The organism is Streptomyces sp. NEAU-174 (assembly GCF_052665095.1).
The window spans coordinates 126,113-181,505 of record NZ_JBQTCE010000018.1 but is presented as its reverse complement, the minus strand read 5'-3'; the positions used below and the strand labels follow the sequence as shown (position 1 = coordinate 181,505).

At 72.5% G+C, this 55,393-nt stretch carries 53 protein-coding genes and 2 pseudogenes (2 of these 55 cut by a window edge); 29 read left to right on the top strand and 26 right to left on the bottom strand.

What is annotated here, in order from left to right; genetic code table 11:
• A pseudogene (locus ACT2CW_RS39985) lies at positions 1-55 on the top strand (undecaprenyl-diphosphate phosphatase); its annotated part reaches 218 nt to the left of the window's first position; the annotation flags it as partial.
• Positions 52-1,569 (top strand): glycosyltransferase family 39 protein, encoded by a 1,518-nt coding sequence (locus ACT2CW_RS39980; RefSeq protein ID WP_445520129.1) that lies wholly within the window; start codon positions 52-54, stop codon positions 1,567-1,569. The pseudogene ACT2CW_RS39985 and the gene ACT2CW_RS39980, both read left to right, overlap by 4 nt.
• On the opposite strand, the gene ACT2CW_RS39975 is transcribed toward ACT2CW_RS39980, so the two are convergent.
• On the bottom strand, positions 1,497-2,465 hold the full coding sequence (locus tag ACT2CW_RS39975) for a pirin family protein (protein ID WP_330816105.1): 969 nt from the start codon (positions 2,463-2,465) through the stop codon (positions 1,497-1,499). The genes ACT2CW_RS39980 and ACT2CW_RS39975 overlap by 73 nt on opposite strands.
• A 122-nt stretch (positions 2,466-2,587) precedes the next feature.
• Between ACT2CW_RS39975 and ACT2CW_RS39970 the strand changes: the two genes are divergently transcribed.
• Complete coding sequence (locus tag ACT2CW_RS39970; RefSeq protein ID WP_164435969.1) at positions 2,588-3,265, top strand: O-methyltransferase; 678 nt, start codon at positions 2,588-2,590, stop codon at positions 3,263-3,265.
• 175 nt (positions 3,266-3,440) lie between these two features.
• Here ACT2CW_RS39970 and ACT2CW_RS39965 read toward each other — a convergent pair whose 3' ends face one another.
• The 3 genes from ACT2CW_RS39965 to ACT2CW_RS39955 all read right to left on the bottom strand — a co-directional run bounded on the left by ACT2CW_RS39965 (position 3,441) and on the right by ACT2CW_RS39955 (position 5,908).
• Positions 3,441-4,130 (bottom strand): phosphatase PAP2 family protein, encoded by a 690-nt coding sequence (locus ACT2CW_RS39965; protein ID WP_445520128.1) that lies wholly within the window; start codon positions 4,128-4,130, stop codon positions 3,441-3,443.
• 142 nt (positions 4,131-4,272) lie between these two features.
• A complete protein-coding gene (locus ACT2CW_RS39960) occupies positions 4,273-5,208 on the bottom strand; it encodes a M56 family metallopeptidase (RefSeq protein ID WP_164435965.1) in 936 nt (311 codons plus the stop codon).
• 97 nt (positions 5,209-5,305) lie between these two features.
• Positions 5,306-5,908 carry a DUF5134 domain-containing protein gene (locus ACT2CW_RS39955; protein WP_445520127.1) on the bottom strand — a complete coding sequence of 201 codons (603 nt, stop codon included), beginning with the start codon at positions 5,906-5,908 and terminating at the stop codon, positions 5,306-5,308.
• Positions 5,909-6,124: 216 nt separating this feature from the next.
• On the opposite strand from ACT2CW_RS39955, the gene ACT2CW_RS39950 reads away from it, so the two are divergent.
• Entirely contained in the window at positions 6,125-6,544 is a 420-nt protein-coding gene (locus ACT2CW_RS39950) for a PPOX class F420-dependent oxidoreductase (protein WP_182467625.1), read from the top strand.
• Positions 6,545-6,610: 66 nt separating this feature from the next.
• Here the strand turns inward: ACT2CW_RS39950 and ACT2CW_RS39945 are convergent, their stop codons facing one another.
• Positions 6,611-6,997: a VOC family protein gene (locus ACT2CW_RS39945; RefSeq protein ID WP_445520126.1), complete on the bottom strand. Its 387-nt coding sequence runs from the start codon at positions 6,995-6,997 to the stop codon at positions 6,611-6,613.
• Between the two features lie 183 nt (positions 6,998-7,180).
• On the opposite strand from ACT2CW_RS39945, the gene ACT2CW_RS39940 reads away from it, so the two are divergent.
• A complete protein-coding gene (locus ACT2CW_RS39940; protein WP_445520125.1) occupies positions 7,181-7,738 on the top strand; it encodes a GNAT family N-acetyltransferase in 558 nt (185 codons plus the stop codon).
• Positions 7,739-7,856: 118 nt separating this feature from the next.
• Here ACT2CW_RS39940 and ACT2CW_RS39935 read toward each other — a convergent pair whose 3' ends face one another.
• Positions 7,857-8,540 (bottom strand): glycerophosphodiester phosphodiesterase, encoded by a 684-nt coding sequence (locus tag ACT2CW_RS39935; protein WP_182467621.1) that lies wholly within the window; start codon positions 8,538-8,540, stop codon positions 7,857-7,859.
• A 308-nt stretch (positions 8,541-8,848) separates the two neighbouring features.
• Here ACT2CW_RS39935 and ACT2CW_RS39930 point away from each other — a divergent pair, with 308 nt between their 5' ends.
• The 3 genes from ACT2CW_RS39930 to ACT2CW_RS39920 are packed head-to-tail and all read left to right on the top strand — an operon-like array spanning position 8,849 to position 12,137.
• Positions 8,849-10,246 (top strand): DUF6421 family protein, encoded by a 1,398-nt coding sequence (locus tag ACT2CW_RS39930; protein WP_445520124.1) that lies wholly within the window; start codon positions 8,849-8,851, stop codon positions 10,244-10,246.
• 50 nt (positions 10,247-10,296) lie between these two features.
• The gene (locus ACT2CW_RS39925; RefSeq protein WP_086885487.1) at positions 10,297-11,079 is read left to right on the top strand and encodes an SDR family oxidoreductase; all 783 of its coding nucleotides are present in this window, start codon (positions 10,297-10,299) and stop codon (positions 11,077-11,079) included.
• On the top strand, positions 11,076-12,137 hold the full coding sequence (locus tag ACT2CW_RS39920; RefSeq protein ID WP_311767052.1) for a threonine aldolase family protein: 1,062 nt from the start codon (positions 11,076-11,078) through the stop codon (positions 12,135-12,137). Before ACT2CW_RS39925 ends, ACT2CW_RS39920 begins: the two co-directional genes overlap by 4 nt.
• A 196-nt stretch (positions 12,138-12,333) precedes the next feature.
• On the opposite strand, the gene ACT2CW_RS39915 is transcribed toward ACT2CW_RS39920, so the two are convergent.
• Complete coding sequence (locus ACT2CW_RS39915; protein WP_445520123.1) at positions 12,334-13,065, bottom strand: lysophospholipid acyltransferase family protein; 732 nt, start codon at positions 13,063-13,065, stop codon at positions 12,334-12,336.
• 183 nt (positions 13,066-13,248) lie between these two features.
• Here ACT2CW_RS39915 and ACT2CW_RS39910 point away from each other — a divergent pair, with 183 nt between their 5' ends.
• The 7 genes from ACT2CW_RS39910 to ACT2CW_RS39880 all read left to right on the top strand — a co-directional run bounded on the left by ACT2CW_RS39910 (position 13,249) and on the right by ACT2CW_RS39880 (position 19,208).
• Positions 13,249-13,608, top strand: coding sequence for a TlpA family protein disulfide reductase (locus tag ACT2CW_RS39910; protein ID WP_199334534.1), 360 nt, complete (start codon positions 13,249-13,251; stop codon positions 13,606-13,608).
• Between the two features lie 58 nt (positions 13,609-13,666).
• On the top strand, positions 13,667-13,747 hold the full coding sequence (locus ACT2CW_RS39905; RefSeq protein WP_317259516.1) for a putative leader peptide: 81 nt from the start codon (positions 13,667-13,669) through the stop codon (positions 13,745-13,747).
• A gap of 56 nt (positions 13,748-13,803) precedes the next feature.
• Positions 13,804-14,310, top strand: a complete 507-nt coding sequence (locus tag ACT2CW_RS39900) for a flavin reductase family protein (RefSeq protein WP_445520122.1) — start codon at positions 13,804-13,806, stop codon at positions 14,308-14,310.
• 288 nt (positions 14,311-14,598) lie between these two features.
• The gene (locus tag ACT2CW_RS39895) at positions 14,599-15,384 is read left to right on the top strand and encodes an electron transfer flavoprotein subunit beta/FixA family protein (protein ID WP_414083879.1); all 786 of its coding nucleotides are present in this window, start codon (positions 14,599-14,601) and stop codon (positions 15,382-15,384) included.
• A gap of 58 nt (positions 15,385-15,442) precedes the next feature.
• Entirely contained in the window at positions 15,443-16,405 is a 963-nt protein-coding gene (locus tag ACT2CW_RS39890; RefSeq protein ID WP_445520121.1) for an electron transfer flavoprotein subunit alpha/FixB family protein, read from the top strand.
• Positions 16,406-16,563: 158 nt separating this feature from the next.
• Positions 16,564-17,856, top strand: coding sequence for a DUF6986 family protein (locus ACT2CW_RS39885; protein WP_445520120.1), 1,293 nt, complete (start codon positions 16,564-16,566; stop codon positions 17,854-17,856).
• A gap of 140 nt (positions 17,857-17,996) precedes the next feature.
• On the top strand, positions 17,997-19,208 hold the full coding sequence (locus tag ACT2CW_RS39880; RefSeq protein ID WP_445520119.1) for a hypothetical protein: 1,212 nt from the start codon (positions 17,997-17,999) through the stop codon (positions 19,206-19,208).
• A gap of 45 nt (positions 19,209-19,253) precedes the next feature.
• Here the strand turns inward: ACT2CW_RS39880 and ACT2CW_RS39875 are convergent, their stop codons facing one another.
• On the bottom strand, positions 19,254-19,886 hold the full coding sequence (locus ACT2CW_RS39875; protein WP_445520118.1) for a GAP family protein: 633 nt from the start codon (positions 19,884-19,886) through the stop codon (positions 19,254-19,256).
• A gap of 178 nt (positions 19,887-20,064) precedes the next feature.
• On the opposite strand from ACT2CW_RS39875, the gene ACT2CW_RS39870 reads away from it, so the two are divergent.
• Positions 20,065-20,448 carry an SHOCT domain-containing protein gene (locus ACT2CW_RS39870; protein ID WP_037961997.1) on the top strand — a complete coding sequence of 128 codons (384 nt, stop codon included), beginning with the start codon at positions 20,065-20,067 and terminating at the stop codon, positions 20,446-20,448.
• A 74-nt stretch (positions 20,449-20,522) separates the two neighbouring features.
• Here the strand turns inward: ACT2CW_RS39870 and ACT2CW_RS39865 are convergent, their stop codons facing one another.
• Both ACT2CW_RS39865 and ACT2CW_RS39860 read right to left on the bottom strand, forming a co-directional pair.
• On the bottom strand, positions 20,523-20,975 hold the full coding sequence (locus tag ACT2CW_RS39865) for a hypothetical protein (RefSeq protein ID WP_164436615.1): 453 nt from the start codon (positions 20,973-20,975) through the stop codon (positions 20,523-20,525).
• Positions 20,976-21,158: 183 nt separating this feature from the next.
• On the bottom strand, positions 21,159-22,226 hold the full coding sequence (locus ACT2CW_RS39860; RefSeq protein ID WP_164436616.1) for a LacI family DNA-binding transcriptional regulator: 1,068 nt from the start codon (positions 22,224-22,226) through the stop codon (positions 21,159-21,161).
• Between the two features lie 145 nt (positions 22,227-22,371).
• Here ACT2CW_RS39860 and ACT2CW_RS39855 point away from each other — a divergent pair, with 145 nt between their 5' ends.
• Together ACT2CW_RS39855 and ACT2CW_RS39850 are read left to right on the top strand one after the other, a co-directional pair.
• Positions 22,372-23,349, top strand: a complete 978-nt coding sequence (locus tag ACT2CW_RS39855; RefSeq protein ID WP_445520117.1) for an ROK family protein — start codon at positions 22,372-22,374, stop codon at positions 23,347-23,349.
• Positions 23,350-23,481: 132 nt separating this feature from the next.
• Positions 23,482-25,056 (top strand): protein kinase domain-containing protein, encoded by a 1,575-nt coding sequence (locus ACT2CW_RS39850; RefSeq protein WP_445520142.1) that lies wholly within the window; start codon positions 23,482-23,484, stop codon positions 25,054-25,056.
• A 46-nt stretch (positions 25,057-25,102) separates the two neighbouring features.
• Here the strand turns inward: ACT2CW_RS39850 and ACT2CW_RS39845 are convergent, their stop codons facing one another.
• Positions 25,103-27,160 carry an NPCBM/NEW2 domain-containing protein gene (locus ACT2CW_RS39845; protein ID WP_445520116.1) on the bottom strand — a complete coding sequence of 686 codons (2,058 nt, stop codon included), beginning with the start codon at positions 27,158-27,160 and terminating at the stop codon, positions 25,103-25,105.
• Between the two features lie 213 nt (positions 27,161-27,373).
• Between ACT2CW_RS39845 and ACT2CW_RS39840 the strand changes: the two genes are divergently transcribed.
• The 4 genes from ACT2CW_RS39840 to ACT2CW_RS39825 all read left to right on the top strand — a co-directional run bounded on the left by ACT2CW_RS39840 (position 27,374) and on the right by ACT2CW_RS39825 (position 31,743).
• Complete coding sequence (locus ACT2CW_RS39840; RefSeq protein ID WP_166484439.1) at positions 27,374-28,657, top strand: ABC transporter substrate-binding protein; 1,284 nt, start codon at positions 27,374-27,376, stop codon at positions 28,655-28,657.
• A 12-nt stretch (positions 28,658-28,669) separates the two neighbouring features.
• Entirely contained in the window at positions 28,670-29,584 is a 915-nt protein-coding gene (locus ACT2CW_RS39835) for a carbohydrate ABC transporter permease (RefSeq protein ID WP_432046979.1), read from the top strand.
• A complete protein-coding gene (locus tag ACT2CW_RS39830; protein ID WP_166484440.1) occupies positions 29,581-30,501 on the top strand; it encodes a carbohydrate ABC transporter permease in 921 nt (306 codons plus the stop codon). The genes ACT2CW_RS39835 and ACT2CW_RS39830 overlap by 4 nt, the downstream gene beginning before the upstream one ends.
• 207 nt (positions 30,502-30,708) lie before the next feature.
• On the top strand, positions 30,709-31,743 hold the full coding sequence (locus tag ACT2CW_RS39825; protein WP_445520115.1) for an NUDIX hydrolase: 1,035 nt from the start codon (positions 30,709-30,711) through the stop codon (positions 31,741-31,743).
• Between the two features lie 82 nt (positions 31,744-31,825).
• Here the strand turns inward: ACT2CW_RS39825 and ACT2CW_RS39820 are convergent, their stop codons facing one another.
• Positions 31,826-33,187, bottom strand: coding sequence for a dipeptidase (locus tag ACT2CW_RS39820; RefSeq protein WP_445520114.1), 1,362 nt, complete (start codon positions 33,185-33,187; stop codon positions 31,826-31,828).
• 170 nt (positions 33,188-33,357) lie between these two features.
• Between ACT2CW_RS39820 and ACT2CW_RS39815 the strand changes: the two genes are divergently transcribed.
• From ACT2CW_RS39815 to ACT2CW_RS39805, 3 genes are all read left to right on the top strand, one after another.
• The gene (locus tag ACT2CW_RS39815) at positions 33,358-34,563 is read left to right on the top strand and encodes a geranylgeranyl reductase family protein (protein WP_138912384.1); all 1,206 of its coding nucleotides are present in this window, start codon (positions 33,358-33,360) and stop codon (positions 34,561-34,563) included.
• A gap of 397 nt (positions 34,564-34,960) precedes the next feature.
• A complete protein-coding gene (locus ACT2CW_RS39810) occupies positions 34,961-36,196 on the top strand; it encodes a sensor histidine kinase (RefSeq protein ID WP_445520113.1) in 1,236 nt (411 codons plus the stop codon).
• A 23-nt stretch (positions 36,197-36,219) separates the two neighbouring features.
• The gene (locus ACT2CW_RS39805) at positions 36,220-36,885 is read left to right on the top strand and encodes a response regulator transcription factor (RefSeq protein WP_445520141.1); all 666 of its coding nucleotides are present in this window, start codon (positions 36,220-36,222) and stop codon (positions 36,883-36,885) included.
• A 97-nt stretch (positions 36,886-36,982) separates the two neighbouring features.
• On the opposite strand, the gene ACT2CW_RS39800 is transcribed toward ACT2CW_RS39805, so the two are convergent.
• From ACT2CW_RS39800 to ACT2CW_RS39780, 5 genes are all read right to left on the bottom strand, one after another.
• Entirely contained in the window at positions 36,983-37,921 is a 939-nt protein-coding gene (locus ACT2CW_RS39800; RefSeq protein WP_445520140.1) for a DUF2797 domain-containing protein, read from the bottom strand.
• Complete coding sequence (locus ACT2CW_RS39795; protein WP_445520112.1) at positions 37,921-38,163, bottom strand: DUF6332 family protein; 243 nt, start codon at positions 38,161-38,163, stop codon at positions 37,921-37,923. Before ACT2CW_RS39795 ends, ACT2CW_RS39800 begins: the two co-directional genes overlap by 1 nt.
• Before the next feature lie 6 nt (positions 38,164-38,169).
• Positions 38,170-38,706: a DUF4442 domain-containing protein gene (locus tag ACT2CW_RS39790; protein WP_445520111.1), complete on the bottom strand. Its 537-nt coding sequence runs from the start codon at positions 38,704-38,706 to the stop codon at positions 38,170-38,172.
• A 105-nt stretch (positions 38,707-38,811) separates the two neighbouring features.
• Positions 38,812-39,546 (bottom strand): maleylpyruvate isomerase family mycothiol-dependent enzyme, encoded by a 735-nt coding sequence (locus ACT2CW_RS39785; RefSeq protein ID WP_445520110.1) that lies wholly within the window; start codon positions 39,544-39,546, stop codon positions 38,812-38,814.
• Between the two features lie 53 nt (positions 39,547-39,599).
• Positions 39,600-40,856: an MFS transporter gene (locus ACT2CW_RS39780; protein WP_445520109.1), complete on the bottom strand. Its 1,257-nt coding sequence runs from the start codon at positions 40,854-40,856 to the stop codon at positions 39,600-39,602.
• Between the two features lie 17 nt (positions 40,857-40,873).
• Here ACT2CW_RS39780 and ACT2CW_RS39775 point away from each other — a divergent pair, with 17 nt between their 5' ends.
• Entirely contained in the window at positions 40,874-42,103 is a 1,230-nt protein-coding gene (locus ACT2CW_RS39775) for an ROK family protein (protein ID WP_445520108.1), read from the top strand.
• A gap of 12 nt (positions 42,104-42,115) precedes the next feature.
• Here ACT2CW_RS39775 and ACT2CW_RS39770 read toward each other — a convergent pair whose 3' ends face one another.
• Complete coding sequence (locus ACT2CW_RS39770; RefSeq protein WP_445520107.1) at positions 42,116-42,703, bottom strand: DUF4865 family protein; 588 nt, start codon at positions 42,701-42,703, stop codon at positions 42,116-42,118.
• A gap of 225 nt (positions 42,704-42,928) precedes the next feature.
• Here ACT2CW_RS39770 and ACT2CW_RS39765 point away from each other — a divergent pair, with 225 nt between their 5' ends.
• A complete protein-coding gene (locus ACT2CW_RS39765; protein WP_037962025.1) occupies positions 42,929-43,231 on the top strand; it encodes an SHOCT domain-containing protein in 303 nt (100 codons plus the stop codon).
• A 402-nt stretch (positions 43,232-43,633) separates the two neighbouring features.
• On the opposite strand, the pseudogene ACT2CW_RS39760 reads toward ACT2CW_RS39765, so the two are convergent.
• Positions 43,634-44,089: pseudogene (locus tag ACT2CW_RS39760) on the bottom strand (ATP-binding protein); the annotation flags it as partial.
• 184 nt (positions 44,090-44,273) lie between these two features.
• Complete coding sequence (locus ACT2CW_RS39755) at positions 44,274-44,609, bottom strand: hypothetical protein (protein ID WP_164430205.1); 336 nt, start codon at positions 44,607-44,609, stop codon at positions 44,274-44,276.
• A gap of 152 nt (positions 44,610-44,761) precedes the next feature.
• On the opposite strand from ACT2CW_RS39755, the gene ACT2CW_RS39750 reads away from it, so the two are divergent.
• Positions 44,762-45,910: a PLP-dependent cysteine synthase family protein gene (locus tag ACT2CW_RS39750; protein WP_330811790.1), complete on the top strand. Its 1,149-nt coding sequence runs from the start codon at positions 44,762-44,764 to the stop codon at positions 45,908-45,910.
• Positions 45,911-45,991: 81 nt separating this feature from the next.
• On the opposite strand, the gene ACT2CW_RS39745 is transcribed toward ACT2CW_RS39750, so the two are convergent.
• Positions 45,992-46,462: an SRPBCC family protein gene (locus ACT2CW_RS39745; protein ID WP_445520106.1), complete on the bottom strand. Its 471-nt coding sequence runs from the start codon at positions 46,460-46,462 to the stop codon at positions 45,992-45,994.
• 24 nt (positions 46,463-46,486) lie between these two features.
• Complete coding sequence (locus tag ACT2CW_RS39740) at positions 46,487-47,332, bottom strand: DeoR/GlpR family DNA-binding transcription regulator (protein WP_182467603.1); 846 nt, start codon at positions 47,330-47,332, stop codon at positions 46,487-46,489.
• A 202-nt stretch (positions 47,333-47,534) separates the two neighbouring features.
• On the opposite strand from ACT2CW_RS39740, the gene ACT2CW_RS39735 reads away from it, so the two are divergent.
• A complete protein-coding gene (locus tag ACT2CW_RS39735) occupies positions 47,535-49,919 on the top strand; it encodes a hypothetical protein (RefSeq protein WP_445520105.1) in 2,385 nt (794 codons plus the stop codon).
• Here the strand turns inward: ACT2CW_RS39735 and ACT2CW_RS39730 are convergent.
• From ACT2CW_RS39730 to ACT2CW_RS39715, 4 genes are all read right to left on the bottom strand, one after another.
• Positions 49,889-52,324: a right-handed parallel beta-helix repeat-containing protein gene (locus ACT2CW_RS39730; protein ID WP_164430201.1), complete on the bottom strand. Its 2,436-nt coding sequence runs from the start codon at positions 52,322-52,324 to the stop codon at positions 49,889-49,891. The two genes, ACT2CW_RS39735 and ACT2CW_RS39730, sit on opposite strands and share 31 nt — an antisense overlap.
• Before the next feature lie 208 nt (positions 52,325-52,532).
• Positions 52,533-53,135 carry an Rv1733c family protein gene (locus tag ACT2CW_RS39725; protein ID WP_086879969.1) on the bottom strand — a complete coding sequence of 201 codons (603 nt, stop codon included), beginning with the start codon at positions 53,133-53,135 and terminating at the stop codon, positions 52,533-52,535.
• Positions 53,136-53,216: 81 nt separating this feature from the next.
• A complete protein-coding gene (locus ACT2CW_RS39720; protein ID WP_445520104.1) occupies positions 53,217-54,974 on the bottom strand; it encodes a GAF domain-containing protein in 1,758 nt (585 codons plus the stop codon).
• Positions 54,975-55,089: 115 nt separating this feature from the next.
• Positions 55,090-55,393, bottom strand: partial view of a universal stress protein gene (locus ACT2CW_RS39715; protein ID WP_445520103.1) — the 3' portion only. 758 nt of this gene lie beyond the right edge of the window; 304 of the gene's 1,062 nt are visible here — the last part of the coding sequence; its start codon lies off the right edge, out of view — the gene reads right to left on this strand; its stop codon occupies positions 55,090-55,092.

Here is a 55,393-nt window from a genome sequence, read left to right as displayed (position 1 = left end):
CGCCATCGGCCTGCTGCTGCTCGGCCTGCTGGGCACCGGAGCGCTCACGGCATGATCGCTTCGCGTACGGTCATCCGCCCGCCACGCCGGATCCCGTGGCCCGCGCTGGTCGCCCTCGCCTATGCGGCGGCCCAACTCGCCCTCGTGGTCCCGCATCTGGGGCCGGGCTGGGACGAGACGGTGTACCTCTCCCAGGTCGACCCGCACCGCCCGGCGGCGTACTTCAGCGCCCCGCGCTCGCGCGGCATCAGCCTTCTGGCCGCCCCGGTCCTCGCCGTCACCGACTCCACCACGGTGCTCCGGATCGTCCTGGCGCTGCTGTCCGCCGCCGCCCTGTACGCGGCCTACCGCGTCTGGCAGCCGCTGCTGGGCCCGAGGCGGACGGCCCTGGCCGCGCTGCTGTTCGCCGGCCTGTGGACCACCCTGCTCTACGGGCCGCAGGCCATGCCCAACCTGTGGGTGGCCCTGTCCGCGGTGGCGGCCGTCGGCTGGTTCCTGCGTGCCGCACACCCCCCTGCGCGGCGGCGGGCCCTGCTCGGCCTGGGCGCCATGGTCGCGGCCGCCACCTGCTTCCGCTTCTCCGACGGCGTATGGCTCGCCCTGCCCCTGCTCGCGGCGTGCGCGATCGTCCCGGCCTGGCGGCGACCGGCGCCCGCGCTCGCCGTGGCCTGCGGGTTCGCCGTGGGCGGCGCCGAGTGGGTCGCGGAGGCGTACGCACGCTGGGGCGGGGTCGGCGCCCGGCTGCACCTCTCCAGCGCCACCGAGGGCGGCATGGGCACGCACTGGGCGGGCGGCATGGCCTGGCGCAGCCTCAACGGCCCCCTGCTCTGCCGCCCCTGCCACGTCCCGCTCACCCACCCCGAGCTCACCCTGTGGTGGCTGGCGCTGCCCGTCCTCGCCCTCACCGCCTGCGCCCTGGCCTGGCGGGGCCCGGCGCGACGCGGTCATCCTGCTCCCCGTCGCCTGCGCCGCCACGCTGAGCGTCCCCTACCTGCTGCTCATCGACTACTCCGCGCCGCGCTTCCTGCTGCCCGTCTACGCCCTGCTCTCCCCTCCGCTCGCCGCCCTGGCCGCACACTCCGCGCGGGCCATCCGCCCGCCCCGGGCCCGCGCCCTGGCCGCCGGGCTGGCGGCCGCGCTGCTCGCCCTGCACCTGTCCGCGCAGTACGAGGTGCTCGACCGCGACACGGCCGCCGCCCGCACCACCGCCGCCCGCTACCGCACCGCCGCCCACGACCTGCGCCGCCTCGGGCTCACCCCGCCCTGCCTGGTCAGCGGCAGACACGCCCCGCCCATCGGCTACGACGCCGGCTGCGCCTCGGCCAACGTCGGCGGCCACAACCGCGACACCACCGCGCACACCCTGCTACGCCGCGCCGCCCGCGAACCCACCGCCGCCCTCGCCAGAACCCGCTCCGGCCCTCCCCACTACGCCCGCACCTGGACCCCCCACCGCCTCCCGGGCACCGGACTCACCGCCTACGTGCGCTCCCCGGTCAGCGCGTCCGGCCGCGGGGCTTGAGGGGTACCGGGGGGAGTTCGGGGGCGGGGAGCGGGGCGCCGTCGTAGCCGTGGACCTCGCCGAAGCGGGAGCCCGATGCCCAGTCCTCGCGGGCCTGGGAGATCTCGTCGTGGGAGCGGCCGATGAAGTTCCACCACATCACGATCTTCTCCTCGAAGGGCTCCCCGCCCAGCAGCATGAACGCGCTGTCCACGTCAGCCCGCAGCGGCAGTTCGGTGCGTCCGCAGCCGAGGTAGAGGAGGGAGCCGGGGGCGAGGCGTACCCCGTCGACCTCGGACTCGCCGGACATGGTGAGGGCCGCGTACTCGAAGTCGGGCCGCACCGGGAGCCGGGTGTCGGTGCCGGCCGCGAGGGCGATGTCCGCGCCCATCAGGGGGGTGAACGTGGTGCCGGGCGAGGCCGCGCCGTCCAGTTCGCCGAGGAGGACCGTCGCCCGCAGCCCTCCGCCGCCGGTCACCCGGGGCAGCTCGGCGTGGTGCTCCCACATGGGGGCGATATGGCGGTCGCCGTCGGGCAGCGCGACCCACAGCTGTGCCCCGTGCAGCAGCCGGGCGTGCTCGCGCGGGGATTCCTCGGAGTGCGCGATGGCCCGGCCCGAGGTCATCAGCCCCAACTCGCCGGGGCGCACCGTCTGGAGGCTGCCGACGCTGTCGCGGTGCAGCACCTCGCCGTCGTGCAGCCAGCTGACAGTCTGGAGCCCCATGTGCGGATGCGGAGGGACCTGCATGCCCGGCTCCTGGGCGATGTCGTCCGGGCCGTAGTGGTCGATGAAGCACCAGGCGCCGACCATGCGCCGCCCGAGGTTCGGCAGGAGCCGGCGCACGACGGTGGACTCGCCCAGCGGAACCTGCTTGGCGGCCAGCAGTTCCCGGACCGGCTGGGCGGTGACGTCCTGGCGGCCGCCGCACACGGTCGGGGCGGGCCTCGTATCGAGATTGCTCATGTCCGCACTCTCCCATCGCCCCGGGCAGCTCAGGGGGAGCCAGGGGGATGTTTAGGGGGCGGTCGGATCGCCGCCGGAAGAAGAATCTATCCGGTGACCGCACCGACCCTGAAGGAGATCGCATGCCGTCCACACTGCACACCGAGTCCGTGGCGACCGTCCTGGACGGACTGCTGGAGGCCGAGCGCGAAGGCGACGAGCGCGCGTTCGCCGCGACCGGTGTGACCGACCCCAAGTCGGCCTGGGCCGAGCTGGACGCCAGCCAGATGGCCGAGACGTTCAAGGACGCCTCCATGTCGGTGTCCAAGGAGGGCGGTGAGCTGCTCTACCTGCTCACCCGCGCGACCGGCGCCCGGACCGTCGTCGAGTACGGAACCTCCTTCGGCGTGTCCACCCTCTACCTGGCCAGCGCGGTGCGGGACAACGGCGGCGGGCAGGTGATCGGCACGGAGCTACAGGCGGACAAGGCGGCCAAGGCCACGGAGGCCATCGCCGCCGCCGGGCTCTCCGACATCGCCACCGTCCGCGTCGGCGACGCCCGCGAGACCCTGCGGGACCTGCCCGGGTCGGTGGACCTGCTGCTGATGGACGGCTGGCCGAACCTCAACCGGGCGGTGCTCGAGGTGGTGGAACCCCGGCTGCGCCAGGGCGCTCTCGTGCTCGTGGACGACATGGACATGGAGTTCGGCTTCGACATCCACCGGGAGATGCGGGAGTACCTCGCCGACCCCGCGAGCGGCTATCTCGCGCTGCCCCTGGGGGTCGCGCACGGGATCCTGGCCGGGGTGCGGCTCGGCTAAGCGCTCCGCTGGAAGTGCCGTGATGCGTCGTCGGCCGTCTGCTGCGCCGTCGTGGCTGGTCGCGCAGTTCCTCGCGCCCCTTCGGGGCGCCATCGAACCGTAGCGGACTTCTGCCGACCTGCTTAGCACCCGGGCCAGGATCCCGTGCGCGCTTCTTGAAGCGTGGGTTCGGGGTTCATGAGCGCACTCTCCCCTCGGGGGACGCCTCGCGCTCGCTCCTACGGCTCCGGGCGTAGCCGTACGAGGCGATCGCCCCGTACACCAGCGCCGCGCCCAGCAGCCAGCCGGCCAGGACGTCGCTGGGCCAGTGGACGCCCAGATAGAGGCGGGTGAAGCCGACGCCCAGCACGGATACGGCCCCTACGGCGGCCATGAGCCGCAGCCATGTCGCCGGTGCCCCGTGCAGCGTCATCAGCCACAGCAGCAGCCCGAAGGCGACGGTCGCGGTCAGGGCGTGGCCGGACGGGAAGGCCGCGTAGTGCGCCGAGTCCACCGGATTCGGCCACCGGGGACGCTCCCGGTCGAGCGCGGCCTTCACCGCCTGTTGCAGCGCCGTGCCCAGCGCCGCCGTGACGGCCACCCAGAGGGCGAGCCGCCACTCCCGGCGCCACAGCAGCCAGCCCACGGCCACGGCCAGCAGCGCACGCATCGTCCAGGGGTCCCAGAACCAGTCCGTGAGCACCCTGTTGGCCCGAGTGAGGCCGTGGTGCCGGACGGCGGAGTGGTGCAGGCTGACGACGATGTCCCGGTCGACGGTCCCGAGCGGCCCCCAATGGGCGGCCACCAGGGCGAGCACCACCAGGAAGAGCGCGGTGAACATGGCCGCGGCGCGGGCGGCTCGGCGGTGGAGGGTTGCCGGCTGCATGGGTCGATGATCGCCGACGGGCGGGCCCCGGAGCCAGGAGGCCCTCGATCTTCCTGGAGTCAGGGGCCGCCGTTGTGCCGAGAACGCTTAGAGCGTTGTGCCGAGAACGCCGAGAACGTTGTACTGAGAACGCCGGGAACGCCTACCCGAGCACCCGCAGCGCCGGGACGAGCGTGACCAGCAGCGGGACGGCCGGGACGAGCGCCGCGGTGGCCGTAAGGCGCCAGCGGCGCGCCACCGGGAGGCGGGAGGCCGGGGCCAGCAGCCGGTCCACCCGCTGCGGCACCTGGGCGAGCCCGCTGGGGCAGGGGCCGAACACCCCGCGGTCCTCGTTGAGTTCGACCAGCGCCAGCGCGGTGGTCGTCCGCCCGAAGCGCCGTGACGCGGAGTCGTCGGCGGCCAGCTCGACCAGCCGGTGCACCTCGTCGCGGAACGCCGCGAACATGGTCACCTGCGGAAAGCCGCTGGCCAGCGCGCCCGAGCAGTGCAGCAGCCAGTGGTGACGGGCGCGGGCGTGGCCCTGTTCATGGGCGATGACGGCGTCCAGCCGACGGCCCTTGAGGCGGCGCAGCGCCGCCGTGGTGATGACCAACCGCGGCGTGGTGCCCGGCAGCCACCAGGCGTCCGGCTTGTCGCTCTCCAGGACCACCAGACGCTCCTCGCCGGGCTCCTCGCCGGGCAAGGCGGGGGAGCGGACGAGGAGTTCGGCGCGGTGCTGCCTGCGCCAGGCGCGGGCGCGGCCGATCTCGCGGGTGAGCATCACCGCGCTCCAGACGGCCCCGAAGGCGAGCACGAGGGCGACGGGCGCGGCCAACGGCCCGTAGCCGGACAGCGCGTACGCCTCCACCACGCCCTTGGGCGCGGGGGCGAAGACATTGCCGCGCACGGCATCCCAGGCGGCCGCCCCGGTGAGCGCCATGGTCAGCGCGCAGCACAACAGCACTCCGACGACCACGCACTGCCACACCCAGAGGGCGAGCACGGGTTCGCGGTCGATCCAGTCGGAGCGGGACAGCAGGCGCGGCGCCATTGCCGCCGCCAGTGCGCCGAGGCCCATCAGCGCGAACGGGACCATCATGGCCGTCAGCCTATGATCGCGACGCTCGGGCCGGGTACGGTCACGGCGGGGAAGTGACGCATGCCACGGTGCGACTACGGAACGGGCCGCGGCCCGTTCACAGCGTCAGCAGCATCGCGAACATCCCTATCCCCATCGACAGCCTGCACGCATGCCGCAGCTCGGGCCGCCGCGACCACCCGGCGCCGGGCGGCCCCGCCCCCGCCGCGTCCACTGCCCCGTCCGTCATCGGTACGAGCCGCAGCCCGGACCGTACGACGTAGACCGCGAAGTACACGAGCAGCACCCCGGTCAGCAGCGGCACCCCGCCCGCCATCCGGCCCGGGACCGTCTCGCCGGTGTGGTGGTGGCCGCCCGTGGTGCCCACCATCATCGCGAGCGCCATGTAGACCATCGCCAGCGCTCCGACGGTGTGATGCAGACGGTGCCCCGGGAGCCCCACGCCGTGCGGGACCGGCAGCAGCGCCCTTACGGCGGCCACGGCGAAGACCGCCACGAAGGCGGGCGGGCCCCAGGGCCGGGGGTCCAGCACGGTGGACGGCACCGCCATCACGGCCATCCCCCACCCCATCAGCGCCTCGGCGCCCGCGATCCGCCGCCCCGGCCCGGGCGGCTCACCGCGCATCTGCGACAGACAGTAGCCACCCGTGGCCGCGCACAGCGCGACCAGCAGCCAGCCGATGAGTGGAGGTCCGTGCACGGCCACACCTCCCGAAGGGGGACGTATTACCAGGAGACATCCCCTGCCGCGGCACCACACACGGGAGCGCATGGGCGCAGTGGGGGAGCGCGAGGCGTGCGGAGTAGTGGGGAGCGCGCGGCCTGGTATGGCACGGTGAGAGATGCGGCCCGTGGATCACGCAGGCCCCAGCCGCACCACGGGACGTGAACAGCTGTCCAAAGAGGAGGAGAGCCCGTGTCGAATCCACCGCTTCCCGAGGCCGCGGTCGCCATGCTCGAGAAGCCCAATCCGGCCGTGATCGCGACGATCCGCTCCGACGGTCAGCCGGTGTCCACGGCCACCTGGTACCTCTGGGACGACGGCCGGATCCTGGTCAACATGGACGAGGGCCGCAAGCGGCTCGACCACATCCGTAACGACCCCAGGGTCTCGCTCACCGTCATCGACGAGGCGAACTGGTACAACCACATCACCCTCATCGGCCGGGTCGTCGAGCTCCAGGACGACAAGGACCTGGCCGGAATCGACCGGCTGGCCCAGCAATACCTCGGCAAGGAGTACCCGCGGCGCGACCGCGCCCGGATCAGCGCCTGGATCGAGATCGACCGCTGGCACGGCTGGGGCGAGCACAAGGAGAACAGCCAGCCCGGCTGAGCCCCTCGGTGTCGCCCGCCCCGCCACCGCGAGCCGTGGCGGGGCCGACGGCACGGGGAGGAGCGATCAGGGGCGGTATCGAATCGGATGGTCCTCGGGCACCTCCACGACGGCGATCCGCACGCCGTCCGGATCCGCGATCCACATCTCCACCAGCCCCCACGGCTCCTTCTTCGGCGGCCGCAGCACCTCGACACCCTGCGCGGTGAGCTCCTTGTGCGCCGCCGCCGCGTCCGCCACCTGGAGCCACAGCTGGAGGCCCGGGGCGGGCGGGGTGTCCGAGCGGCCGGAGACCTCGAGGAAGCCCCCGCCGAGGAAGTAGACCGTGCCACGCTCGGGGCCGGTCCCGAACTCCCGGTAGACCGCCAGGCCCAGGGCCTCGCCGTAGAACGCCCGGGAGCGCTCGGGGTCCGTCGGCCGCAGCAGGACGCGGCTGCTCAGTACGTGAACCATGCCGCGACCCTACGCAACGTGACCCCTTCGGGGCAGGTTAAGGTCTATTTGCCGCCACCGACCGCCACACTGACCACCAGTTGCCACATCGGCCACAGCGGTCATCGGCTACCACACCGGCCACCAGTTGCCACACCGGCCACCGGCCGCCCCGCCGTCACCGAAGGGAACCCCGACGACGCCATGGACACCGCGGACACCACCGTACGAGCCACCGAGCCCCTCACCTTCCGCACCGCCACCGAGGCCGATGTGGAGGGGCTGGTGGCCCTGATCGAGTCGGCCTACCGCGGGGACGCCAGCCGCGCCGGATGGACCACGGAAGCGGACATCCTGGACGGGCAGCGCACCGATCCGGAGGATGTCACGGACGTGGTGGGGGCCGAGAACGGCCGGATGATGATCGTCGAGCGGAACGGTGAGCTGATCGCCTGCTGCCAGCTCGAGCACCGCGGTGACCACGCCTACTTCGGCATGTTCGCGGTCCGGCCCGCGCTCCAGGGCGGGGGGCTGGGCAAGATGATCATCGCCGAGGCCGAGCGGTTCGCACGGGCGGAGTGGGGCGCCAAGGAGATGCATATGACGGTGATCTCCGCCCGCGAGGAGCTGATCGCCTGGTACGAGCGGCGCGGCTACACCCGTACCGGCCGGATGACCCCGTTCCCGTACGGCGATGAGCGCTTCGGCGTGCCGCGCCGCGCCGACCTCGAGTTCGAGCTGCTGATCAAGCCCCTCGACTGAGCCCCCTGAGCCCCTGAGGGGCTCTGAACGCCTCCGAGGACCCTCAGAGCCCCGCTTACGCCGTACGGGTGAATGCCGCGGGTGAACGCCGTACGGCATTCACCCGTACGCGAGCGCGTCACGCCGTGAAGCGCGCCGCCCGCCGGATCTCCGGGAAGTCGGTCGTGGCGCCGTCCAGGCGGAGGCCACGGACCAGCTTCAGCTGGTCGGGGGTGTTCACGGTCCAGCCGATGACCTTGAGGTCGTCGGCGTGCGCCTTCTCCACCAGCTCCAGGGTCAGCCTGCGGATGTTGAGCACCAGCATCCCGGCGCCGACGGCATGCGCCCGGTCGATCACATCGAGGCCGTAACGGCTGGCCACGAGGGCGGTGCGGGCGGTCGGGAGCAGGGTGCGGATCTCCGCGAGCGCCTCGTCGTGGAAGGACAGGATGTCCACCCGGTCCAGCAGATCGCGCCGGGTCAGCACCTCGGCCAGCGCCCGGGCGGCCGCCGTGTCCTTGATCTCGGCCTGGAGCGGCGCCTCCACGGCGTCCACGACCTCCTCGAAGACCGGGATCCGCTCACCCTCCCCGGCGTCCAGCCCCCGCAGCTCCGCGAGGGTGAAGTCGCTGATCGGGCCCTTGCCGTCGGTGGTGCGGTCGACGTCCGCGTCGTGCATCACCACGAGCGCGCCGTCCTTGCTGAGGTGCAGATCCAGTTCGATGACGTCCATGCCCTCGTGCTCGGCTCGGACGAAGGACCGCAGGGTGTTCTCCGGCTCGACACCCATCACTCCGCGGTGTCCGATGGTGAGAAAAGTCAACGCTGTCTCGCTCTTCTGACGGCCCTCGACGGCCTTCGTCGGGTCGTCTGCGTCGGGTCGGGGGAGGCAGTGGGATGGCTGATTCCTCGGCACGCGGCGGACGGGCCGCCCGGACCGGCGCACACCATACCGGCCGCTCATGACAGGACCGTTCAAGCGGGGCCGTGGCATGAGTCGAGCCGATGGGGGCAGGAAAAACTGCGGTGGTGCGGGTGTGGCGCAGGATGATTTCCCGTACCGTCGCTTGAGTGCGGGAGCGTCCATAGATACGGTGGTCATACGCGAGTTTCTTCGGTGAAGGAGTGGACATGACGGAAATCCTTTCGTCTGCGATAGGTGAAGGTGCCGTTCTGCCCGCAGAGCGTGTGGTCGACCGTCCGGCCTGGTCGGCCCTCAAGGACGCTGTCGAAACGTTTCGCCCGTGGCAGTCCAAGGACGGTTCCATCGACTTCGAGGCCGAGGGCGCACCCACTCGGGAGACCGCCGCGGCGACCATCGACCGGGTGATCGGGGCCATCGAGGAGCTCGCCCCGCTGCTTCCGCACGACGCCGACTACCACCGGGCGGTCGTCGCGGATCTGCGCCGCTGGGCCGAGGAGGGGTTCGGGGTCCCCGACTTCCTCGACTCGCTGCTCGCCTTCCAGCCCGCCCGTACGCGTGCCGACGGCCTCCAGCACCTCGTGGTCTTCCCCATGTACACGCAGAACGGCAACCCGGACCGCAATCTGGAGGCCGTGGTGCTGCGCATGGTCTGGCCGGAGTGGCTGGCCGAGCTGGAGCGCACCCGCTATGACAACCCGCTCTACTGCGGACTGGCCTTCGAGGACTTCACCTCCGGCTACGACACCAACTCCGCGGTGCTCTTCCCGGAGACCATCGCCGTCCGCGAGGCCCCCGAGCGGTTCAGCTGGGGCGGCATCTTCTGCGACCGCGAGGCGGCCCGGTTCCGCCGGGTCAGCGAGGCGGCCGTCCGCGCCCTGGGAATCGAACTCCCCGACGACATCCGGGACATGCTCGCCGACCAGCACCGCTGCCAGGAGGCGTTCGCCCTGTGGGACATGGTCCACGACCGCACCCACAGCCATGGCGACCTGCCGTTCGACCCCTTCATGATCAAGCAGCGGCAGCCGTTCTGGATGTACGGGCTGGAGGAGCTGCGCTGCGACCTCACCGCCTTCAAGGAGGCCGTGAAGCTGGACGCCGAGGGCGTCGCCCAGGGCCGTGACGTCCAGTACGCCGTGATCTTCGACCGGATGTTCCGGTTCCCGGTCACCGGCGCGCGGGTCCGCAACTACGACGGGCTCGGCGGCCAGTTGCTCTTCGCCTACCTTCACCAGCACGACGTCGTACGCTGGACGGACAACACCCTGCACATCGACTGGTCCCGCGCCTCGCAGGTCACCAACCAGCTGTGCGGCGAGATCGAGAAGCTCTACCGGGACGGTATCGACCGCCCCAAGCTCGTCCACTGGTTCAAGGCGTACGAGCTGGTGTCGACCTATCTCGCCCCGCACCCCGGCTCGGTCTGGGCCAAGGGCCCCGAAGCCCTGGACCTGAGCCAGCCGCCGCGCAAGCTCGTCGACGACGTGCTCCCCGACGAGTTTCCGCTGAGCATGTTCTACGAGGCGCTCGGGAAGAAGCTGCGTGACGTGGTCGCCTCCACCAAGGGCATCACGGCCGACAGTGACCTGCCGGCGGCGGCATGAGTACCGCGGCGGCGAGCCCCCAGGCGGGGCAGGACGAGGAGGCGGCGAGCATGACCACACCGACATCGAGCCCGAGCCCGAACGAGCCGGGCGAGCGGCCGCTGGACGGTGCGGTGGTGGCGGTGGCCGGCGCGGCCGGCCCCGCCGGCCGGGCCGCGGTGCTCCGCCTCGCCGAGGCGGGCGCCACCGTCGTCGCCTCCGACGCCGACCCGGTCCGGCTGGCCGAGGTCGTGGACGCGGCGCGCTACGCCCACGGCGGCGCCAGCGTCACCGGTGAGACGGTCGACCTGCTCGACCTCGGCGCCGCCCGCGCCTGGGCCGACCGCACCGAGAAGGAGTTCGGCCGGGTCGACGGGCTGATCCACCTGGTCGGCGGCTGGCGCGGCAGCAAGACCTTCGCGGACGCCCCGCTCGCCGACTGGGACACCCTGCACAATCTGCTGATCCGCACCGCCCAGCACACCTCCCTCGCCTTCCACGACGCCCTGCTGCGCAGCGGCAAGGGCCGCTATGTACTGATCAGCGCGGCGGGCGCGTCCAAGCCCACCGCGGGCAACGCCGCGTACGCCGCGGCCAAGGCCGCCGCCGAGGCGTGGACGCTCGCGCTCGCCGACTCCTTCCGCAAGCTGGGGGGCGAGGGCGGTCCGTCGGCGGCCGCTGCCATCCTGGTGGTCAAGGCGCTGGTGCACGACGCCATGCGGGCGGAGCGCCCCAACGCGAAGTTCGCGGGCTTCACGGACGTCAAGGAGCTGGCCGAGGCCATCACCGGACTCTGGGACCGGCCCGCCCAGGAAGTGAACGGAACCCGCCAGTGGCTGACCCCCAAGCCGTGAGGACCGACGCCCGCCGCCACCACGACCCCGAGGTACGCGGCTTCGCCAGCGACAACTACGCCGGCACCCACCCGGAGATCCTCGCCGCGCTCGCCCTCGCCGACGGAGGCCATCAGGTCTCCTACGGCGAGGACGACTACACCGCGCATCTCCAGTTCGTCATGCGCAGCCACTTCGGCCCGCACGCCCAGGCGTTCCCGGTCTTCAACGGCACCGGCTCCAACGTCGTCGCCCTCCAGGCCCTCACCGACCGCTGGGGCGCGGTCATCTGCGCCGAGTCCGCCCATATCAACGTGGACGAGTGCGGGGCGCCCGAGCGCGTCGGCGGGCTGAAGCTGCTCACCGTCCCCACCGAGGACGGCAAGCTCACCCCCGAGCTCATCGACCGCCAGGCGTGGGGCTGGGACGATGAGCACCGGGCGATGCCGCAGGTGGTCTCGATCGCCCAGAACACCGAGCTCGGCACCGTCTACACGGTGGACGAGATCCGCGCCATCTGCGACCACGCGCACGAGCGCGGGATGAAGGTCCACCTCGACGGCGCCCGGATAGCCAACGCGGCCGCGTCGCTGGACGTGCCGATGCGCGCGTTCACCAACGCGGCGGGCGTCGACATCCTGTCGTTCGGCGGCACCAAGAACGGGATGCTCTTCGGCGAGGCCGTCGTCGTCCTCGACCCGGACGCGGTGGGCGCCATGAAGCATCTGCGCAAGCTGTCCATGCAGCTGGCGTCCAAGATGCGGTTCATCTCCGTCCAGCTGGAGGCCCTGCTCGCCCGCGACCTGTGGCTGCGCAACGCCCGCCACGCCAACACCATGGCGCGGCGGCTGGCGGATGGGGTGCGCGCGGTGGACGGGGTGGAGATCCTCCACCCGGTCCAGGCCAACGCGGTCTTCGCCCGGCTCCCGCACGAGGTGAGCGAACGCCTCCAGAAGCGCTACCGCTTCTACTTCTGGGACGAGGCCGCGGGCGATGTGCGCTGGATGTGCTCCTTCGACACCACGGAGGAGGACGTGGACGGCTTCATCACGGCCCTCAAGGAGGAGATGGGCCGGTAGGCCGTTGCCGGGAACGAGCGCACGGGGCGGGCCGTGGTGGTCAGTCCTAAGCGGCCTCATTGAAGCCCGGTGCGGTTCGGGTGCGCCCCGAAGGGGCGCGGGCTGTGTCGATGTGCGGCTCCGCCGCGTGGGCGCGACCAGCCACGACGGCGCCGCGGACGATCGACGACAGGTCAGGGCACTTCCCGCGGAGCGCTTAGCGGCCGCGGTCCAGGGCCAGCGCCTCGGCCGGGGTGGGCGCGGTGCCGCCCAGGTGGGCCGGGACCCACCAGGTGTCCTCCGGGCCCTTGGGCCGCACCGGATAGGCCCGCTGCGCCGCCTCCAGCAGCTCCTGCACCCGGCCGCGCAGCCGCTCGGTCAGGGTGTCCGAGGGCTCGGTCGGGTCGGCCTCCATCGGCTCTCCGACCCGCATCGTGATCGGGTAGTGATGGCGGCCCAGGGCCCGCTTCTGGCCCTTGGTCCACAGCCGCTGGGTGCCCCACAGCGCCATCGGCAGCAGCGGGACGCCCGCCTCCTGGGCCAGCCGGGCCGCGCCCGACTTGAAGTTCTTGAGCGTGAAGGACCGCGAGATCGTCGCCTCCGGGAAGACGCCGATGATCTCGCCGGAGCGCAGCGCGCGCAGGGCGTGCTTGTACGCGTCCATGCCCGCCGCGCGGTCCACCGGAATGTGCTTCATCGCGCGCATCAGCGGCCCGGAGACCTTGTGCCGGAAGACCGAATCCTTGGCCATGAACCGCACCAGCCGCTTGGCCGGACGGGCGGTCAGCCCGCAGAAGACGAAGTCGAGATAGCCGATGTGGTTGCTCACCAGAACCGCGCCGCCCGTCTGCGGGACATTCTCGGTGCCCTTGATGTCGAAGCGCAGATCGAGCGCCTTGAACATGGTGCGGGCGATGCCGATCACCGGCGGGTAGACGAGCTCTGCCATCGAGGACCCTTCGTCGTATGCCTGGGGAGGGTTCTCCCGGCGGAAGTTACGCGGCCGTAGGTATCCGGCTTCTGGCAGATGGTGCCCGATGTCGTCTCTTTGTGCTACCGCACGGCACGGCCCGGCCGAGAGATCCTCATCACGTCGGGGAGCCGCCGGGGAATCCCCGGGCCGCCCAGGACGCTGCACCAGGGAGGCCCGACCGGGAGGAGACAGGTGCGAGACGGCGACGGAAGCCGGCGGCTGGGCGCCGCCGAGCTCGGCGCGGAGCTGGGGGAGCGGGCGACGCTGGTCCAGTTCTCCAGCGCCTTCTGCCAGCCCTGCCGGGCCACCCGGCGGACGCTGTCCGAGGTGGCCGCGATGGTGGACGGGGTGGCACACATCGAGATCGACGCCGAGTCGAGGCTGGAGCTCGTCCGGGCGCTGGACATCGCCCGCACCCCCACCGTGCTGGTGCTCGACGCGGCCGGGCGGGTCGTACGGCGGGCCTCCGGGCCGCCGCGCCGGGCCGATGTCATCGCCGCTCTGGGTGATGCCGTGTGAGCCTCCGCGCCCCGGCCCCACTTGACGGTCCGCACCCCGCGTGGTCAGGGTGAACGGCATGCGGCCTGGACCCCTTCTTTACGGACGTGTGCACGTGGACCTGATGCGGACCGCCGGCGCACGGTGTCCGGGCGGGTGAGCGAACGAGAGGACAAGCGCAGCCCCCGCCCGTACCTCCGGCAGAAGGACAACTCCATGACGGCAACGCACGACCTCGGCACGTCCCCGCTGACGACGTCCGACCTCTTCCGCTCCGTCTTCCGCCGGCACGCCTCCGGCGTCGCCGTGATCACCGCCCAGGGCGCCCGCCCGGTCGGCTTCACCGCCACCTCCCTCGCCTCCGTGGCCGCCGAGCCGCCGCTGCTCTCCTTCGGCGTGGGCACCGGCTCCTCGAGCTGGCCGGTGCTCTCCGAGGCCGAGTACGTCGGTGTCCACATTCTGGGCGAGCACCAGCGCGAACTGGCCGCGACCTTCGCGCGCAGCGGTGCCGACCGCTTCGGACCGGCCACCGGCTGGCGCTCGGGACCGGAGGGCGTACCGGTGCTCGACGGGGTGCTGGCGTGGCTGGTGTGCCGGGTGGTGGCCCGGATACCCGCCGGGGACCACCGGGTGCTGATCGGCGAGGTCACCACGGGTACCGCGGCCGGAGTCGGCCGTCCGCTGCTGTACCACCAGGGGCGCTTCAACGCGCTCCGCGACTGACCTGCCACGCGCCCGGCGACTGACCTGCCACGCGCTCCGCGGCCGGTCCGCGCCTCTCCTCCTTGGCATGTACGCCTCGCCTTGATCACGGCCGTTGGCAAGGTCACAGTTCAAGCGGGTTGCGCATGGGGAATGAGCTGGGTGTACTGACGAGTAATATTTTGCTGCGGTGCATGGGCCGCCCCGGCAGGAAACCGCCCGCGGTACCGCCCGGGTCCCGCCCCCGAAGGCGCCTATGCTGCCAGCAACAAGGCAGCTCGGTAGAGACGATGCAGTAGGAGAGCCGGCGTGAGCTTGAGGATCGTTGTCTGTGTGAAGTACGTGCCCGACGCCACCGGCGACCGGCACTTCGCCGAAGACCTGACCGTCGATCGCGACGACGTGGACGGCCTGCTCTCGGAGCTGGACGAGTACGCGGTCGAGCAGGCCCTCCAGATCGCCGACGAGGCCGATGATGCCGAGATCACCGTCCTGACCGTCGGCCCGGAGGACGCCAAGGACGCGCTGCGCAAGGCGCTGTCGATGGGGGCGGACAAGGCCGTGCACGTCGAGGACGACGATCTGCACGGCACCGACGCGCTGGGCACCTCGCTGGTGCTGGCCAAGGCCATCGAGAAGACCGGCTACGACCTGGTCGTCTGCGGCATGGCGTCCACCGACGGCACCATGGGCGTGCTCCCGGCGATGCTGGCGGAGCGCCTCGGTGTGCCGCAGGTGTCGCTGCTGTCGGAGGTGTCGGTCGAGGACGGCACCGTGACGGGGCGCCGGGACGGGGACACCGCGACCGAGCAGCTTCAGGCGTCGCTTCCGGCGGTGGTGTCGGTGACCGACCAGTCGGGTGAGGCCCGCTACCCGTCGTTCAAGGGCATCATGGCGGCGAAGAAGAAGCCGGTGACCTCCTGGGACCTGGAGGACCTGGAGATCGAGTCGGACGAGGTCGGTCTCGAGGGTGCCTGGACGGCCGTGGACGGCGCCACCGAGCGTCCGGCCCGCACCGCGGGCACGATCGTCAAGGACGAGGGCGAGGGCGGCAAGCAGCTCGCCGAGTTCCTCGCGGGTCAGAAGTTCATCTGACCGGTTCCCGCCGCCCCTACCGTCCAGATTTTTCGCATGTCGCAGGAGAGCGATTCCCATGGCTGAAGTCCTTGTCTACGTCGACCACGTGGACGGTGCCGTCCGCAAGCCCACCCTGGAGCTGCTGACCCTGGCCCGCCGCATCGGCGAGCCGGTTGCCGTCTCCCTCGGCTCCGGTGCCGAGAACACCGCGTCCACCCTCGCCGAGCACGGCGCCGTGCGAGTGCTGACCGCGGACGCGTCCGAGTTCGCCGACTACCTGGTCGTTCCGAAGGTGGACGCGGTCCAGGCCGCGTTTGAGGCGGTCTCGCCGTCCGCCGTGCTGTTCCCGTCCTCCGCGGAGGGCAAGGAGATCGCGGCCCGGCTCGCGGTCCGTATCGGTTCGGGCATCATCACCGACGCGGTGGACCTGGAGGCGGGTGAGGAGGGTCCGGTGGCCACGCAGTCGGTGTTCGCCGCCGCCTTCACCACCAAGTCCCGGGTCAGCAGGGGCACGCCGGTGATCACCGTCAAGCCGAACTCGGCCGCGGTGGAGGCCGCTCCGGCCGCGGGCGCGGTCGAGGCGCTGGAGGTGTCCTTCTCGGAGAAGGCCACTGGTACGAAGGTCGTCGCGCGCACGCCGCGTGAGTCGACCGGGCGTCCGGACCTGACCGAGGCCGCGATCGTGGTCTCCGGTGGCCGTGGTGTGGGCGGCGCGGAGAACTTCCCCGTCGTCGAGGCCCTCGCCGACTCCCTGGGCGCGGCCGTCGGTGCGTCGCGCGCGGCGGTGGACGCGGGCTGGTATCCGCACACCAACCAGGTGGGCCAGACGGGTAAGACCGTCTCGCCGCAGCTGTACATCGCGGCGGGTATCTCGGGTGCGATCCAGCACCGGGCCGGTATGCAGACCTCGAAGACCATCGTGGCCGTCAACAAGGATGCCGAGGCCCCGATCTTCGACCTGGTCGACTACGGCGTGGTGGGCGACCTCTTCGAGGTCGTCCCGCAGCTGACCGAGGAGGTCAAGACCCGCAAGGGCTGACCCCCGCCGGACCTCCGCGAGGCCCCGTACGCGACGCGCGTGCGGGGCCTCGCGGCTGCCGGGAGGGTGTTGACCCGCGGTTCCACGGCTGGCTAACTTCACTCCACGGATCATCGTTTCCGTACAGCGGAAATGACGGGAAGGGCGGAGGAGCGGACATGGAGCCTCAGGAGACGGTGCGGACCAGCCTGCCCGGTGCCGTACGGGCGTCCGTCGCCGATTCCCTCGCCGCCGTCGACGCCGAGCTCGCCCGCCGCTACCCCGGCGACCCGGGCACCCGTCAGCCCGTCCACACCGTCTACGTCCCTGCCGATCTCTTCACCGCCGGTACGGTGCGCGACTGGGGCGATCAGGCGCTGGCGGCCCTCGACCGGCACGCCCCCGACGCCGCCTCCTTCGCCGACGTGCTCGGCCTCCCCGGCGAACTCGCCGAGCCCGTCCACACCCGGGTGCGGGCCAAGCTCGAGCGCGAGCCCGTGGAGGATCTGCGGATCGACTTCGAGGACGGCTACGGCCTCCGCCCCGACGCCGAGGAGGACGCCGCGGCCGCCCGCGCCGCCTCGCTCGTCGCGGCCGCCCGCGCCGAGGGCACCGCGCCGCCCTACGTGGGCATCCGCATGAAGTGCCTGGAGGCCGCCGTGCGCGACCGCGGCATCCGCACCCTCGACATCTTCCTCACCGGGCTGATGGCGGCCGGAGGGCTGCCGGACGGCCTGGTGCTCACCCTCCCCAAGGTGACGTACGCCGAGCAGGTCACCGCGATGGCCCGGCTGTGCGAGGAGTTCGAGAAGGCGCACGGACTCGCCGCCGGCCGCATCGGCTTCGAGATCCAGATCGAGACCACCCAGGCAATCCTCGGCCCGGACGGCCGCGCCACCGTCGCCCGGATGATCGACGCCGCCGGGGGGCGGGCCACCGGACTGCACTACGGCACCTTCGACTACAGCGCCTCCTGTGGCGTCGGCGCCGCCCATCAGTCCATGGACCACCCCGTGGCCGACCACGCCAAGGCCGTGATGCAGGTCGCCGCCGCGGGCACCGGCGTACGGCTCTCCGACGGCTCCACCAACGTGCTGCCGGTCGGCCCCACCGAGCGGGTCCACGACGCCTGGCGGCTCCACCACCGCCTGGTCCGGCGGTCGTTGGCGCGCGCGTACTACCAGGGCTGGGACATGCACCCCGGCCACCTCCCGACCCGCTACGCCGCCGTCTACGCGTTCTACCGCGAGGGCCTGGAGGCGGCCGCGGAACGGCTCGCCGCGTATGTGGACCGTACGGCCGGAGGGACCGGCATCGCCGACGAACCGGCCACCGCGAAGGCGCTCAGCGGCCACCTGGTGCGCGGGCTGGACTGCGGGGCCCTCGACGGCGCCGAGGTCGAGCGGCTGACCGGGCTCGGCCGCGCCGAACTCGACGCGCTGGCGGGCCGCGCTGCCCCGGCCGCCTCCTGACCGACCCCGGAGCACCGGATCCGCGGGAGCCCACGGATCGGCCCGTACCACCGGGCCCGCTGATCCGCTTGGCCACATCCGCTCACCCGCACGTGTCACCCGGGATGCGGCCCCGCCGGTGAAGGCGGGAGATGGGTGTCATGGCCAGAAGCGCCGTGTCGGCCCTGCTGATCCTGCTCGGTTGCCTCCTCGTACCGGTGTCCGTGCTGACGGTGTGGGTCCACGACATCGTCCTGGACACCGACCGCTATGTGGCGACCGTCGCCCCGCTCGCGAAGGACCCGGCGATCCAGGACACCGCCGTGGAACAGGTCAGCCAGGCCGTCGACATCCGCCACAACAGCCAGGAGATCACCGCCGACATCGCCTCCTGGCTGCGCGCCCACGGCCTCCCGGAGCGGGCCGCCGACACCATCGAGGGGCTGGCCCCGCAGCTGGACTCGGCCCTGGACCAGGCGGTGCGGAAGGTGGCCGCCCACATCGTGCGCAGCGAGCAGTTCCCCGCCGTGTGGACCGGCGCCAACCGGGCCGCACACACCGCCGTCGTGAGCGCCCTCACCGGCAAGGGCGGCGGGCCGGTCGGCGTCGAGGGCCACACCGTCACCCTCAACGTCGGCGCCGCCGTGGAGCGGGTCAGACAGCAGCTGGTGGACGCCGGGCTCCCCGCGGTGACCGGCATCCCGGACATCCACCAGCGGCTCGTCCTCTTCCACTCCGACCGGCTCGACACCATCCGGCGGTCGGCGCGCCTGCTCGACCTGGCCGGGAACTGGCTGCCCGCGCTGACCGTGACCCTCGGCGGTACGGGAGTGCTGCTCGCCCGCCGGCGCCGCCGGGCGCTCGCCCGCGCGGCCCTGGGCGCCGCGCTCGCCTCCCTCGCCCTGGCCCTGGTCCTCGTGGTGGGCCGCCGCTACTACCTCGACCATGTGCCGACGAGCGTGCTGTCCCGGGACGCCGCCTCGGTCCTCTTCGACACGGTGGTGCGCTTCCTGCGGGTCACCGTGCTCACCGTGCTGGTGCTCGGCCTCGTGGTCGCGCTCGGCGCCTATCTGACAGGCCCTGGGCGGCTGCCGAGCACCGTACGCGGCCGGGCCGAGGTCCTCGCCGACAGCGCGGCCCGCTGGGGCGCGGCCCACGGGATGCGCACTGGCCGGGCCGGCACCTGGACCGCCGACCACCGGCGGGGACTGACGACGACGGCCCTGCTGGTGCCGGTCGCGGTGTTCGCCCTGTGGAACCACCCCACCGTGCTGACGGTCCTCTTCCTGGTGCTGATCCTGCTGGCCGCCCTCGCTGTGATCGCCCTCCTGGCCGCCACGGGCCGCACGGGCGCGCACGGCCGGGGCGGTTGAGCCGGGGCGGTTGACGCCGGGTCGGGGTGGTCCGTTCACAGGCCGTCAGGGGGCCAGGATGAGCACGATGAAGATCAGGCACGCGGCGACATTGACCACCCAGCTATGGGTGGTGAGCCATTCCCGGAGCCGGGGCATCGCGCGCCGCGCCCGGTCGCCGAGGAGGAGGTAGACCAGCAGTGGCAGTGCCGCGATCAGCAGGGTGGCGGCGATGAACGGCAGCGCGGCCGTCCAATCCGCGTCGTGCTGCTCCAGATTCGCCCCCACGGTCAGCATGACCGCGATGTCGGACGGCATGAGCAGGATGATCAGAAAGCCCGTCGTGAGCGCCTTACGGGGGTCGGCCTCCATCAGCGAGCCCAGCCACTTCGGCAGCTCGACCGTCCGCCGCTTCACCACGTTCTTCACGGCGACCAGCGCCAGCAGTCCCACCAGCACCAGTTGGACGACGAGCGCCGCCACACCCCGGACGGACGAGTCGCCCGGTGCGATGGCCTGCCCCAGCAGCGCGAAGATCCCCCGGGCGAGGGCGACTCCCGCCGCCGTGGCGATCGCCACCCCGAGCAGAAACGCCAGGCACACCCGCACCGGCCGCGCGGTGGTCACGAGGACGACGGCGGCCACGATCTGCGGCCCCGCCATCATCGTGACGGCCAGGGGAAGAACCTGGAGTCCCATGGGTCCGCCCGCCCTTCCGGCCTCCGTCGCGTGGTGACGCCCCGCCCTCCCATTGGTACGCACCGCCCGCCCTGGTGGCATCCGCTGCTGCGCCGACCGGGGGCCGCCGTAAGCTGAGGATGTGGGCCCTGGTGAGGCCCTGGTGGCCCCGCCGGGCGTGTCCGACGGGAGGCAGACGATGGACTATCCACTGCTGAATGTTTTTCTGACCACGATGTGGGTCTTTCTGTGGATCCTGTGGCTGTTTCTGCTGTTCCGCGTGTTCGCCGATCTCTTCCGCGACGACTCGCTGAACGGATGGGCCAAGGCGGGCTGGACCGTCTTCGTCCTGGTGCTGCCCTTCCTCGGCGTCTTCGTGTACCTGGTGGCACGTGGCCGTGGGATGGGCATGCGTGAGATGGAGCGGGCCGAGAAGGCGGAGGCGGACTTCCGGGAGTTCGTGCGGACGACCGCCGCCACGGGCCGCGCGGAGGAGCTCGAGCACCTGGTGGAGCTCAAGAATCACGGCGACCTCACGGCCGAGGAGTACGAGCGCGCCAAGGCAAAGGTGCTCGCCGCCTGAGAGGTGGTGGAACGCCTTCGGGCTGTCGCGGGCGAAGGCACGGGCGTCGCCGGGGCCGGACCGGTCAGTACGGGTCAGTACCGCAGCGCCGTGCCCACGTTCGCCGTGATGTGGCCGGTGAGCTTGCGGTGGCTGCGGGCGGTGGCCGGAGTGGGCTGGTTCGGGGGCACCTTGGACAGGCGCAGGACGACGGCGTCCACCAAGTGACCGCTCGCGTCGCGGAAGTTGACCTCGATGGCGTAGCCGGCCGGGTGCTTGGCCCGGTTGGTCACGGTCAGCGGTGCCACGGCCCGTCCCGCGCCGTCGCGGCGCACCCGGCCGACCTTCACCTCACGCTTGGCCTGGGAGCCGCCCTTGATCTTGTCCAGCTCGGCCTGCGCCGACGCCCTCGCGGACGCGATGGCGGCGGAGGCCCGGGACACCTCGGACGACGGGGTGCCCCCGTGGTCCGAACAGCCGACGGCGGCCGGCGCCAGCACGGCCATGAGGCTCACCGCGCAGATCGTCCGCGTTCGGCGCCCGCTCATCGCGTCTCCCTCGTTCCGTCGGACGGGCCCCGGGCCCTCCGCCTCCACCCTCGGGGGAGTGGGGGACCGAGGCAACCGGAGCGGGGCCGTTCAGGCGTTCGGGGAAGGGCGCCGGTCCGGGAAGGGCCCCGTTCGGGGAAGGGCCCCGTTCGGGGAAGGAGTGTCGTTCGGAGAAGAGGGCGCTCAGGATGTCGCGGGCGGGGGCAGTTCGCCCGAGCCGCGCGGGATCAGCCGGGTCGGCAGGACGAGCCGCCGGGGGTCCCCGCCCGCGCCGTCGAGGCGGCGGAAGAGCAGATCGGCTGCCGTACGGCCGAGCTGGGCCGAGTCCTGGGCTATGACGGTGATCCCGGGGGAGAGCAGATCGGCGAGCTCGAAGTCGTCGAAGCCGATGAGGGCCACCGGCGTGGCGGGCGCGGGGCGCTCGGCCAGGACCCGTACGACCGTGACGGTGACCCGGTTGTTGCCCGCGAAGAGCGCGGTGACCGGCTCGGCGGCGTCCAGCATCGCGGTGGCCGCGGTCCGGACCCGCTCCGGGTCGGTGGGGCCGAGCGAGACCCAGGCGTCATGGACCGGCAAACCGGCCTCGCTCATCGCTGCGTGATAGCCGCGCAGCCGCTCGGCGGCGGTGTGGATGCCGGGCAGGTCGCCGAGGAACCCGATCCGGCGGTGGCCATGGGCGATCAGATGGGCGACGGCGTCGTGGGAGCCGCCGAAGCTGTCGGCGAGCACGGCGTCGGCGTCGATGCGCCCCGCGGGCCGGTCGACGAAGACGGTGGCGACCCCGGCCGCCATCTCGGGCGCCAGATAGCGGTGGTCATGCCCGGCCGGGATGATGACGAGGCCGTCGACCCGGCGCGCGCACAGCGCGAGCACCAGCTCCTGTTCCCGCTCGGGGTCCTCCGCGCTGGATCCGTTGATCAGCAGCGCGCCATGGGCCCGGGCGACCTCCTCGACGGCGCGGCTCAGCGGACCGTAGAAGGGGTCGGCCAGATCCTCCAGGACCAGTCCGATGCTCGCCGTACGGCCTTTGCGCAGAATGCGGGCGCTGTCGTTGCGGCGGAAGCCGAGCGCGGTGATCGCCTCCTGGACGCGGCGCTCGGTGTCGGGGGTGACGCCCGGCTCGCCGTTGACCACTCTGGAGACGGTCTTGAGGCCGACTCCGGCCCGGGCGGCGACATCCTTCATAGTGGGCCGGGTGCCGTAACGGCGTGTGGGGGTGCGGCTGGCGGTGCCCGGGGCGGTGTCGGTCACAGTGCGCTCGTCCCGTCGCTGGTCGTCGTGGGGGAAGGAGTGACGAGCATAGCCCCTGGACAACGTTGTCAGCGCCGGGAAGACTATTGCCGCACAGCGAACACGTCCATGCCCACCAGCATGCCCACCAGGAGAGTCGACACCTATGCCACGTGACCTCATCGCCGCACTGGACATCGGCGGGACCAAGATCGCGGGCGCTCTGGTGGACGGAAGCGGAAAGCTGGTCGTACGGGCCCGCCGCGCCACCCTTGCCCAGGAGGACGGCGCCACGGTGATGGGCCAGGTGACCGCCGTGCTCGAGGAACTCGCGGCCACCGCGCACTGGTCGCGGGCCGCCGCCGTCGGCATCGGCAGCGCGGGCCCGGTGGACGCCTCAGTGGGCACCGTCAGCCCCGTCAACATCCCCGGCTGGCGTGACTTCCCGCTGGTCGCCGGGGTCCGGGAGACCACCGGCGCACTGCCGCTCTCGCTGGTCGGCGACGGGCCGGCGATGACGGCCGCCGAACACTGGCAGGGCGCGGCGCGCGGCCGTAAGAGCGCGCTGTGCATGGTGGTCTCCACCGGCGTGGGCGGCGGGCTGGTCCTGGGCGGCCGGCTGCACCCGGGCCCGACCGGAAACGCCGGGCACATCGGCCACATCAGCGTGGAGCTGAACGGCGACCTGTGCCCCTGCGGCGGACGCGGCTGTGTGGAGCGGATCGCCAGCGGCCCCAACATCGCCCGCCGCGCGCTGGACGGCGGCTGGCGGCCGGGCCCGGACGGCGACACCAGCGCCGAGGCCGTCGCCGCCTCGGCGCGGGCCGGAGACCCGGTCGCGCGGGCCTCCTTCGAACGGGCCGCCCAGGCCCTGGCCGCCGGGATCGCCGCGACCGCCGCGCTCGTCGAGATCGAGGTGGCGGTCGTGGGCGGCGGCGTGGCGGGCGCCGGGGACGTGCTCTTCGCGCCCCTGCGGCGCGCCCTGCGCCGCTACGCGACCCTGTCGTTCGTCCAGGGGCTGGAGGTCGTCCCGGCGCAGATGGGCACCGACGCCGGGCTGGTGGGCGCGGCCGCCGCGGCGGCGCAGGAGGCGCGTCTCGAGGGGTTCGGCCCGGCGGCGGGCACGCGCCCGGCCGGGGACTGAGCCCCGCTCCTTCACCGTTTGACCATGACCCGCTGTCACCGTCTCCCCCTAAGCTGTTCGCCCGGAGCCCGGAACTGCCCGGGCGGGACCGAGGAGCGCGCTAGGGGAGGCGGAGCGGTGGCACCGGCGGACATGGGCGGCGATCTGTCCGGGCGGCTGCTGGGCGGGCGGTACCAGGTGACGGGCAGTCTCGGCCGGGGCGGCATGGGCGTGGTCTGCAAGGCCGTGGACACGGTGCTCGGCCGGGAGGTCGCGGTCAAGGTGCTGCGCGCCCACACCGACGCCTCCAGCGCCGAACTGGCCGATCTGCGCACCCGGATGCAGCGGGAGGCACGGGCGGCGGCCCGGATCCGGCACTCCGGTGTGATCACGGTCCACGACGTGGCCGAGGAGGGCGGGCTGCCGCTCATCGTCATGGAGCTCATCGACGGGCCCTCGCTCGACGATGTGCTCGACGAGCGGGGCACCCTCGACCCCCGGGAGGCCGCGGGGATCGGCGCCGAGGTCGCGGACTCGCTCGGCGCGGCCCATGGCGCCGGGGTGCTGCACCGGGATGTGAAGCCCGGCAATGTGCTGCTGGACCGCGAGGGCCGTGTCGTCCTCACGGACTTCGGCATCGCGAGCCTGGAAGCGCCCGAGGACGGCGCCACCACCAAGCTGACCCGCAGCGGCGAGCTGATCGGCTCGCTGGACTATCTCGCGCCCGAGCGCGCCCAGGGCCAGGACCCGAGCCCCGCCTCGGACATCTGGGCGCTGGGGATGACGCTGTACGCGGCGGTGGAGGGCTCGTCGCCGTTCCGCCGCACCTCCGTGTGGTCCACGCTCACCGCGATCGTCAATGAGCCGCTGCCCGAGCCGCGGCGGGCCGGGCCGCTGGCGCCCGTGTTGCGCGCGTTGATGGACAAGGACCCGCGAGGGCGGCCGTCCGCCGCCGAGGCGCGCCGGATGCTGGCGGAGGTGGCCGCGGGGGAGACGCCGCGGGGTGCGGCCGGGCCGCCGCCCGTTCCATCGGGCGCGCCGACCGCCTCCGCCCCGCCTCCGGGGTTCGGCCCGCCGCCCGTGGTGGAGCCGCTGGTGAGCGGGGAGCCGGGCGCGGGGGACGGAGCCGGGGCGCGAAGTGCGGGGCGCAGGCGCCGTGGAGTGATCATCGCGGCCGCGGCCGCCACTGTCGCGCTCATCGGCGGCGGGCTGACGTACGCGCTGGTCGGAGGCGATGGCCACACCACGGAGTCGGGGCGGACGAAGGATCCGCCGAGCGAGCCTTCCGCCCCGGGGAAGACCGCCGCACCGGGCGGCGGTAAGGCGAGCGGCACGGCCGGGCAGGGCAGCGCGCGGCCGGATGACACGGCCTCACCCACTCCAAGCGGCGGCGACGGCGGCCAGGGCGGCCCGGCGGCCTCATCGGCCCCGCCCTCGGGCGCCGCGCCCGTCTGCCATGGCGGCGACGGCGGGCGGTACGACTGCGAGGTGTGGCGCGACGCCACCTCGTACACCCACGGCGGTGAGCCGGTCGGCACCCTCAAGCACGGTGTGAACTACTTCTACTGCCAGGAGAACCTGGGCCGCCGGGAGACCTATGGCAAGTGGACGAACGTGTGGTGGGCCAGGACCGACGACGACAACGGCCATCGCGATGTCTATGTGAGCGTCGTCTACGTCAAGGGCGGCGACAATGACGCGCCCCTCCCCGGGCTGCCCGAGTGCTGAGCCGGGGACAGCCGTGGGAAGGGGCGGATCTCATCGGTGGATCTCGTCAGCAGGTGAAGGCCGCGTCGGCCCAGTCCCCGTGATCGCTGGTGACCCCGTCCCCGCCGTCGGTGACGACGAGCCGGACCGTCTTCGCCCCGCCGATGGCGGCGTCGAGGGCGGTGGCCGGATCGGCGTTGGTCAGCGTCTTCGACGAGGCCACCTTGGCGTCGTCCGCCCAGACCTCGAAGCCGACCGTCCCGGCGGTGCCCTCCTCGTCGTCCACGCCGACCTGTGCGGAGAAGCGCGAGCACCGGCCGCCGGTGTAGTACGTGACCTCACTCGGCGCGTGCACGCCCAGGCCCTTGGCGTACGTGGTGCCGCCGAGGGTGAGCGGATGGCCGTCACCCGCGTCGTTCTCGCCGACGCTGGTGTTCTTCTCCACCGGGCCCCAGCCGTTGAGCGCGCTCAGCCAGGGCAGATCGCTCGCGTACGAGCTGCCGGAGGGCGGAGCGACCACCACATGGAGGGCCGATACCAGCCGGGCGGCGGCCTTCTCGCCGCCCGGTGAGCGGTAGTCGGCGCTGACCGTCAGGTCGTACGCACCGGGCGCGGCCCCGGCGGGGGCGGTCACCTGCCAGCGCGTGGCCAGTTTCGAGCCGGTGGGCAGCGAGGCGGCCCGGGTCGGGGAGGTGGCCTTGATCCGCCAGCCGTCGGGGCCGGTGAGCCGGACCGAGACCTGCTGGGCCGGGGTGCGGCCGAGGTCGGTGAGCGTGGTGTCGACCTGGGCCGCGGCCCCGGCCTCGGTCAGCGCGGTGCCGTCGAGGCCGAGTTCGGCGGCGGGCGGGTAGGCGGCCCAGCGGGAGTCGGCCGAGGCCCGGAAGAGCACGGTGCCATGGGCCGGGACGGTGGCCGAGATGGCTCCGGCGGTGTTGTAGTCCTTGTGCGCCCACAGGTCACGCAGCCGGTACGCGGTCGCCCGGGGCAGCCCAACCCCGGTCGCCGTGGTGGCGATGTGCTGCGGCCGGTCGGTCTCGTTGAACAGCGCGACGGCGCGGCTGCCGTCCGCCATCTCCTTGGCGACGACCCAGCGCCCGCCCTCGGAGGAGACCACGGTGCCCTGCTTGCCCAGCGGGTCCTGATCGACGGCGATCACTTCGTGATTGCCGAGGATCTCGTAGGTCTCGGCGTTGGCCTTGCGCAGATCGGTACCGATCAGCAGCGGTGCGGCCATGATCGACCACAGCGAGAAGTGGCTGCGGTACTCGGTGGCCGTCATCCCGCCGTTGCCGACCTCCAGCATGTCGGGGTCGTTCCAGTGGCCGGGCCCGGCGTACTTCGCGAGCGGCAGGTTCTGCTTGGCGATCGACAGCATGCTGCCCCAGCTGTCGCTGATGTCGCCCGTGGTCCGCCACAGATGGCCGACTTCCCCGGCCCATTCCCATGGCTTGTTCTCGCCCCATTCGCAGATGCTGTAGACGATGGGGCGGCCGGTGGTCTCGGTCGCGGCCTTCAGGGCGTCGCGCATGGTGCGGTAGCGCTGCTTGGCGTCGACACCCTGGTTATTGCAGTTGTCGTACTTGAGGTAGTCGATGCCCCAGTCGGCGAACTGCTGGGCGTCGGACTTCTCATGGCCGAGGCCCCCGGGGAAGCCGGCGCTGTTGCAGGTCTTGGTGCCCGCGCTGGTATAGATGCCGATCTTCAGTCCCTTGGCGTGGACATAGTCGGCGACGGCCTTGATGCCGTTCGGGAAGCGGACCGGATCGGGCACCAGCTTGCCATTGGCATCGCGCTGCGGCAGCGCCCAGCAGTCGTCGAGGTTGACGTACTGGTATCCGGCGTCCTTCAGCCCCTTGGTCACGAAGATGTCGGCGATGCCCTTGACCATCGCCTCATTGAACTCCGCTCGGCAGTGGGTGGAGTTCCAGTTGTTGAAGCCCATCGGAGGGGTGAGGGCGAGCCCGTCACCGGGCGCGGCGCCCGGGGCGGAGGCCGGTGGGATGACCTCGGCGGGATGCGCGGGCCGGGCGACGGCCGGGAGGGCCAGGCCGACCGTGGCCAGCAGACCGGCGCTCAGTGCTCCGATGACTCTTCGTCTCGCGGGTCGAAAACAGCGGTGGCGCACGATGCGGGTCCTCCGTTCTCAACGGGGGTAACGCAGTGTCATGGCTGCGTCACATGCGAGCGTTTACGGTAGACCCTGTTGGAGTCTGTTGGAAGAGATGCGATAACAGTTGTTCGATATCTCGTCAAAACACTTGACGATTCGCCTGGCCGCCGGGTGAGATCCCCTCACTCGCGTTCGGTTGTGTTTGATTGAACCTCTGTGGAGGGGCACATGGCACCGTCATCGTCAGGACATCGGATCTCCCGCCGTGCGCTACTACGAGGCACCGCGGCCGGAGCCGGCGCGGTAGCCCTTCCGACGCTGCTGACCGCCTGCGGCGGTCCGGGCAACGAAGTGAAGATCGGCTCCAACGCCTCCGACGCCGTGCCCCGCAAGGCGTTCGCCGAGGTGTTCAACGCGTACGAGAAGAAGTCGGACAAGAAGGTCAAGGTCAACACCGTCAACCACGAGGCCTTCCAGGAGGGCATCAACCGCTATCTGAAGGGCACCCCCGACGACGTCTTCATGTGGTTCGCCGGGTACCGCATGCAGTTCTTCGCCGAGCAGGGGCAGCTCGCCGAGATCAGCGACCTCTGGAAGGGCTTCGACGGCTTCTCCGACGCGCTCAAGGCGCAGTCCACCGGTAAGGACGGCAAGCAGTACCTCGTGCCGTACTACTACTACCCCTGGGCGGTCTTCTACCGGAAGAGCGTCTTCGCCCAGCGCGGCTACGAGGTTCCGAAGACCTTCGACGAGTTCCGGGCGCTCGCCAAGCGGATGGACAAGGACGGCCTCGACGCCATCGCCTTCGGCGACAAGGACGGCTGGCCCGCCATGGGGACCTTCGACTATCTCAATATGCGGGCCAACGGCTACGACTTCCATATCTCGCTCATGGGCGGCAAGGAGTCCTGGACCGATCCCAAGGTCCGAAACGTCTTCGACCTGTGGCGCGGACTGATGCCGTACCACCAGAAGGGCGCCAACGGGCGGACCTGGCAGGAGGCCGCCCAGAGCCTGGCGCAGAAGAAGTCCGGCATGGCGGTCTTCGGGCTGCCCCACCCCGGGCAGCAGTTCTCCGCCGCCGACCGCGACGATCTGGACTTCTTCCCCTTCCCCGAGATCGACTCCGCCTACGGCCAGGACGCGGTGGAGGCGCCGATCGACGGCTTTCTGCTGGCGAAGAAGTCCAAGCGGCAGAAGGAGGGCAAGGAGCTGATGAAGTACCTCGCCACCCCCGCCGCCGAGGAGATCTACCTGAAGCGGGACCCGAACAACATCGCGGTCAACGACAAGGCGTCCACCTCGTCGTACAACGCGCTCCAGAAGAAGGCCGTCGACCTCGTCTCGAACGCCAAGCAGATATCGCAGTTCATGGACCGCGACACCCGGCCGGACTTCGCGTCCCAGGTGATGATCCGGGCCATTCAGCAGTTCATCAACAAGCCGAACGACATCGACGGCCTCACCAAGGACATCGAGTCCCAGAAGAAGACCATCTTCGCCAGCGACTAGGAGATCCGCGCCGTGCCCCTCACGACCGCGCGGCGTGCCAAACGGCGGGGTCCGCGGAGGTTCACCTCCCGCGACCTCGCCGTCATCGGCGTGCTGCTGGGCATACCCGTCCTGCTCGACCTGGCCCTGATCTGGGGCCCGACCCTCGCCTCCATCGGTCTGTCCTTCACCAACTGGGACGGCATCGGCGATATCCACTGGGTGGGCATCGACAACTACAAGACCCTCTTCACCGACTATCCGCCGTTCTGGCCCGCGGTCCGCAACAATCTGCTCTGGGTGGCCTTTCTCGGCTTGGTCGCGACCCCCTTCGGACTGCTGCTGGCCGTACTGCTGGACAAGGGCGTCCGGTTCAGCCGCTTCTACCAGTCCACCCTCTATATGCCGGTGGTGCTCTCCCTCGCCATCGTCGGCTTCATCGCACAGCTGGTCTTCTCCCGTGACCAGGGTGCGCTGAACGCGATCCTCGCCAACAGACACGACCCGGTGGACTGGCTCGGAGACCCGGACCTCAATATCTGGATGGTGCTGCTGGCGGCCGCCTGGCGGCACACCGGGTATGTGATGATCCTCTATCTGGCCGGGCTGAAATCCGTCGATCCCTCGCTCAAGGAAGCGGCCGCGATCGACGGTGCCAGCGAGACCCAGACCTTCTTCCGGGTGGTGCTGCCCACCCTGCGGCCGGTCAATATCATCGTCGGCGTCATCACCGTGATCGAGGCATTGCGCGCCTTCGACATCGTCTACGCCATCAACCACGGGCGTAACGGGCTCGAACTGCTCTCGGTGCTGGTCACCGACAACATCATCGGCGAGGCCAGCCGGATCGGATTCGGCTCCGCGATCGCCGTCGTCCTGCTGACCGTGTCCCTGGGATTCATCGTGACCTATCTGGTCCAGGAGCTGCGAGGGGGGAAGAAGGGATGACCGTCACCACTCCGCCCGCCCCCGTACGGACCGTGACCCCGGTGACCGGCACCGCCAAACGCCGGGTGACCCGTGGCCGGCTCGGGCTGCACGCCTTTCTGATGGTCGTGTCGCTCGCCTTCCTCGCCCCGCTGCTGCTCGCCGTCTACGCCTCGCTGCGGCCGTACGAGGAGACCGCGAAATACGGCTATTTCTCGCTGCCGCGCCATCTGTCGTTCGACTACTACGCCAAGGCGTTCAACGACTCCGGGATGGGCAAGTACTTCGTCAACTCGCTCATCATCGCCGTGCCCGGGGTGCTGTTGACGCTGTTTCTCGCCTCGTTCGTCGCCTTCTGTGTGACCCGGCTGAGAATTCGCGGCGGGCTGGTACTGCTGATGGTGTTCACGGCGGGCAATCTGCTGCCGCAGCAGGTCATCGTCACCCCGCTCTATGTGCTCTTCACCAAGATCGATCTGCCCTATTGGATGTCGGACTCGATGACGATGTACGACTCCTACTGGGCCGTGCTCGCCGTTCAGGTCGCCTTCCAGGTGGGATTCTGCGTCTTCGTCCTCGCCAACTTCATGCGCACCATTCCCGATGAGATCGTGGAGGCGGCGCGGGTGGACGGCGCGGGGGTCTGGACGCAGTACTGGAACATCACGCTTCCGCTGTGCCGGCCCGCGCTGGCCGCGCTCGCCACCCTGCAATTCACCTGGATGTACAACGACTTCCTGTGGGCGCTCGTCTTCATCTCCGACGGCGACAAGCTGCCCATCACCTCCGCGCTCAACAATCTGCGCGGCCAGTTCTTCACCGACTACAACCTGCTCGCGGCGGGCTCGGTGATCGTGGCGCTTCCCACGGTGCTGGTCTTCCTGCTGTTGCAGCGCCACTTCATCGCCGGGCTCACCCTCGGCGCCAGCAAGGGCTGATCCGGCAGGGGTCACTGTGGCTCATGTGGCCACGGTGACCCCTGTGGCACAAGAGCCACACGATCCCCGGCCAGGCGCCGTCGCCCCGCCCCGCGTCCCCCGCCCAACCCGTCCGGAGCGACGCGATCCGTCACTCGGTCGTCTTCGCGCGTTTCCGTGGCAGGGTGATGCGGGCAACTGTCAGGAGGCGATGGAATAGGGGGAAATGTGATCGTCTGGCTGAACGGTGCGTTCGGTGCGGGTAAGACCTCCGCGGCCCGCGAATTGGTGGACTTCATGCCCGGCAGCACGTTCTACGACCCGGAGCTGGTCGGCAACGGTCTGCGGATGATGCTCCCGCGGAAACGTCTTGAGCAGGTGTCCGACTACCAGGATCTGCCCTCCTGGCGCCGGCTGGTGGTGGACACCGGAGCGGCGCTGATCGCGGAGGTCGGCGGCCCGCTCGTGGTCCCGATGACGGTCCTCAGACAGGAGTACCGGGATGAGATCTTCGGCGGGTTCGCGGCCCGTCGCATCCCCGTACGGCATGTTCTGCTGCACACCGATGAAACGATCCTTCGCGAGCGCATAGCCGAACGCGAGGAGATACCCGGGAACGCGGACGCGAGCGAGTCCGTACGCCAGTGGTGCCTGGCCCACCTCGCGCCCTACCGGGCGGCCCTGACCTGGCTGACCACCGATGCCCATGTCGTGGACACCACCGGGCTCACCCCGCGCCAGACCGCCCAGCACATCGCCGACGCGGTCCGCGAGGGCGCCGGGATCTGCGACATCGTGCAGACCCCGGAGCCGAGGGCGGAGACGCTGGCCGCCGGTGTCCTGCTCTTCGACGAGGAGGACCGGGTGCTGCTCGTCGACCCCACCTACAAGCCCGGCTGGGAGTTCCCCGGCGGCGTCGTCGAGCCGGGCGAACCCCCCATGTGCGCCGGGGTGCGCGAGGTCACCGAGGAGCTGGGGGTACGGCTGGACGAACCGCTGCGGCTGCTGGTGGCCGACTGGGAACGCCCCCAGCCGCCCGGCTACGGGGGCCTGCGGCTGCTCTTCGACGGCGGCAAGCTCTCCAGCGCGGCCGCCCGGGATGTGCTGCTGCCCGGCTCCGAACTGCGCGGCTGGCGCTTCGTCACCGAGAGCGAGGCCGCCGCGCTGCTGCCGCCGGTGCGGCTGAGCCGGCTGCGCTGGGCGCTGCGCGCCCGTGAGCAGGGCCGCCCGCTGTATCTCGAAGCGGGCGTCCCCACGGGCTGACCACGACGGCCCGGCCCGTGAGGCCGGGCGCCGGTCCAGCCCGTGGGGACGCCCCCGCCTATCGGGTGCGAGGCAAGGGGGCTCAGCCCTTGCCCGCCGCGTACATCCCCAGGAACAGCGCCTCGGTGAGCGAGAGCTTCTCCAACTCCTCGGGCGAGACGCTCTCGTTGACCGCGTGGATCTGTGCCTCCGGCTCGCTCAGCCCGATCAGCAGGATCTCCGCCTCCGGGTAGAGCGAGGCCAGCGTGTTGCACAGCGGGATCGAGCCGCCCTGTCCGGCGATCGCCATCTCCTGCCCGTCGTACGCCAGGCGCATCGCCTCCCGCATCGCCGCGTACGCCGGGCTCGTGGTGTCCGCGCGGAACGGCTGGCCCTGGCCGACCTGCTCCACCGAAAGCCGAGCGCCCCACGGCACCGAGGACCGGAGGTGCTCGGCGAGCAGCCGGTTGGCCTCGGCCGCGTCCACGCCCGGCGGCACCCGCAGGCTGATCAGCGCCCGCGCGCCCGCCTGGACGGACGGGGTGGCGCCGACCACCGGCGGGCAGTCGATGCCGAGCACGGTGACCGCAGGGCGCGCCCAGATGCGGTCCGCGACCGTACCGGAGCCGATCAGTCCGACCCCGTCGAGCACCTTGGCGTCCTTGCGGAACTCCTCGTCCGGGTACTGGAGCCCGTCCCAGGCCGCGTCCGCGTCGAGGCCCTTGACCGTGGTCGAGCCGTCTTCGGCGCGCAGCGAGTCCAGGACGCGGATCAGCGCGGCGAGCGCGTCCGGGGCCGCCCCGCCGAACTGGCCGGAGTGCAGATTGCCCTCCAGGGTCTCCACCGAGACCCGCAGCAGCGTCATCCCGCGCAGCGTGGCCGTGACCGTCGGCAGCCCGACCCGGAAGTTGCCCGCGTCGCCGATCACGATGGTGTCGGCGGTCAGCAGCTCCGGATGGGCCTCGGCGTAGCGCTCAAGACCGCCCGTGCCCTGCTCCTCCGAACCCTCCACGATCACCTTGACGTTGACCGGGACCCCGCCGTTCGCCTTGAGCGCGCGCAGCGCGGTGAGATGCATGATCACGCCGCCCTTGCAGTCCGCGGCGCCCCGCCCGTACCAGCGGCCGTCGCGCTCGGTCAGCTCGAAGGGCGGGGTGTGCCAGGCGGCCTCGTCCAGCGGGGGCTGCACGTCGTAGTGCGCGTAGAGCAGCACGGTCGGGGCACCGGCCGGACCGGGCAGGAAGCCGTAGACGGACTGCGTGCCGTCGGGCGTGTCCAGCAGCGCCACGTCCTCGAACCCCTCGGCGCGCAGCGCGTCGGCCACCCAGCGGGCGGCCGCCTCGCATTCGCCGGGCGGGAACTGCGCCGGGTCCGCCACCGACTTGAAGGCCACCAGCTCGGCCAGCTCGGCCCTGGCGCGCGATTGCAGGGCGGCGACGGTGGCGGCGAGAGGCGCCTTCTCCATGGGGGGACCCTCCTGGGGTGCGACGGGCCGGCGGCGGGATGCGCGGCGATGGGCACGTATGTACGGCTTGATGCCGCGCGGCCGATCATCCCACAGCGGGGTCATCCGCCGGGGAGCCGTAGGATGCCGGTTAGGCGCATCAGGTCGGTCGATTGGGAGCGGATCCACACGTGAGCAGCGACAACGCAGCCCCGGACAATGAGACGGTATGGGACGTCGTCGTGGTGGGCGCGGGCCCCGCGGGTGCCTCCGCGGCCCATGCCGCCGCCTGCGCCGGGCGCCGGGTGCTGTTGTTGGAGAAGGCCGAGCTGCCGCGCTACAAGACCTGCGGCGGTGGCATCATCGGCCCCTCGCGCGACGCCCTTCCGCCGGGTTTCGAACTGCCGCTGCGGGAGCGGGTGCACGCGGTCACGTTCTCGCTGAACGGCAAGCTGTCCCGCACCCGCCGCTCCAAGCACGCGCTCTTCGGGCTGATCAACCGGCCGGAGTTCGACGCGGCCCTGGTCGACGCCGCCAGGGACGCGGGCGCCGAGGTCCGTACGGGCGTCGCGGTCACCCGCGTCGAGCAGCACGGCCCGGCCGTGCCCGACCGGCGCACGGTCGCCGTGGTGCTCTCCGACGGTGAGACCGTGCTGGCGCGGGCCGTCGTCGGCGCCGACGGCAGCGCGAGCCGCATAGGCGCGCATGTCGGCGTGAAGCTGGATCAGGTGGATCTCGGCCTGGAGGCGGAGATCCCCGTTCCGGAGACCGTCGCGGAGGACTGGGCGGGCCGGGTGCTCATCGACTGGGGCCCGATGCCGGGGAGTTACGGCTGGGTCTTCCCCAAGGGCGACACCCTTACCGTCGGCGTCATCTCGGCGCGCGGCGAGGGCGCCGGGACCAAGCGCTACCTGGAGGACTTCATCGCCCGGCTCGGCCTCGCCGGATTCGAGCCGAGCATCTCCTCCGGCCATCTGACCCGCTGCCGCTCCGACGACTCGCCGCTGTCCCGCGGCCGGGTCCTGGTGTGCGGCGACGCGGCCGGGCTGCTGGAGCCGTGGACCCGCGAGGGCATCTCCTACGCGCTGCGCTCGGGCCGACTCGCGGGGGAGTGGGCGGTGCGCGTCGCCGAGGCCCACGACGCGGTGGACGCCCGCCGCCAGGCCCTGAACTACGCCTTCGCGATCAAGGCGGGGCTCGGCGTGGAGATGGGCGTCGGCCGCCGACTGCACACGGTCTTCGCCCGCCGCCCCGGGATGTTCCACGCGGCGATCACGGGCTTCCGCCCGGCGTGGCGCGCCTTCACGAAGATCACCCGCGGCACCACCACGCTGGGCGACCTCGTCCGCACCCACCCGGCCGCCCGCCGAGCCCTGGGGGCGATGGACCGGGGATAGGGCCCGGTCCCGGCCCTTGGCCGATCTTCGCGGGCCCGCGACGCCCATGCCGTGGGCGCCCTGCGCGTACCGTAGCGGCGGCGCTGCCGGGTGCGGGCGGTGGCCGCGAGGGCCCTGGCGCTTGCTGGGCGGCCCGCTGCCCGTGTGCGTGCGGGCACGGCTCGTCGCCGGGCGTCGCAGGCGCTCGGTTTGTACTCCCCCCCACTTCCGCCGCGCTGTGGCGGGGAGCCGGACTCGGCTCCGTCCTGTCCCGCGATCGGTGTCGGAGCCGGAGCCGGATCCGCTCGCGGTGGCCATGGCTGCCCGGCAGGGCATGGGCGCCTACTCCGCCGGGAGTAGGCGCGGGCACCGCGCAGGGGGGACGCCGGGGGCGCCCGGCCGGTTTAGCGTTGCCCGTATGCGCGGATTCACGGGGGAGCACGGCCCGGGGCAGTGGCCGGGCGGATGGCGGCGCCGGGCGCCCTTCGACCCATCGCGTTCGGCCCTGCCCTGGCGCTCCTCGGTCGCCATCGCCGTCATCCAGACGGTGGGCACCGGGTTCGCCGCTCACGATCAGCCCGCACGGGCGGACCTCGGGCCCGGGAGCGCCGTGCTGCTGCTCGCCGGGCCCGCGCTGCTGCTCATGCGCCATCGCCGCCCCGGGACCGTCGTGGTCGGCACGGCGGTGGTGACCGCCGGCTACCTCGCCGCCGGATATCCGTACGGGCCCGTCTTCCTCAGCGTCGTCGTCGCCTGTGTGGCGGCCATCGCGGCCGGGCGGCGGATCGCCGCGTGGAGCGCGCTCGGGCTGCTGTGGGGCAGCCATCTGCTCATCGGCCACTGGCTCTACCGCTGGCTGCCGCCGGGCGATGACGGGCCCGTCGGCTGGGGGCAGGAACTGGCCGTCACCGCCTGGGCGACGGCGATCGTGGCCGCTTCCGAACTCGTCCGCGTACGGCGTGAGCAGTGGGCCCGCGAACGGGCCGAACGGGAGGCGGCGGCGCGGCGCCGGGCGGACGAGGAGCGGCTGCGGATCGCCCGCGAACTGCATGACGTACTCGCCCACAGCATCTCGGTCATCAACGTCCAGGCGGGCGTCGGGCTCGCCCTCCTCGACCAGGACCCCGAGCAGGCCCGCACCGCGCTGACCACCATCAAGGCGGCCAGCAAGGAGGCGCTGGGCGAGGTCCGCCAGGTCCTCGACACCCTGCGGACCTCCGGCTCCGGCGCGCCCGGCGCCGCGCCCCGCTCACCCGCGCCCGGCCTGGACCGGCTGGCGGAGCTGACCGGGCAGGCGGCGGACGCGGGGCTCGCGGTGCGGGTGGAGGTGGAGGGCGTACGGACGGCCCTGCCGCCCGGCGCCGATCTCGCGGCGTTCCGTATCGTGCAGGAGGCCCTGACCAACATCGTCCGCCACTCCGGCTCCCGGAACGCCCAGGTGCTGCTGCGCTATGCCCCCGGTGAGCTGGAGCTGCGGGTGGACGACGACGGCCCCGCGACCGGGGACGGGGCGACGGGCGGCGGCAACGGCCTGGTCGGCATGCGCGAGCGGGCCGCCGCGCTCGGCGGCACGGTGACGGCGGGCCCGCGCCCGGACGGCGGCTTCCGCGTCCGGGCCAGGATCCCGTTCAAGGGTGGAAGGGAGACCCCATGACGGATGAGGACGCGCCCGAGACCGTGATCCGTGTCGCGCTCGCCGACGACCAGCTCCTCGTCCGCGCCGGATTCCGCGCCCTGCTGGCCGCGCAGCCGGATATCGAGGTGGTCGGCGAGGCGCCCGACGGGGAGCAGGCGCTGGCGCTGGTACGGGAGCGACGCCCCGATGTCGTCCTCATGGACATCCGCATGCCGGTGCTCGACGGCCTCGCCGCCACCCGTGGGATCACCGGGGACCCGGCCCTCGGCGAGGTGAAGGTGGTCATGCTGACCACCTTCGAACTCGATGAGTACGTCTTCGAGGCGATCCGCTCCGGCGCCTCCGGCTTCCTGGTCAAGGACACCGAGCCGGAGGAGCTGCTGCGGGCGGTGCGCGCGGTCGTCGGCGGCGACGCGCTGCTGTCGCCCGGGGTGACCCGCCGTCTCATCGCCGAGTTCGCGGCCCGCTCCAGGGAGCCCGCGCCCGCGGCGGCGCTTGCGGAGCTGACCGAGCGGGAGCGGGAGGTGATGGCCCTGGTCGGGATGGGCCTGTCGAACCAGGAGATCGCCCGGCGGCTCGTGGTCAGCCCGCTCACCGCCAAGACCCATGTGAGCCGGACGATGGTCAAACTGGGCGCCCGGGACCGCGCCCAACTCGTCGTGCTGGCCTATGAGTCGGGTCTGGTCCGGCCGGGCTGGCTCGGCTGAGCGAGGGCTTTGTGCTGCGGGCTCCGCGGTCCGGGTTTTGTGCTCCAGGTGTGCTCCGGGCCCCTCGCCCGGCGCGGACCTCCGCCCGGCACTCCCCTCAGAACAGCCCTTCCGGGGCCTCCGCCTCCCGCTCCCGCCGCGCCACCGGCGCCGTCGTCGGGGCGTCCGCCGCGGCCGCCGCCAGTGCCCAGCCCGCCAGCTGCCGGGTGTCCAGCAGCAGGGCCCGGCCGTCCGTCGAGGTCAGATGGATGTCCGGGCCCGCCACGGCGTCGATACGGCCGGCCACGGTGGCCTCGGGGACGAGCCGGACCAGCCCCGGCGCCGGCCGCACCCGGTCCAGATGGAACGCCACGTCATGGTGGACCGGCTCGAACGGGGCCAGGGCCAGCGACTCCGGCAGACCGCCCAGGCCGCGCGCCCGCTGGTGGAGCGCGGCGAGGTCGGCGGCCCGCCGCTCAGGCGGCGGCGGGGTCTCGCGGGCGGTGCGCTTGGCGGCGTAGGGGAAGCGGTCCGGGACGCCGAGCGCGGCGCCCAGCACGGCCTCGGCGCGGCGCGCGGCCATCAGCGGACCACGGCCCAGCAGACAGTACGAGAGCGCGGCCTGCTCCAGCAGCCGCGCCCCCTCCCGCTCGGCCGCGGTGATCCCGACCTTGACCAGCTCCGGGCCGAACCAGGCGAGATAGACGTCGTAAGGGCGCGGATCGTCCGTACGGGTGTCGGCAGCCACGGAGTACGAGCGGTCCAGCCGGGCGCAGTCCGGGCACTGGGCCGATACGGCGGCGGCCGGGACCTCGGCCCCGGCCGGGCACGGAGTGTGCCGGGCGCCCCTGCGGACGCCGACGCAGGCGCGCCGGGGGCCGGTGGTGAACGAGAGCGGACGGTCCGGCGTCAGCGGGGAGAGCCGTTCCCCCTGGGCCGGATGGCGCCAGACCAGCGCGGGCCCGCCGCGGGCCCAGCGCGCCCCGGCGCACTGCCACCCTGCGGGCCGCGAGCCCTGGCTTTGGCCCTCCTGGCCCTGGCCACGGCCCTGGGGCATCAGCGCCGCTGCCGGGAGAAGAGCCACAGCGCCCGCACCAGGCGGGCGGCGAATCCGGCAGTGGCCACCGCGCCGGCGGCGCCCTGCCAGGCCCGCTCATGGGCCCGGTCCAGGTCGCCGAAGAGGGCGGGGCTCGCGACCGCGACGTAGAGCACGGCCGCCAACAGACCGGCCGTGACCAGGGCGAACACTATCTCGATGGTGAGCGCGTCGCGTTCTTCCTGGGTACGGGGTCCGGTCATCTCGTCTCAGCCCTTCGCCTGGTGTCCGGTGGCCGCCGCCGGGTCGGTCCTCCCCGGCCCCGGCCCCGCCCCGCGCTGCCCGTCATGGTGCTTCCGGCGCACATACAGCTGCTTCCGTACGCGTGCCACGACCGTACCGTCCGCGGCGACCACCTCGTTCTCGAACCACGGCAGCGCCTTGCCGCCGTCCGCCGTGGCCTCGCGGATCTCCTCGAGCCGCTCCTCGGTGAGCTTGAAGTCGGCGAACACATCGCCGCGGCCGGGCGAGACGAAGTCGATCTCGCCGGCCTTGTCCCAGACGACGTACTCCCGGCCGAGCCGTCGCATCACCAGCAGCATCCAGAACGGGTCGCTCATCGAGAACAGCGAACCGCCGAAATGGGTCCCCACGTAGTTGGCGTTGAAGCGGCGCAGCCGCAGCCTGACGCGGGCGCTGCTCCAGTCCTCCGCCAGGTGGACCACCCGCACTCCGGCGAAGAGATAGGGCGGCCACCAGTTCATCGCGCGGCGCAGTCCGCGCGGCGACATCGATCGACGTGACATGGCAGGAAGCTAACACGGGTTATTACTCACCGGTAACCCAAGTGGTGGACGCGACCAAGCGGCGCGCGTACCCAAGCGCTGGTCGCGCCACGGGCGGCCGGGAGGTCAGATCCCCGACTGCTCCCGCCACAGCTCGGCCAGCTTCTCGTCCCCCTCCGTGGTCAGCGCGCTGATCGGCAGCCGGTTCCAGAGCGCGAGATAGACGTCGTGGGCCGGGCCGCTGAGCTCGCAGTCGGCCGCCCCCTCGCCGTGGCGCTCGGTGCGCGGAGCGTCCTGGGACAGCCGCATCGTCCAGACCGCGCCCTGGTCCGTGGTGCGCACCCGGAGCGTGCGCGGGGTGTCCGTACGCACCCGGGACCGGTCCAGGCTGTGGAAACCGGCAAGCAGCTCATCCACCCCGTCGGCCGCGAACTCCGGGGTGAACGGCGAGAAGTCCCCGCCGCGCGCCGACTCCGCGTCGATCCGGTGGATGGCCGTCTCATGGGCCTGGCGCCGGACCCAGAACTCCAGCGGGGACTCCGCGGGCAGGAAGGTGAAGCACTTCACCTCCGGGTCGGCATGGGTGAGGGCGTCGACAAGGCGGGCATGGACCTCGCGGTACCACGACACCAGCTCGGCGTCGGCCGGTGCCGCCTCGACCGTCGGCCGGACCGGCTCGGTCAGGCCCTCGGCGACGAACCGGGCGGCCCAGCCGTGCACCCGGCCGATGTGCGACAGCAGGTCCCGGACGCGCCAGTCGGGACAGGTGGGAACGGGGGCGTCCACCCCGGCTTCGGCCGCGGCGTCGGCCAGCAACCGGCCCTCGCGGTCGACGATTTCGATCAACTCGGCAGTCTCCATGTCGGAATCATGCCAGCCGCCTCTGACAACGCCGGGCCGGGGCGGACGGAACGTCAGCTTCCGGCCGTGCGCGCGGCGTTCCGCGTGCCGTACGCGACGACGGCCGCCATGGCGGCCAGCGCCGCGACCGTGGTGAGCGCGACCGGCAGCGAGTACCAGTCGGCGAGGAAGCCGATCGTCGGCGGGCCCAGCAGCATGCCGCCGTAGCCGAGCGTGGAGGCCGCGGCGACCCCGCCCGCCCCTGTCAGCGCGCCCGCCCGCGCGATGGCGACCGGGAAGAGGTTGGCCAGCCCCAGCCCGGTGACCGCGAAGCCGAGGAGGGTGAGCCAGATCGTGGGCGCGAGCGAGCCCAGCAGCATTCCGGCCGCGGCCGTGGCGCCGCCCGCGATCAACGTCCTGGTCTGGCCGAGCCGTTCGAGCAGCGCGGTGCCGCTCAGCCGCCCGACGGCCATCATCAGGGCGAAGACGGCGTAGCCCGCGGCGGCGAGCCCGGCGGACGCGTCGAGGTCCTGGTGCAGATGGAGCGCGGCCCAGTCGGCCATCGCGCCCTCGCCGTACGCCGTGCACAGCGCGATCAGGCCGAACACGGCGACGAGCCACCGGACCCGCCCCGGCCGCGGTGCGCCGGGGGGCGATGCGAGGCCGGTGGCAGGCCCGGACTCGGCCGCGGGCCCCGTGCCGCCCCGCGGCGCGGGCACCGGCAGTGAGATCAGCGTCCGGCCCGCGACGGCCGTGAGCAGCAGCCCGAAGACCGCGAGCAGCGACAGATGGCGGGTGGGGGAGAGATGGTCGGCGATCAGCCCGCCCAGCCCGGCCCCGGCCATCCCGCCCAGGCTGAATGCGGCGTGGAAACCGGGCATGACCGGGCGGCGCAGGGCGGCGATGAGGTCGACGGCCGCGCTGTTCATGGCCACGTTGAGGGCGCCGAACCCGGCGCCGAAGACCAGCAGCACCAGCCCGAGCGCGAGCGCGGAGTGGGTCAGCGGCGGCAGCGCGACCGAGCCCGCGAGCAGCGCACCGGCGGCCACCGTCGTCGGATGGTTGCCGAAGCGGCGGCACAGGCGCCCGGTGGCCATCATCGTGGCCGTACCGCCCGCCGACACGCCGAGCAGCGCCAGCCCCAGCGCGCCCTCCGAGGCGCTCGTCTGGTCCTTGATCGCGGGGATCCGGGCGACCCACCCGGCGAACACGAATCCGTCGAGGAAGAAGAACGCGGTGATGGCGGCGCGGAGTCGGGTGAGGCCGCGATCCGTGGAGGCGGAGCGGCGCGCGCCCGGAGTGGCCGTCCGTGTTTTGTTTGGAGTCGGCACAAAGTGAGAATAGAGGCGTGACCCAGACACGGACAAGGCTCGAGCGCGGCCGAAGCGCTCTTGGCCCGGCACTGGCACTCGTCCACACCGGCCGCGCCCCCACCCGCGCCGTGCTCACCGCCGAGCTCGGGGTGACCCGTGCGACCGCGGGCGCCGTCGCCAGCGAGTTGGAGGCGCTCGGCCTGATCCAGGTCGACTCGCGGCCGCTCGGGGCCGCCGGGGCACAGGGCCGTCCCTCCCACCGGCTGTCGATCGCGCCTCATGGGCCGGTCGCGCTCGCCGCCCAGGTGCACGCCGACGGCTTCCGCGCGGCGCTGGTCGGACTCGGCGGGCAGACCGTGGCCACCGCCCCCGGCTGCATGACCGTGCCCGCCGACCCGGCGCACGTCATCGACGCGGTCGTCGAGGCCGGTGCCCGGCTGCTGCGGGAGACCGGCCGCCGCTGTGTGGGCGCGGGGCTCGCCGTCCCGTCCGCGGTCGCCGAACCGGAGGGCACCGCCCTGAACCCGCTGCACGTCGCCTGGCCCGCGGGCGCTCCGGTGCGCGAGCTGTTCAACCGCAGCCTGGCCGCGGCCGGGATCCGTGGCGACGACGGCGAGCCGGTCACCGGCTTCGCGGGCAATGACGTCAACCTGGCAGCGCTCGCCGAACACCGCCATGGCGCGGGCGGCGGCGCTCAGCATCTGCTCTGCGTCGCCACCGGGCACCGGGGCGTGGGTGGCGCGCTGGTGCTCGACGGACGGCTGCACACGGGCAGTGCGGGGCTCGCCCTCGAGGTGGGCCATCTGACCGTCAACCCCGAGGGCCCGCCCTGCCACTGCGGCAGCCGCGGCTGTCTGGACATCGAGGCCGATCCGCTCGCCTTCCTCACGGCGGCCGGGCGCGAACCGGGCCCGGAGGTGTCCCTGTTGCAGCAGGCCCGCGATCTGCTGCGCGAGGAGTACGCCACGGCGCCGTCCGTAAGGGCGGCCACCGAGCAGCTCATCGACCGCCTCGGCCTGGGGCTCGCCGGTCTGGTCAACATCCTCAACCCGGACCGCATCATCCTCGGCGGGCTGCACCGCGAGCTCCTGGAGGCCGACCCGGAGCGGCTGCGCGCCGTGGTGGCGGAGCGCAGCCTGTGGGGCCGGAGCGGGGGCGTACCGATCCTGCCGTGCACGCTGGACCACAACAGCCTGGTCGGAGCGGCGGAGTTGGCGTGGCAGCCGGTGCTGGACGACCCGCTGGCGGCCCTGGGCGTGGGCTGACCCGCCCGGCGGTCACCAGTGCCGCCCCCGGGGAAGCGCGTCCAGGTCCGGGGTCGACAGATGGAGCACCTGGTAGCGGTCGCCCGGCTCCGAGGGCGGTGCCGACTCCTCCCAGAGCGTGAAGTGGATCAGCTCCCAGCCGCGCGGGTCGATGCCGAGGGCCGTGGTGTGGACGCCGTCCTTACGGGCGCGCTCGGCCAGCCGTGCCAGCGCGCCCTCGACGGCGGAGGCGGGATCGGCGGCGGCCGGGACCGGCTCGGCGTGGCGGGTGGCGGCGCGCGGCATGGCGCCCGCGGCCGGGCCCCGCTCGAAGCCGAGCCCCTGCCAGCGCTCGACCGGGGGTCTGCCGAAGTCCCGGACGATGCCCTGGAACCCGGGGCCCCACAGAAACCGGTTCATGGCCTCGGGCGCGGTCCACAGATAGAACGGGGCGTACTGATGGACCGGCGAGCCGTCCACACCGCGCTCCCGGATCCCGTACGCCTTGAGGCCCAGCCCCGGGAAGTCGTCGAGCAGCGGCCCCTTCGTCTCCACCCGGCGCCGGATGATCTTCATGTCGTAGTCGGCGGGCAGGGTGATCCGGTACTGCATGGCGAGCATCGGTGAACTCCTGTCGGCGGGGCGTGGGTTCGCATGCGGTCGTTCCCGCCTTTGATCGTACACACTAGTAGGTACAGATCGGCCGGCCGGTGCGCGTACTCCACGGGAGGTACCGGAACTGTCGTCGGCCGTACGACGACCACGGCACCGTAAGGGAGTGATCCTCGGGAGTGGCCACGCGAATGAGGCCCATGAGAAACCCCACTCCCGAGGAGCGCGATCACCATGAACACCCTGGCGCACGGCTTCGCCGACGGCGATGGCCCCGGACCCTGGATTCTGCTCTTCCCGCTGATGTGGGCGCTGGTCGTCGGCGGCGCGGTCTTCGTGCTGCGGCGCGCCGGATGGCGCGGACGCGCCCCCTGGCGGCACGGCCCCGGCCCCGTGGACTTCGGCGAGCGATCGCCGATCGCGGTGCTGGGCCGTCGCTTCGCGGCCGGTGAGATCGACGAGGACGAGTACTGGCGCCGACTGTCCGTCCTGGACGAGCAGTTCGGCCGTCATGCGACGAAGGGCGGGGCCCTCTGACGGCGACGGTGACGGCGACGGCGGAGGCCGGGGCGGTACGGGCCGCCGGGCGTATCCGGGCTGTCCCGCCTCGCCGGAGGCGGGACGCTCGCATGCTCAGCGGGCGGCTGCTGGCCGGGCGGCCGCGGGGGCCCGCTCGCGCACCGCGGGCGCCGGAGCGGCGGCAGCGGCCGGTGCCGGGGCCGGAGCGGCGGCGGCAACGGGGGCCGGTGCCGCGGCGACGGGTTCGCGGGCGACGGGTGCGGGCGTCGGGGCCGGTGCCGGGGCCGGTGCAACGGGCGCCCGAGCCGGGGTGGCGACGGGCGCCCGGGCCGGGGTGGTGACGGGCTCGGGTGCGGGCGCGGGGCCGGTGAGGGGCGCGGTGGGCGCCGGCGCCGGACGGGAGGCGTCCGTGCGAAGGGGCGGCGCGGTGCGGCCCGTTCCATGCGAGGCGAAGGGCGCCTTGGCGGTGGCGGTGGGCCGCGGCACGGCCAGCGTGAACCAGACGACCTTCCCGCCGCCGTCGTCCCGCGCGTGCATCCCCCAGCTCTGGCTGACGGCCGCGACCAGCGCGAGCCCCCTGCCATGGGTGGCGAAGGGATCGCACACCTGAACGCGAGGCAGTCGCGGATCCTGGTCGCGGACCGAGACGGTCAGCCGGTCCAGCATGAGAGCGATCTCCACCGTGCACTGCTTGTCCGGCTCGGCGTGCCGATGGACATTGGTGAGCAGTTCGGTGACGGCGAGCGCCGCCGGGTCGATGAGCGGATCCAGATGCCAGTAGCGCAACTGCGCCGACACGATTCTGCGGACCTGTCCGATCCGCGACGGCAGGGCCTGGAGCTCCACCGTGCAATGCCTGCTAGGACGACTGATCACGGCTGCGACTCCCTGAAGACGTGGGGCTAGCCTGATTCAGATGCGGGCGACGAACACGTTCAGCAGTGGTGGCTGCTGGGCGCGACCGGTGGGACGGTTCTCAGCGTCACCGCTTGTTGACCCTCAGTGATACTGATACTCGTCCAGGGTCGGTCCCACCGCGCGCATGCGCAACTCGGCCGCCTCACCTCTTCGCGGCATGCCCCCGGGCGGACCGGACGGCGTCGAGGAAGCGGCTGGCGGCGCCCGAGCCGGACTTGGCCGAGGTCGACTTGGCGTCCTGCGAGCCGAGGGTGAGGCGGTAACGGGTGCCGTTCACGGTGGCCATGGCCTGGTCCCCGTCCACGAACCAGGGCTTGCTCGCACGCACCGACTGCACGGGCGCGCTGTCGATCTCGCTGCCGTAACTGGTCAGCAACTGGAGCCGACCGTCCTTGATCATGACCTGTCCGGCGCGGGTGACCGAGCGCAGGAATCGCTCGATCCGCACTCCTCTGGCGTTGAACTCCGTATCGGCCATCACAACCGCCTCCCCGATGGCTCCGACTGGCACTGTGCCGCCGCCTCTCATTTTCCCTGTTGCGCAGTGTGCCCGTGACCGGCCCCGGACACCAGGGCGCACTGGGGGACAATGAGGATCGAAACGGCATGAGTATGCCACCTGGGCTGGGCATGGGGCACAAACAGGAGGAGTGGGCGTTGGACGGCACGGCGCGCGGGAGTACCGAGACGATCGACGTGGATCGCAGCGACCACGGCTACCGCGAGTGGCTGAAGGAGGCCGTCCGTAAGGTGCAGGCCGACGCCCAGCGGTCCGCGGACACCCATCTGCTGAGCTTCCCGCTGCCCGAGCGCTGGGGGATCGACCTCTACCTCAAGGACGAGTCCACCCACCCCACGGGAAGTCTCAAGCACCGCCTGGCACGCTCGCTGTTCCTCTATGGGCTGTGCAACGGCTGGATCCGGCCGGGCAAGCCCGTGATCGAGGCGTCCAGTGGCTCGACCGCCGTATCCGAGGCGTACTTCGCCAAGCTGATCGGGGTGCCCTTCATCGCGGTGATGCCCCGCACGACCAGCCGGGAGAAGTGCCGCCTGATCGAATTCCATGGCGGCCAGTGCCATTTCGTGGACGACCCGCGGACGATGTACGAGGAGTCCGCGGCCCTCGCGGCGGAATCCGGGGGCCACTACATGGACCAGTTCACCTACGCCGAGCGGGCCACGGACTGGCGCGGCAACAACAACATCGCCGAGTCGATCTATCAGCAGCTGCGTCTGGAGCGCTATCCAGAACCGGCGTGGGTGGTGGCCACGGCGGGCACCGGTGGCACGTCGGCGACCATCGCCCGCTATGTCCACTACATGCAGTACGACACCCGGGTGTGCGTCGCCGACCCGGAGAACTCCTGCTTCTTCGATGGCTGGGTGCGCCATGACGCCCACGCCTCCAGCGACCACGGTTCACGCATCGAGGGCATCGGCCGCCCCCGGATGGAGCCCAGCTTCGTACCGGGCGCGATCGACCGGATGATGAAGGTCCCGGACGCGGCGAGTGTCGCCGCCGTGCGCGCCCTGGAGCGGGCCATCGGCCGTAAGGCGGGCGGCTCCACCGGGACCGGGCTGTGGAGCGCGCTGCGGATCGTCGCGGAGATGGTCGCCGCGGGGCGGACCGGGAGCGTGGTGACGCTGCTGTGCGATCCGGGGGAGCGGTATCTGGACAAGTACTACTCGGACGCGTGGCTCGAGGAGCAGGGGCTGGACATCGAGCCGTATGTGAAGACGCTCGACATCTTCCTCACCACGGGCAACTGGACGGACTGACCTCCGCCCTTACGGCCACCGCCACGCGCGTAAGGTCGCCGTCACGCCCTTACGGATGTCGCCTCGCCCTTACGGCCGTCGTCAGGCCGCCGCCACCATCCGGTCCAGGTTCCGCACCGCCTGGTGGAACGCGCGCCGCAGACCCGGCCGCATCGCCCGTACGGCACCGCGCAGCACCGCCGTGCCGTCCACCGCGAAGACATAGCGCACCACGGTCCCGCCGTCCGACGGCCGCAGCGTCCACTCCTCCAGCAGCGCCCGCAGCCCCGGTACGTTGGTCTCGTCGACGCGGTAGGTGTAGCGCTCGTGCGGATCCGCCGCCATGACCGTCTCGCGGAAGCGGGTGCCGCCCATGAGGCGGATCTCCCTGCCCTTGCCGCCGTCCGTGGAGCGGGCGTCCCTCACCTGCCGGAACCACCGCGGCCAGCCCTCGACGTCGGTGAACGCCTCGAACACCGCCTCCGGAGCGGCCGAGACCTTGGCGACGAAGACGAGCCGCACCGGGGCGGTCTCGGCGTACTCCAGTCCGACGGAACGCAACCGGTGTGTCATGGACACACGATAACTGGCGGGGTGTCAGATGTCTGCGGTGCGGACCGGCTCGCCCGCCACCACCAGCTCCGGCAGATACTCGGAGATCTCCGCCCGCGCATCCTCCGGCAGCCCCGGGTCCGTGACCAGCGCGTCCACCTGGTCCAGCGAGGCGAAGGAACTCAGCCCCACCGTGCCCCACTTGGTGTGGTCCGCGACCACCACCACCCGCCGCGCGGCCCGGACGAAGTGGCGGTTGGTCTCCGCCTCCGCGAGATTCGGCGTCGAAAGACCCGCCTCCACCGATATGCCGTGCACCCCGAGGAAGAGCACATCGAAGTGGAGCGAACGCACCGCCGCGTCCGCGACCGGCCCCACCAGCGTGTCCGACGGCGTCCGCACCCCGCCGGTGAGCACGACGGTGGCCGCGCCCGGGCGCGGGCCCACCCCGCCGAGCGCCGCCGACCGCTGGGCGTTGTAGAACACATCGGCCACCCGGACCGAGTTCGTGACCACGGTCAGATCCGGCACCTCCAGCAGCTGCTGGGCCAGTGCGAAGGCCGTGGTGCCCCCGGCCAGGGCGATCGCGGTGCCCGGCGCGGCCATGGCGGCCGCCGCCTTGGCGATGTCCTCCTTGGCGCTCAGCTCGAGGCCCGACTTGGCCTCGAACCCGGGCTCGTACGTGCTCGCCTCGGCCACCGGCACGGCCCCGCCGTGCACCTTCTCCACGACGCCCAGCCTGGCCAGCGCGTCGAGATCGCGACGAACCGTCATGTCCGAGACATTGAGCTTGCGCGTCAGCTCGTTGACCCGGACCCCGCCGCGCCGCCTGACCTCATCGAGAATCAGGGCACGCCGCTGCTCCGCGAGCAGGTTCTGGTTGTCGCTCACCCTGCCACGTCTCCCTCCGGTCGGCCCTCGTCGCCCGCGCGTTCATCTTCGCATGAGGTGAGGACAGCGGAGTGCCGGTGCACCCAGGGTTACGATTTCGCCACGCCCGCCGTGTCAGGGTCGGGGAAGGTGGCCGATGGGCACAATCCTGGAGCCAGAACGACCGCACCACACCGGATCGGGGGACACGGTGTCATCGACCATGCGTACGGACACACCGGCCGACGCGTCGGAACAGGCGACAACAGCCCGCAAGGGCGGGGCACCACCACCCGATCTGGAACTCCTCGTGCACGGAGTGGGCGGCACCACCCCCGAGGAGATGCTGGGCGATCCGCGCACCGGCCTGGTCACCGGCGACGAGACCGCGGCGGTCTACCGCAGGGCGGACGACATCGACGCCGAGCAGCGCCCGCCGCAGGACCGCGAGGGCCCGGACCGCGACGGCCCGATCCGCGAGGCGTACGTCTGGTGCAACCTCACCTCGGGCAACAGCTCCCGGGCCCTGTGGCTGCTCTTACTGCCGTTCATGGTCGCCAACCTCGCCCACTGGATGCGGCCCCCGGCCGACCGGCGCGAGCGGACCGTGCGCACCTACGGCCTGCTCGTCCGGCTGGTGGCGCTCACCCTGACCGTGCTGCTGATCGCCGGGGCCTGCGAGGTGGCCCTGGACCTGGTCGCCTGGCAGTGCGCCGGTTCGGCCGACTGCGCCGGGGGGAAGTCCTGGCTCGGCTTCCTGTCCCCGGAGAACCACGGCTGGTGGAGCCAGCCCGGCCGCAGGCTCGCGCTCGCCGCGGTGCTGCCCGGCGCGCTCACCGGACTGCTGTGGTACCTGTCCAACCGCACCTGGAGCGCGTACGAGGCCTCCCCGCCGCTGGAGCGCCCCGTCGACGAGTCCGCGCCCGAGGCGGGCAACCGCCCCGCGCTGTGCCTGCCCGGCTTCTGGTACGGCCGCAGGATCGTCGCCCGGCTGCGCGCCGCGCACACCGCCGCGGGCTTCCTCACCATCGCGGCGGGCCTGATCCTGCCCACCACCACCTATGACCGCGAGCCGGGCGGCAGCGGGCTTCAGGACACCGCGGGCTGGGCGCTGCTGACGCTGCTCTGCGCGGGCGCGGTCACGGTGGTGGCCGTGGTGTGCCACCGCGGCCGCAGCGAGTCCAAGGTCGACGGGGAGCTGGACCGCCTCACCATCACCGCGCTGCCCGGCGCCGCCCTCGCGGTGCTGGCGCTCTCCGTCCTGTACGCCGGCTGGTCCCGCCCCGACTGGGCCTCCACCGGCCAGCTGCCGGGCAACAAGGCGTTCTGCGCCATCGCCATCGGGGAGGGCGCGCTGATCGTGACCATGGCGGTGTGCGCCCTGGTCCTGCACCGGGCCGCGCCCGGCCGCACCCCGCTGTACGGGCTCGCCGGGCCCGCCGTCGCCGTGCTCGCCTGCGGGCTCGGGGCGGTGCTCGCGGGCGGTGTCGCCCAGCGCTTCGCCGACTGGCTGGACGGCGGCGGCACCCCGGGTGAGGGGCCGGGGACAGCGCCTCCGGTGCTGCTGACCTGGCTGGCCACCGCCATCCCCGCCCTGCTGCTGGTCCTGGTCGCCCTGCTGGTGATCTTCACCGTAAGGGTGTGGCGGGTGCGCAACCGGCTGCTGCCGACCATCATGGACGGCTACCCGGGGGAGCGGCCCGACGCCGTACGCACCCGGCGGATCGCGGCCACGATCGCCCGCGCGGGCCTCACCGACTCCGCCCCCTGGATCGTCGGCCCGGTCGCGCTGCTGACCCTCCTGTTCGGCGCCCTGGCCGTCACCGCGGCCTGGGTCACCGACGAGGTGCCGGGGCGGGCCGCCGACGCCGCGCCCGGGGCCGTGGACGCCGCCGCCCAGACGGCGCAGGCGCTGGGCTCCTGGCTGATGGGGCTGGCCTTCCTGATGCTGGTCACGTTTGCCCGCCGCGCCTACCGCAGCCCCTCGGCCCGCCGCACCATCGGCATCCTGTGGGACGTGGGCACCTTCTGGCCGCGCGCCGCCCACCCCTTCGCGCCGCCGTGCTACGCCGAGCGGGCGGTGCCCGACCTGACCTGGCGGATGGAGACCTGGACCCGCCGGCACGGCGGCCGGCTGGTCATCTCCGGCCACTCCCAGGGCAGTGTGCTGGCGGCCGCGGCGGTCTGGCAGGTGGACCACCGCACCCGCGGCCAGGTCGCGCTGCTCACCTACGGCTCACCGCTGGAGCGGCTCTACGGGCGCTGGTTCCCCGCCTACTTCGGGCCCACCCAGCTGCTCTCGCTCCACGGCGAGGTGCGCTGCTGGCGCAATCTGTGGCGCTACACCGACCCGATCGGCGGCCCCATCAAGCTGCCCGACGGCAGCGGGCCCGAGGTCGACTGCGACGCGCTCAAGGACCCGCTGGCCTACGGCCGTACGACCGAACACCCGCTGCCCGCGCCGATCCTGGGACACGGCGACTACCAGGCCGACCCCGCCTTCGACCGGGAGCGGGCCGGGCTGCTGGCCCGGCTCCCGGAGCAGACGCCGCCGCCCGCGGAGGAGGGGGCCGCCGGTCAGATGAGCTCCGGCAGGTCCTCGGGGTAGAGCAGTGTGAGGTCGTCCGTGGTCGGGTCGCTCAGCTGGGCGACCCGGCCCGCGTGCCGCTCCACCATCGCCTCGAAGGTCTGCCGTGCGGTGCGGCCGTTGCCGAACGCCGGGCCCTTGGGAAGCGCCGTGAAGTACTTCAGCAGCCCCTCCGACGCCCCCTCGCCGATCCGGTACTCATGCTCCTCGGCCTGCTGCTCCACGATCCGCAGCAGCTCCTCCGGGCTGTAGTCGCCGAAGGTGATGGTGCGCGAGAAACGGGAGGCCACACCGGGGTTGACGGACAGGAAGCGCTCCATCTCCGCCGTGTACCCCGCGACGATGACCACCACCGAGTCCCGGTGGTCCTCCATCAGCTTGACCAGGGTGTCTATGGCCTCCCGGCCGAAGTCCCGGCCGGAGTCCTCCGGGGAGAGGGCGTACGCCTCGTCGATGAACAGCACCCCGCCGCGCGCCCGGTCGAACGCCTCCTGGGTGCGGATGGCCGTGGAGCCGATGTGCTCACCGACCAGGTCCACCCGGGAGACCTCCACCAGATGGCCGCGCTCCAGCACCCCGAGGGAGGCCAGGATCTCCCCGTAGAGCCGGGCGACCGTCGTCTTACCGGTGCCGGGGGAGCCGGTGAAGACCAGATGGCGGCGGACGGAGGCGGCCTTGAGCCCCGCCTCCTGGCGCCGCCGGCCCACCTCGATCATGTCGGTGAGGGCCCGCACCTCGCGCTTGACGCTCTCCAGCCCGACCAGCGCGTCCAGTTCGCCCAGCACCGCCGTGGACGGGCGGACGGCGACCGGGGGCTCGGCGGCGGGCGCGGAGGTCTGGGCGGCGCGCTGCGCCGGGACGCCGCCCAGCAGCCCGCCCGTCGAGGCGGTCTCCACGGCGGGGGCGGTGATCTGGGGCTGGGCGGGCGCGCCCGGGGAGCCCAGCGCCGTGGTGGCGCTCTCGTCGCTGGTGCAGTCCTCGACGACCGGCCCCGCCTCGGAGAACTCGTAGCCCCCGCGCGCACACCGCTCCGTACGGCACCGGGTCAGGGTGGTGCGGCAGCCGTCGATGACATGGAAGCCATAGCCCCCGCTGCCGGTCACCCGGCAGCCGGTGAAGGTGCCGCGGCCCTCGGCGGAGACATAGAACCCGGCCTCAGTCGGCCCGGAGACCGTGGTGCGCTCGACCGTCGGATCGGCGCCCTTGGTGACGATCACTCCGGTGGCGGCGCCGTCTATGGTGCAGTTGGCGAGCGTGCCGCCGCTGCCGTGGTCACGGAACCACGCCCCGGTGGCCGCCTCCCGGATGCGGCAGTCGTCCAGCTGGACGATGGCCCCGTCGCTCACCGAGACCGCGGTGGAGCGCACCTGGGACAGATCGCTGTCGACCACATCGACCCGCGACCCCCGGTCCAGGACGAACAGCGCGTCCGGCACCTCGCGCACCCGGCACGAGTCGAGCACCGCGGTCGCCCCGTCGCTCACCCACACCGCCGGATAGTCGCCGGTGCTCTCGTGCAGCTCGCACTGGTTGGCGTCCACCCGGGTGCCCGGGTCCCACACCGATAGGCCGTTGCGCCCGAACCGGCGCACCGTGGAGCGGGTCAGCGTCAGCACCGAACGCGACCTCAGGTCGATCGCGTTCTCCGGGATGTCATGGATCTCGCAGTCGGCGAGCGTGAGCACCGCGTCCGTGTCCAGATTGACCCCGTCGGCCGTCGTACGGTGCACCCGGCAGTCGGTCAGAATGCCGGTCGCGCGCCCGGAGACCTGCACCCCGGCGCCCCGGATCTCGTACACCTCACAGCCGACGGCCTCCAGCGACGAGCCCTCGCCGGTCAGCGAGAACCCCGCCCCGGAGGCGTGGTGCACCCGGCAGCGGTCCAGGCGCGGACGGGCGCCGCCGCGCACCGCCACCCCGGACTGCCCGGCGGCCACCACCTCGCACTCCTCGAACACCCCGCCCGCGCCGTCCAGCACGCTGAGCCCGACGCCCGCGGGGTTGTCCACGGTGCAGCGCCGCACGGTCGGGCGGGCGCCGCCGCGCACCTCGATGCCGACCGCGGAGCGCGTGGCGACCCTTACGTCCGTCAGCTCCGGGGTGCCGTCCTCGATCAGCAGCGCGGGGGCGGCCGAGTCCTGGCCCTCGACATGCAGATCCTGGACCACGGCGGAGGCCCGTACCGTCAGGGCGACTCCGTCCACCGGCGCGATCCGCACCGAACCGCGCGCCGAGCCCTCGGGCCCGCGCAGGGTGACGGCCCGGCCCACCACCAGATTCTCGCGGTAGGTGCCGGGCGAGATGGAGAGCACATCACCGTCCCCGGCGGCCTCCAGGGCCGCCGTGAGGGAGGCGTACTCTCCGGTGCGGCGCCGCCACCGCGACGTTCCGCTGTGCGTCACCTGGACGACCGAGCCCTGTGCCATGGTGCTGCTGTGCCCCCACCTCGTGCGTTGCCGGTGTGCGCGCCTGACCGCCGCTGCTGACTGCCGCTGCGCATATGGAATGCCCCACCGTAGCGTGCGCGAGGCGCCATGAGTTGACGTGGCTGTGGAGCACGGGGGGAGTTGTGTGTTCGTATGACAACTCCCGGCCTGTGACAACTCCCGGCCTGGCATTGCCCGCTCGCACGGGTCAGCTGTCGGCGTCCGCCCGTCCCCAGTCCTGACCGGCCCGCTCCCAGGCGATGCCCCACTGTGTGTAGCGCCGGCGCATGAGCCGCCATACGACCAGCCGCCGGGCGCCGTCCACCAGGACCGCCGTCACCCCGGCCGCGCCGATTCCGGCCAGCACGGCGTGGGTGGTGGCCGTCGCGGTGTCCAGCGGGCGGCCCACCGGGCGACCGTGGTCATCGGTCCAGATCCGGAACCGCTCACCGGGATCCGCGCCGGGGTGAGCGCCCAGCGTGCCCTCGTGACTGCTGCCGTCCGGCCCTGTCCAGTGGGCGAGGACGCGGCGATGGGCGTCTCTCGCGGAAGCGGTCTCGGGGTCGGAGTCGATGGGTGGATGCGGCAGCACCTTGACCACGGTGGCCGAGAGCGGATGACGCTCGGCGCGCTGCTTCTGCGCGGCCTTCACCAGCGCCCCGTGTGCCAGGGACCCCGACGTCCAGCCGACGGCGGGGGCGACGAGCAGGATGAGCACCGCGGCGATCAGCGCCGCGCACGCCTCCATCACGTCGGTCTTACGGCGCAGCGGGTTGCGCCGCCAGCGCCACAGCCCCCAGATCATTCGCATGGATCACATACCCCCTTCCCCATTCGTGAGTACCGCATGGCGGGCCGGATATGCGCGTTATTCGGTGGAGAGAGAGCAATATCACGGGGCTACCCCTTTCGCCGCTCCGGCGGGCCGTCGGCGGTGCAGGGGGACACACCAGACCAGCCGGGTGCCGCCCGCCTCGGGCGCCTCGATGTCCAAAGTGCCGCCCAGGAGTTCGGCCCGGGACCGCATATTGATCAGTCCTCCGCTGGGGGCGGCGCCCCCCGTGCCCACCCCGTTGTCCGTGACCTCCAGGGTGACGTCGGCGCCGACGGCCAGCCGGACCTCCACCCGCTGGGCATGGGCGTGCCGCACGGTGTTGCTGAGCGCCTCGGCCAGCACCGCCAGCACATGGTCGCCGGTCTCGTCCGGCACATCGGTGTCCACCGGGCCGTCCATCAGCAGCGATGGCGCGAAGCCCAGGGTGTCCGAGGCCGAGCGGACCGCCTTGACCAGCCGGCGCCGCAGTGTGGCGGGTTCGCCGCCGTCGTCCCCGACCGTGCGCAGGGCGAAGATCGTGGACCGGATGATCTTGATCGTCTCGTCCAGGTCGTCGACGGCCCGCCCCACCCGCTCGGCCGCCTCCGGGCGCTCGATCAGCCGGCCCGCGCTCTGGAGGGTGAGCCCGGTCGCGAAGAGCCGCTGAATGGCCAGATCGTGAAGGTCCCGGGCGATCCGGTCCCGGTCCTGGAGCAGCGCCATGTGCTCGGACTCGGCGCGGTGCCGGGCCAGTTCCAGGGCCAGGGCCGCCTGCGCCGCGAACCCCGAGAGCAACTCCACCTCATGGTCGTCGAACGGCTGCCGCCCGGCCAGCCGGCACAGCCGCAGCGCACCGGACGCCCGCTCGCCCGCGACCAGCGGTACGGCCACCACCGGGCCGAACTCGCTCTCCGGAGCCGGCAGCGGCCAGGACCGGGCCCGTGAGTCCACCCGTACGTCCGAGGCGACCGCGGGGCGCCCGGTGCGAGCCGCGAGCCCGGCCAGCGAACCGTCGGACGGCACCACGATCCCGCCGATGAGCTCGGCGTCATGCCCCTCGGCCACCTCCACCATCAGCGAGTCCGTGCCGGAGGCCGGCAGCAGGATCGCCGCCGAGTCGGCCAGGGCCACCTGGAGGGCGAGCCGGGCGATCAGACTCAGCACCTCGCCCGCCGAGGTGCCCGCCAGCAGCGTACGGGTGATGACGCCGAGCGCTTCCAGCCACTGCTCGCGGCGCCGGCTCTCGTGGTACAGCCGGGCGTTGTCGATGGCCACCCCGGCGGCGACCGACAAGGTGGTCAGCACCGCCTCGTCATCGGCGTCGAACTGGGCCCCGCCCCGCTTCTCGGTCAGATAGAGGTTCCCGAAGACCTCGTCACGGACCCGGATCGGCACGCCCAGGAACGAGCGCATCGGCGGATGGTGCTCGGGGAAGCCGTAGCTGGCCGGATGCTCCGACAGATCGGTGAGCCGCAGCGGCTGGGGGTGGCGGATCAGCTCGCCGAGCAGCCCATGGCCACTGGGTAACGGGCCGATGCGGTGCGCCTGTTCCTCGGACATGCCCACCGGCAGGAACTGCGAGAGCCGATGCCGGTCGACCACGCCCAGCGCGCCGTACTCCGCGTCGGCCAGCACCACCGCGGACTCCACGATCCGGCGCAGCACCTGCTCCAGGTCCAGCTCGCGGCCCACGCTGAGCACGGCCTCCAGGAGGCTGTGCATCCGGTCCTGGGTGGACCGGGCCGCGTCCAGCCGCGCCTGGAGCTCGTCGAGGAGCTGGTCGAGCCGGAGTTGGGGGAGGGCCGGATGGCGTCCCTGGTCCGCACTGCCCGACACCTGGCCTCCATCCCCCCATGACCCTCTCACCAGCAGGGTAGCCGGGGCGGAGGCCGGTGGTGGCGGAGATGGAAGGAACTCGGCCAGGGTCGGGGGGCCGCTGGGCGACCGGCGCCTAGGAAACCGGCACCACAGCGACCGGGCACTTGGCGTGATGCAGCACGGCGTGGTTGACAAGCCCCAGTTGCATGCCGAAGTGCCCCTGCCGCCGCCGGGCGCCCACCACCAGCAGATCCGCGTGCGCGGAGGCGTCCAGCAGCGCCTTGCGCGCCGAGCCCTCGACCGGGCGGTGGGCCACCGGCACCGGCGGCAGCCCGGCCGCCGTGGCGCCGCCCAGCGTCTCGTCCAGGAGCTCGGCGGCGCGCCACTCGTGCGCCTCACGCGCGCTCTGCGCCTCGCGTGTCCCTTGCGTCGCACGT

Excerpts from the sequence above, each read along its gene's own strand:
- ACT2CW_RS39980 (WP_445520129.1), top strand. The coding sequence starts at position 52 with ATGATCGCTTCGCGTACGGTCATCCGCCCGCCACGCCGGATCCCGTGG.
- ACT2CW_RS39975 (WP_330816105.1), bottom strand. The coding sequence starts at position 2,465 with ATGAGCAATCTCGATACGAGGCCCGCCCCGACCGTGTGCGGCGGCCGC.
- ACT2CW_RS39970 (WP_164435969.1), top strand. The coding sequence starts at position 2,588 with ATGCCGTCCACACTGCACACCGAGTCCGTGGCGACCGTCCTGGACGGA.
- ACT2CW_RS39965 (WP_445520128.1), bottom strand. The coding sequence starts at position 4,130 with ATGCAGCCGGCAACCCTCCACCGCCGAGCCGCCCGCGCCGCGGCCATG.
- ACT2CW_RS39960 (WP_164435965.1), bottom strand. The coding sequence starts at position 5,208 with ATGATGGTCCCGTTCGCGCTGATGGGCCTCGGCGCACTGGCGGCGGCA.
- ACT2CW_RS39945 (WP_445520126.1), bottom strand. The coding sequence starts at position 6,997 with ATGGTTCACGTACTGAGCAGCCGCGTCCTGCTGCGGCCGACGGACCCC.
- ACT2CW_RS39940 (WP_445520125.1), top strand. The coding sequence starts at position 7,181 with ATGGACACCGCGGACACCACCGTACGAGCCACCGAGCCCCTCACCTTC.
- ACT2CW_RS39930 (WP_445520124.1), top strand. The coding sequence starts at position 8,849 with ATGACGGAAATCCTTTCGTCTGCGATAGGTGAAGGTGCCGTTCTGCCC.
- ACT2CW_RS39925 (WP_086885487.1), top strand. The coding sequence starts at position 10,297 with ATGACCACACCGACATCGAGCCCGAGCCCGAACGAGCCGGGCGAGCGG.
- ACT2CW_RS39915 (WP_445520123.1), bottom strand. The coding sequence starts at position 13,065 with ATGGCAGAGCTCGTCTACCCGCCGGTGATCGGCATCGCCCGCACCATG.
- ACT2CW_RS39905 (WP_317259516.1), top strand. The coding sequence starts at position 13,667 with ATGCGGCCTGGACCCCTTCTTTACGGACGTGTGCACGTGGACCTGATG.
- ACT2CW_RS39900 (WP_445520122.1), top strand. The coding sequence starts at position 13,804 with ATGACGGCAACGCACGACCTCGGCACGTCCCCGCTGACGACGTCCGAC.
- ACT2CW_RS39890 (WP_445520121.1), top strand. The coding sequence starts at position 15,443 with ATGGCTGAAGTCCTTGTCTACGTCGACCACGTGGACGGTGCCGTCCGC.
- ACT2CW_RS39885 (WP_445520120.1), top strand. The coding sequence starts at position 16,564 with ATGGAGCCTCAGGAGACGGTGCGGACCAGCCTGCCCGGTGCCGTACGG.
- ACT2CW_RS39880 (WP_445520119.1), top strand. The coding sequence starts at position 17,997 with ATGGCCAGAAGCGCCGTGTCGGCCCTGCTGATCCTGCTCGGTTGCCTC.
- ACT2CW_RS39875 (WP_445520118.1), bottom strand. The coding sequence starts at position 19,886 with ATGGGACTCCAGGTTCTTCCCCTGGCCGTCACGATGATGGCGGGGCCG.
- ACT2CW_RS39870 (WP_037961997.1), top strand. The coding sequence starts at position 20,065 with ATGGACTATCCACTGCTGAATGTTTTTCTGACCACGATGTGGGTCTTT.
- ACT2CW_RS39865 (WP_164436615.1), bottom strand. The coding sequence starts at position 20,975 with ATGAGCGGGCGCCGAACGCGGACGATCTGCGCGGTGAGCCTCATGGCC.
- ACT2CW_RS39855 (WP_445520117.1), top strand. The coding sequence starts at position 22,372 with ATGCCACGTGACCTCATCGCCGCACTGGACATCGGCGGGACCAAGATC.
- ACT2CW_RS39850 (WP_445520142.1), top strand. The coding sequence starts at position 23,482 with ATGGGCGGCGATCTGTCCGGGCGGCTGCTGGGCGGGCGGTACCAGGTG.
- ACT2CW_RS39840 (WP_166484439.1), top strand. The coding sequence starts at position 27,374 with ATGGCACCGTCATCGTCAGGACATCGGATCTCCCGCCGTGCGCTACTA.
- ACT2CW_RS39830 (WP_166484440.1), top strand. The coding sequence starts at position 29,581 with ATGACCGTCACCACTCCGCCCGCCCCCGTACGGACCGTGACCCCGGTG.
- ACT2CW_RS39820 (WP_445520114.1), bottom strand. The coding sequence starts at position 33,187 with ATGGAGAAGGCGCCTCTCGCCGCCACCGTCGCCGCCCTGCAATCGCGC.
- ACT2CW_RS39810 (WP_445520113.1), top strand. The coding sequence starts at position 34,961 with ATGCGCGGATTCACGGGGGAGCACGGCCCGGGGCAGTGGCCGGGCGGA.
- ACT2CW_RS39800 (WP_445520140.1), bottom strand. The coding sequence starts at position 37,921 with ATGCCCCAGGGCCGTGGCCAGGGCCAGGAGGGCCAAAGCCAGGGCTCG.
- ACT2CW_RS39795 (WP_445520112.1), bottom strand. The coding sequence starts at position 38,163 with ATGACCGGACCCCGTACCCAGGAAGAACGCGACGCGCTCACCATCGAG.
- ACT2CW_RS39790 (WP_445520111.1), bottom strand. The coding sequence starts at position 38,706 with ATGTCACGTCGATCGATGTCGCCGCGCGGACTGCGCCGCGCGATGAAC.
- ACT2CW_RS39785 (WP_445520110.1), bottom strand. The coding sequence starts at position 39,546 with ATGGAGACTGCCGAGTTGATCGAAATCGTCGACCGCGAGGGCCGGTTG.
- ACT2CW_RS39770 (WP_445520107.1), bottom strand. The coding sequence starts at position 42,703 with ATGCTCGCCATGCAGTACCGGATCACCCTGCCCGCCGACTACGACATG.
- ACT2CW_RS39765 (WP_037962025.1), top strand. The coding sequence starts at position 42,929 with ATGAACACCCTGGCGCACGGCTTCGCCGACGGCGATGGCCCCGGACCC.
- ACT2CW_RS39755 (WP_164430205.1), bottom strand. The coding sequence starts at position 44,609 with ATGGCCGATACGGAGTTCAACGCCAGAGGAGTGCGGATCGAGCGATTC.
- ACT2CW_RS39750 (WP_330811790.1), top strand. The coding sequence starts at position 44,762 with ATGGGGCACAAACAGGAGGAGTGGGCGTTGGACGGCACGGCGCGCGGG.
- ACT2CW_RS39745 (WP_445520106.1), bottom strand. The coding sequence starts at position 46,462 with ATGACACACCGGTTGCGTTCCGTCGGACTGGAGTACGCCGAGACCGCC.
- ACT2CW_RS39735 (WP_445520105.1), top strand. The coding sequence starts at position 47,535 with ATGCGTACGGACACACCGGCCGACGCGTCGGAACAGGCGACAACAGCC.
- ACT2CW_RS39730 (WP_164430201.1), bottom strand. The coding sequence starts at position 52,324 with ATGGCACAGGGCTCGGTCGTCCAGGTGACGCACAGCGGAACGTCGCGG.
- ACT2CW_RS39725 (WP_086879969.1), bottom strand. The coding sequence starts at position 53,135 with ATGCGAATGATCTGGGGGCTGTGGCGCTGGCGGCGCAACCCGCTGCGC.